Consider the following 57671-nt stretch of genomic DNA (forward strand, 5'->3'; position numbering starts at 1 on the left):
GGTCCTTGTAGGTCTGCGCCAGCGTGCAGATCTGCTTCAGCACCGTGCCGGCCTCGCCCTGCTTGGCGTTCTTCGACACCGCGTTGAACTTGGGGATGGCGATGGCGGCCAGGATGCCGATGATGACCACGACGATCATCAATTCGATCAGGGTGAAGCCCTTGTTGTTGCGGACGTTGCGCATGGGGGTGCTCCTGCTGGGTTGGTTGGGCGCTTCAGCACTGATGCCGTGCTGCTGGCACGGAGTAAGGCAACGGCCGTACCACCTGCCCGGCATTCTGCAAGTCGTTGCCAGAGGCGTGTTTGCGTCTCTTGCGGCGCTGCCGCGCGCCGTCGAGGCGCGGCAAAGTGCTGGATTTCGTGCAGAATGCTTGCGGGCGCGCGGATGCTGTCCGGTGCTCCGGCGCGGACCGCCCGGACCGTAACGTATCCCCCGCCCGCCACACCTCGGGAATGTCCTCAAAAACGCGTCGCACTCGTGGCGGGTGGCGGTTAGGACTTCCGGCCTTCACCTCCCTACATTCTGGACAGCGGTGGACGTGATGGTTTCCGGGCGGTGGATGGAGGTGGGGCATGGAGGTACGGAGAGGTGGGTACACGATGGTGGAATTGCTGGCCGTGCTGTGCATCGTGGGCCTGGCGTGCGCGATGGGAGTGCCGAGGCTGGACGGGATGCTCGCGCGGATGAGGGTGCGGAGCGCCGCGAACCTCGTGGCGGGCGACCTGGCCCTGGTGCGCATGCTGGCCGTGCGCGAAGGCCACACCGCCGTGCTGGTGCTGGAGCCTTCCGCCGACTGCCAGGTGCGCTTCCGCGGCCGGCGGGCCGGGTTCCGGTACCGGGTGCACAGCCAGCCCCACCCCGCCGGCCCGTCGCGTGTCGTCGACCTTCGCCTCGCGGGTGGGCGCGTGTGCATGGAAATGAACGGGCTCGACTCGCTGGCGGTGAACTCGCGCGGGCTGCCGCGCGGGTTCAACAACCGCACCGTGTGGGTGCACGAGCGGACGTACGCCGACAGCCTCTTCCTTTCGGTCGCGGGACGGGTGCGGCGGAGCCGGTAGCGGCCGCGCGGAGCCGGAAAAGTTTTCCGGCCACCGCAGGTTCTTCGGGTCGAGGCCGGGTGGCAGGGAGGCTGAAACGGCGCCGTTTCAGGGTTTCGGATTGGGCACGGATGTTACGTGGGGTGTCAGCATGATTTGCGCACACCACATCCGCCGCGGCGGTCGCGCGGGCTTCACGCTCCTCGAGCTCATGGTGGTCCTGCTCCTGATGGGGCTGGTCCTGGCCATGGCCGGGCCCAGGTTCACCGCGACCATCCGGTACTTCACGGCCCGGAGCGCCACCTCGCACGTGCTCGCCGACCTGGCGCTGGCCCGCACGCAGGCCGTGCGTGAAGGCAACACCGCGTCGTTCCGTCTCGTCACCCCGTCACAGTACATGGTGACGGTCGATGCTCCGAACGGGACCGTGGCGCGGGTCGTCAAGAACGTCACGCTCGAGGGCACCGCCCGCGGCGTGGCGGTCACCGCCCCGGCCGGAGCACGCATCGCCTTCGACTCGCGTGGCATGCGCCGCACCGGGGCCGGCCTGGGAGACAATCTCGTCATCACCCGCCAGGGCGGGCTGACGGACGTCATAACCGTTACCATCGTGGGAAGAGTGATCCGTGACTAGTGATCCGGCAGGCACCCGGCCGCGGGCCGACGCGGGGTTCAGCCTTGTAGAGGTCCTGGTGGCCATGGTCATCCTGGCCGTCGGCCTGCTGGGCGTCGAGGCCATGGCCATCGGCGCCAGCCGCCAGATCGGCATGGCCAATCGCACCACCCAGTACACCCTGATCGCTACGCAGGAGCTGGAAACCGGGCTCAAGACAGTACGGGCGGGAGGACAGCCCCAGGCCAAGCGCTACGCCCTGGATGGGGGCGGCAGCGTGGACGTGGTCGCCAACCCCCAGGTGCAGCCCGATGCCGGTACGATGTGGCAGATCACCGTAACCGTGACCCCGCCGTCCGGGGACCACCTTCGCCTGCAACCCGTCACCGTCCTTGGCCGTGCGCTCACTCCCCTCAACAACTGACCGGGCCCGTGCCCGCGGCGGCTTCACGCTCGCCGAGCTGATGATCTCGCTGGTCATCGGCGGCATCCTGGTGGCCGTCGTGCTCCAGTTCGTGAGCGGCCAGACCCGCACCGCCGCGGCGCAGAGCGCGCGCGAACAGGTGCAGCAGAACGCGCGCGGAGCGCTGGAAATCGTGGGAAGCGACCTTCGCGGCGCCATCTCGGACGGGCTGCTCCGGGCAGACGCGCAGCGGCTGGATTTCATGCTCCCCCGCAGGTGGGGCGTGGTCTGCAGCACAGCCGGCGCGAACACCACCACGGCGCTCTTCCCGGTCATCGCCGGCGCCGACCCCTTCCCAACGGGGGAGGGCGCCGGCCTGATCGTGTATCGAGGCAACGCCTGGCTTCCCGCGGTGCCCGCGCTCGCCACCGTCACCGCCACCGCGCCGGCCCCGCTCGGGACCTGCCCCGGCGCGGCAGGGAACGTCGAGGCGGTCACGCTGACGGGCGCGGGACATCCGCTGACCGCGGCCGCGGGCGACCGGATCGCCGTGTACCAGCTGGTCCGCTACGACGTGGGTGTCTCGCAGGGGGAGCGGTGGATCCGCCGCAGCGACGGCAGCGGGACCGGGAACAGCGACATGCAGCCTCTGGCCGGCCCCGTCGATGACCAGTTCGTCGGGTTCGAGTACCTCAGCGGCAATCCCCCCGTCTCGATCGGTGTCGCCCCCGGCCTGGCCGCCGCGGCCAGCAACATCGAGATGATCCGGTTCCGTGTGCGCACCGTCAGCGTACCCCGGCCCGGTGGGAGCCAGCAGGTAGAAGAAGACTCCGTCACCGTCCAGATCCGCAACTAAAGGCCATGCCGATGATGCTCCCGAACCTGGCGCCCGCCCGCAATCGCCGCGGCGCCGCACTGCCGGTGGCGCTGATGGGGCTGGTGGCGGTGTCGCTGCTGGTCACCGCCGCCCTCTTCACCTCGTCCACCGAGTTCGCCATCAGCGCGGCCCACCGCACCGGTGCCGCGTCGCTCTTCGACGCCGACGCGGCGCTGGAGCAGTACGTGGCCGACCGGCTGGGAGCCGGCCGGGGTATGGCCCCTACCCTCGCCGGCGCCGTCCAGGGGCCGGGCGGGGCGGCGTACACGGTCCAGGTCGACCGGATGTCGGACGCCAGGAACACGGACTCAGACCCCATGACGCGCACCGAGATCTTTTCGCTGCTGGTTCAGCCGGCGAACGGGCGTGGCCGGGGGGTGGGGGCGTTCATCGCCGCGAAGCGCTCGGCCAAGCCGCTGCGCACCTCCATCAACTCGGGGGCAACCTCGGGAGGCGCGATCAAGATCAGCGGCAGCTCGGTCATCAGCAACGGCAGTAACGACAGCAACTACTGCGGCGCCGCCGACAACGAGGCCGACTTCGCGGTGCAGGTCACGTCCGACGCCTGCCCCCCCGGAACCACGAACTGCATCGATGCCGGCGACAAGAACCTCGACGGGGCGAAAGGCACCACCAGCTTCACCAAGGCCGAACTCGCCGAGCGCCTGCTCGGGCCCGGGGTCACCCTGCGCTCGCTGGCCGAGAACGCCGGCATCAAGTTCGGCGCAATGTGGGACTCGCCGAACTATTCCCACAACACGCGCGCGAACTCCAACAGCTCCACTCCGCGCAAGTACAACTGGGGGTGCCCCGCCGCCCTGGGCGTCACCTGCCCCAGCACGGCCGCCGCGGATCTCCACATGGTGGTGGCCATCGACGCCAGCGGCCTGGCCGACAAGACGGTGGTGATCAACGGCGACTACGGCCAGGGAATCATCGTCATCCTCAACGGCCATCTCAGGATCCAGGGCAACTTCGTCTTCAAGGGAATCCTGCTGGTGGAAGGCGACATGGACATCAAGGGCGGGTCCGGGGGCGAGGACGCCAAGATCGAGGGCTCGGTGGTGGCCTTCGGCGCCAACAGCGCCGTCGCCGACAACGTCAGCGGCAACGCCACCATCCGCTACAACACCTGCGGGATCAAGGACGCCGAGCGGGCCATGAACAACTCCGCGCTCGACAACGCGCCGCAGGCCCGGTCCGGCGGAACATTCTCCTGGTACGAACTGATACGGTAAACGCCGCAGTGGCACGGGGTAGGGCGGGCATGTGCCGTATGTCTTGACGGCGGCGCATGCCCGCACTAACGTATGCACGGCCTTCCTTGACCACATTCCACCCGCCTCACTGAGCCGCGGCACCTTGCGGCGCCGGTGTTCCCGCACGAAAGACACGGGTACATGGTTTCGTTCCTGCGCCGCAACAAGAGCACGGTCGGGCTCGACATCGGCAGCGGCTTCATCAAGGTGGCCGTGGTCGACCATTCCGGCGCCGAGCCCGAGCTCACCCACGTGTCGCACACCCCCCTGATCGCCGACGCGATCGTGGAGGGCGAGGTCATGGACCCGCAGATCGTGGTGGAAACGGTGCGGTCGCTCATGGAGTCGGCGGCGGTGAAGCCCCGGCGCCTGGTGTCGTCGGTGGGCGGGCGCGACGTGATGGTCAAGAAAATCCAGATGGACCGGATGAAGGAGACCGACGCGCGCGAGGTCATTCGCTGGGAGGCCGAGCAGTACGTGCCCTTCGACATGGCCAACGTGCAGCTGGACTTTCAGATCCTGGACCCGCTGGACGACGGCCTGCAGATGAGCGTGCTGCTGGTGGCCGCCAAGCGCGAGGTGGTGGACCAGCGGGTGGGGCTGCTTCGCGACGCGGGGCTGCTCCCCCAGGTGGTGGACGTGGACTCGTTCGCCCTTCACAACGCCTTCGAGTACAACTACCCCGAGGCCATGGAGGGGGTGGCGGCGCTGGTGAACGTGGGCCACGAGATCGCCACCGTGAACGTGCTGCAGGAGGGCGCCCTGGTGCTTACCCGCGACGTGCCCTTCGGCTCGCGGCGGCTGCGCGAGGACATGCGCCGCATGCACGGGCTGACGGTGGACGAGGCCGACGCGGTGCTGCAGGGCCGCTCGCCCCGTGCCGGCGAGTTCCAGGACCTGCTGAAGCAGGGCGCGGAAGACCTGGCCGTGGGGGTGGAGCGCGCGCTGGCCTTCCTGGGCGGCGAGGCGGCGGGCCCCGGACGCGTGTACGTGTGCGGCGGCGGCGCCCGCATTCCCGGGCTGGTCGACGTGCTGGCGTCGCGGCTGCGCGCGCGCACCGAGGTGGCCACGCCGCTGCAGCGCCTGAAGGTGCGCCCGGGGGTCACCGCGTTCTTTCCGGTCGACGAGCTCGCGCCCATGCTGATGCTGTCCGTGGGGCTCGCCCTTCGCGCCGCCGCCTGAGGCCCGCGCCCATGACGGCCCTTTTGCCCGAGACGCGCACGTGATCGAGATCAACCTTCTTCCCGGCGGGGCGCAGAAGCGCCCGACGGCCGCCCGCCGCCCCGGGGCCGGCGTGGCGCTGCCCCGGCTGGGGGGCGACCCGCGGATCGCGGGGCTGGGCGGCGCGGCCGTCCTGCTGCTGGCCCTGTCCACCTTCTGGTTCTGGACCTCGGGGCAGAAGATCGCTTCGCTGGAAGCCCAGGTGAACCGCGAGGTGCAGGACTCGGTGCGGCTGGAGCGCTCGATCGCCCTGATGAAGACGCTCGACACGCGCAAGGACACCATCGACCAGAAGATCGAGGTGATCCGCGAGGTCGACGTGCGCCGCTACGTGTGGCCGCACCTGATGGACGAGGTGAGCCGCGCCACGCCGCCCTTCATGTGGCTGACCAAGATGGCCGTGCTGGAGGACGAGGGCGCCGATGCCGCGCCCGCGCCCGCGCCCGCGCCGGCCGCGGCCCCGGCCGACACCGCCAAGGCGCGCGCGGACTCGGTCGCCAGGGCGTCGGCCCAGGCGGCGGTGGCCGCGGGGCCCTCGTTCAACGTCGAGGGGAACGCGGGCTCCACCCAGGCGCTCACGCGGTTCATGCGCAACCTCGAGGCGTCGCCCATGATCCGCGACGTGGCGCTGATCACCAGCGAGCAGATCGACTTCCAGGGGCGCAGCGTGCTCAAGTTTTCTCTCGAGGCCCGCTGGGAGCAGCCCGACCCGTCGCTGGTCGAGACGGTACCCCTTCTCAACGCCCGGTGACGCGCATGGCGCTTCCCCCGCTGGACCCCCAGCAGAAGAAGAACCTGATGTATGGCGGGGTGTTCCTGGCCCTGATCGCCTTCGGGTTCTACGACCGGCTGTACACGCCGCGCAGCGCCCGCATCGGACAGATGCAGGCCCGGCTCGAGGCGCTGGAAACGGTCAACTCGCGCAGCCGCGCCCTCACGCGCGGCGCCGAGGGGCAGATCGACCAGCAGCTCGTGCTGTACCGGCAGCAGCTGGAATTGGCCGAGGGGCTGATCCCCTCCGCCGAAGAGGTGCCCAACCTGCTCGACGCCATCTCGGCCGAGGCGCAGCGGGCGGGGGTGCGCATTCACCTGATCCAGCCGGTGAGCGCCACCGAGGAAAATTTCTTCACCCGCCGCGTGTACGACATGGCGGTGACCGGCGGCTACCACCAGATCGGCGAGTTCCTGACGCGGGTGGCCTCGCTGCCGCGCATCGTGACGCCCACCAACCTGACGGTGGCCCCGGTCGCCGAGGCCGGCGCCGCGTCCGGCGCGGCGCCGGCGGGGCGCACGGCGGAGCTGGAAGCCCGTTTTTCCATCGAGACCTACGTGATCCCCACCGCTGCGGCCGACGATGACGCGAGCGCCTGAACGAGCCTTCCGCGCGGCGCTTGCCGCCCTGGTGCTCGCCGCCGCGGGCGTCGCCGCCCAGCAGGCGGCGGTGGCGCCCGGCGACAGCACGGCCGCGGTGTCGCTTCCCGAGGCCGAGGTGTACCGCCGCGAGGTGTTCCGCTATCCGGCGGCGGGGCGCCCCGACCCCTTCCTGCCGCTGCTGAGCGGCGACGACATGGGGGTCCGTGCGCAGGACCTGCGCCTGCTGGGCATCGTGTACAGCGCCAACCCGCGCCAGTCGGTGGCGGTGTTCGCGCTTCCCGACAGCACGCAGCGGGTGCGCCTGCGCGTGGGGCAGCGGCTGGGCGCCATCACCGTGGTGGGCATCCATCCCCGCCGGGTGGACGTGCGCGAAGAAGAGATGGGGGTAAGCCGGGTGTATTCGATGGAGGTGCCGCGCGCCGGCCGGCCGGCCCCGCCCCCCACGTCGGCCCCGGTACCGGCCGCACCGGCCCAGGCGGCTCCGCCGCCGCCGGCGCCCGCCGCACGCAGGCCATAGGAGATTCTGACCATGAGGCGACCAATGATCGTGCGCAAAGCGTGGATGGCGCTGCTGCTGGTGCCGGCGCTGCTGGCCCTTGCCCCCCTCCCCGCGCCCCCCGCTATGGACGGCAGCGTGGCCGCCCTGCGCCTGGAGGGGCGCGACGGGCGCACCGAGCTGACGGTGGACATCGCCGGCGGCACGGTCACGTGGAGCGACTTCGCCCTCGCGGGGCCCCCGCGGGTGGTGGTCGACATCCAGAACGCGCGGCTGGGGCTGCCCTCCAACCGCTACGAGGGGCTGGACCGCGGCGGCGTGCGCGGGGTGCGCACCAGCCAGCACTCGGAAGACGTGGTGCGGCTGGTGCTGGACCTGGACCGCGAAACCCGGTACACGGTGGAGCAGGTGGCCGGCGGGCTGCGCGTGTCGCTGCAGTCGGGCGCCGCGGCCTTCCAGCCGTGGAGCAGCGGGGCTGCTTCCGCCTCGCGGCAGGCGTCGGCGCGCACGACGCCGGCCCCGCGCCCCGCGGCGCAGCAGCCTCCGCAGGGGCGCCGGATCACGGTGAGCTTCCAGAACACCGAGATGCGCGACGTGCTGGCCACCTTCGCCGAGTTCTCGGGGCGCTCCATCATCGCGGGCACCGACGTTTCGGGGATCGTGGTGGACGGGGTGTCGTTCACCAACCAGCCGTGGGACGTGGCGCTGCGCACCATGCTGCAGGCCTACGGGCTGGCGGCCGAGGAGCTTTCGGGGGGCATCATCCGCGTGGACCAGGTGGCCAACCTGGCCGCGCGCGCCCAGGCCGAGCCCCTGGTCACGCGCCCCTTCCGCGTGAACTACGTGAACGCGGGCGACCTGGCCGGGACGTTCGAGAATTTGCAGACCGAGCGCGGCAGCCTTTCGGCCGACACGGCCACCAACACCCTGATCGTTACCGACGTGGCGCGGGTGGTCGCCGACATCGAGGCGCTGCTCACCACCCTCGACGTGCCGGTGGCGCAGGTGGCCATCGAGGCCAAGATCATCTTCGTCGACCGCACGCAGCTGGAGGCGCTGGGAATCCGCTACGACCTCAAGGACTTCCAGGGCAACAGCTTCGGTGGTATTATCGAGAGCCCCCTCTACGATCCCGACACCGGCCAGCCGACGGGTGAAAGCACCCCCAACGACCGGTTCGTCCTGGGCGGTCCGTCCATCGGCGCCGTGGGCAACGCCGCGTCGGAGGTGGAGGACGCCACCCTCGACGTGGCGATCTCGCTGCTGCTGGCCAACCGCTTTTCGCTGGTGGCGCTCGTGAGCGCGCTGCAGGAAACGCGCATCGCCGACGTCGAGGCCATGCCGCAGATCACCACGCTGAACAACCGCACCGCCCGCATCTTCGTGGGCGAGGAGATCACCTTCCTCACCGCGTCGGCGGGGGCGGGCGCCGGGGGCGGAGGCATCACCCTGCAGCCGGTGCAGGTAGAGGCGGGGATCGAGCTCGAGGTGACGCCGCACATCACGGCCGACGGCCGGGTGCGGATGTCGCTGCGGGCCGAGAACTCCAACCCGACCGAGACCTCCAACAACCTGCTGAACGTGTCGCGCCAGCAGGCCGAGAACGAGGTGCTGGTAGGCGACGGCGAAACCGTCGTCATCGGCGGGCTGACGGTGACGCGCGTCACCGACACCCGCCGCGGCATTCCGTTCCTGATGGACCTGCCCATCGTGGGTGGGCTGTTCCGCGTGACCAACCGGTCGGAGCGCAAGCAGGACCTGCTGATTCTCGTCACCCCGCACATCGTCCGCCAGGATCGCTGACGGACGGGTCTTTTCGTATCCAACAACGCAGTACCTACCATGAAATTCCTCCGCAGCAGGGCCGCCGTCGCGGCGGCCCTGGCCCTGGCCGCGCTGCTCTCGGCGTGCACGGGCGACAACCCCTGGAATGGGGGCACCGGCCCCGGCCCCGGACAGACGACCCAGGACAAGGCCGCGCCTACCGTCGACGTGGTTCTTCCCGACGCGCAGACGCCGGCGGTGAACGCGGGCGACTCGCTGTTCGTGCGGGCGCGCGTGCGCGACGACCGGGCCGTGGTGAAGGTGACCTTCGAGGCGTACGCCGTGCGGGGGCGCCCCGAGCTGGGCACGGACACCGCCGTCGCGCGGTTCGTCGGCAAGGACGTGGACCTGAGCAAGACGGGCAGGGCGGTGACCGACACCACCATCGACCGCTTCCTCCTGGCCACCCCCGACACCCTGCGAGAGAACGGGATCTTCGTGGTGGTGACCGCCACGGACTCGGCGGGCAACAAGTCGGCGGACACCACGCGGATCAACATCATCCGCCAGGTGGTGGTGCCCACGGTGGACATCCTGTCGCCGACGCCTGCCTCGGCCCCCGTGAACCTGGGCGATTCGCTCCTGGTCACGGCCCGGGTCGGCGACGACCGGCGGCTGGCGCGGGTTACGTTCTCCGCCTTCTCGGTCCGGGGCGACCCGGCGCTGGGCACGGCGGTGGTGGTGCCCCGGTACTTGGCGACGGAGGTGAGCATGCCGGGCACCGGCCCGGCCGTTCGCGACACCACGATCAGCCGCTACCTGCGCGCTACCCCCGACACCGCGCGTGAATCGGGCGTGTACGTGGTGGTGACCGCCGCCGACTCGTCGGGCTACACCACCGCCGACACGGTCCGCATCACCATCGGCGGGCAGGGGGCGGCACCCCTGGTCACCGTGCTGGCCCCGGCGGCGAACGGAACGGTGAACCTGGGCGAGCCGCTGCTGGTGCGCGCCCGCGTGCGCGACGACCGGCGCCTGGCGCGGGTGAGCTTCGAGGCGTTCTCGGTGCGCGGCAACGCGGCCCAGGGCACGGCCACGCTCGTTCCCCGGTACGAGGCGCGCGAGGCCGACCTGCTCGAGGGCGGCCGCGTGGTGACCGACACCACCGTAGAGCGGCTGCTCCCCGCCACCCCCGACACCGCCCGCGAATCGGGGGTGCTGGTGGTGGTCACGGCGGTGGATACGTCCGGCTACACGAGTGCCGACACGGTGAGGTTCACCATCGCCGGCAACGGGGCCGCGCCGCTGGTGGACGTGCTTTCGCCGGCTCCGGGCGCAACGGTTCTCCTTCACGACTCGCTCGTGGTGCGCGCCCGGGTGCGCGACGACCGGCGCCTGGCGCGGGTAACCTTCTCGGCCTTCTCGATCCGGGGAGACGCGGCGCAGGGCACGGCCGTGGTCGTGCCCCGCTATGCCACGCGAGAGGTGGACCTTGCGTCCTCGGGGCGCGCGGTAACCGACACCACCCTTCAGCGGGTGCTGACGGCCACCTCCGACACGGCGCGCGAGTCTGGCGTGTACGTGGTGGTGACCGCCGTGGACAGCACGGGCTACTCCCGTTCCGACACGGTGCGGATCAACATCGGCGGCCCGTCCGCGGCGCCGTCGGTGGACATCGTTCTCCCGGACGCGCGCACCGGCACCATCGCGGTGGGCGACTCGGTGTTCGTCCGGGCGCGCGTGCGCGACGACCGCCGCCTGGCGCAGGTGGTGTTCGAGGGCTTCTCCGTACGCGGCAGCGTGGCGCTGGGCACCGACACCACGGTGGAGCGGTACGTCAGCAAAACGGTGAACCTGGCAGGCGGTTCGCGGGTGGTCACCGACACGATCCTCGACCGCTTCCTCCTGGCGGCACCCGACACCGCGCGCGAATCGGGAGTGATGATCGTGGTGACCGCCACCGACTCGGCGGGGCTTTCCACGGCGGACACGGCGCTCGTTTCCATCGGCGGGCCGCGGGTGCAGGTGTCGATTCCGGCCGGGCAGGACCCGCGCGGCGGGGCCGAGCTGCGCATCCGGGTGCTGGCCGAAGACTCGCGCGACCTCATCACCTCGGTGCGGGTGCGCGGGTCGGGCGTGTTCGCCTTCGACACCACGTTCTCGCTGCCCACGCCCCGGCCTAGCGTCGACACCCTGCTGGTGATCGACATTCCGCTGCTGGCGGCGGACGGTACGCTGCAGATCGACGCCAGCACCGTTTCGGGGGCGCTCCAGGCGGGCACCGCGGTTCCCGTGCAGGTGCAGGTGCGCGCGGCCGAGGTGGACCGCATCCGGCCGCGGACCACGTTCCAGACCAACGTCCGCGCCACCGTGGAGCAAGCCGACTCGTTCGAAGTGACGGTGACGGGGGTCGACGAGACGCGGGTAGACTCGGTGGGCGTGACCGTGCTGGCCATCCGCCGCGGCACCGGCGCGCCCGACACCCTGCGGGTGTACCGGGGCGCCGGGCCCGTAACGACGGGCACCTTCCGCTTCCAATTCTCCGACCTGGGGCTGAGCCCGCTCGACACCGCCAGCGTGGACCTGGAGGTGACCGCCTGGTCCAAGGACTCCAGCGGCAACTGCGGCGCGGCGGTCACGCCCAACACGCCGCAGCAGCTGGACTGCCTCGCCGGCCCCGGCGGGGTGGTGATCACCAGCATCAGCGGCCGGGTGGTGCCCGTGTTCATCGCCCGGGGCACGACGGTGCGCCGCCCGAACGGGAACGACGTGATCCCGGACCTGGTGGCCGACGGCAGCTACGTGTACCTGTCGAACTTCACCCGGAACCGCGTGGAGCTGCTGCCGCTGGGCGCTGCCTCGTACTCCGGATCGGTGAACGTGGGCGCGCAGCCCTGGGGCGTGGCCCTGGGGCGCAACGCCGATTCGCTATACGTGGCGAACAGCGGCGGCACCAACATCTCGGTGATCGCGCTGGACGGATCGCTGGCGGAGGACAGGCGCATCCTCACCCGGAACGAGCGGCTGTTCGGGGTGGATTTCTCGACGACCACCGCGGCGGTCCAGTCGGTTACCCTCTTCGACTACAGCGACCGGCCCCAGTTCCTGACGCAGGCTTCGAACGGCCTGCTGGTGTACAGCACCAAGCCCACGGCCGCGGCCAAGGACGGCACCGTTCGCCTGTACGACGAGCGCAAGCTGCGGTCGGAGGTGTTCACCGGCTACGTCGAGAAGACGACGGCCGGGCGGGCGACCGTCGTGAATGCCGACTCGGCGTTCCATCTGCCCCCGTCCAGCATCATCGTGTGCCCGCGCCGCCGCTTCGGCGACACGCAGGACCCGGAGTGCATTGCCGGCGACCTGGTGACGGTGTCGGACTCGCTTCGCACGCTGCGGTCGCTTCCGGCGAATCCGTCGGGAGGCAAGTACGACGCACGCCTCGACATCGGGGCGGACATCGAGGACGTGGGCTTTGCCGACACCACGTTCGTGGCGGCGAGCGTCGACCGGCGCTTCGTGGCCGTGGGCGAGGGCGCCCGGGTCAATGCGCGGATCCCCATGTTCGAGGCGCTGGGTGACTCGCTCGTGCTGCGGGGCGACGTGCGCGACCTGATCGCCAACTCGGCCGAGCGGGTGATCGGGCTGGGGCTGAACCGCGACGGTTCGCTGGGGGTGGCGCGCGGCAACGAGGCGTACTACTTCACCCCCGACCTGCGCAGGCAGGGGGCCGTGGCCAGCGGATCTCCGACGGGCGGCGTAGCCATGCACCCGCAAAGTGCCGACTACACCACCTCCCGAAGCGCCCTGAGCTTCGTGTCGGGGCTCGACGGGGCGGGCCGACCGTACGTGGACGTGATCGACGCGTACCACTTCCGCCTGGTCAAGCGGGTGTACACGCGCGACCCGGTGGTGGGTGCCCTGGTGGTGGCGCCCCGGGCGGCCGGCGACCCGGCCGAGGTCAGCCTGCGCCTGTACGCCCTTACCTCGGGCGGCGTGCTGGGGCTGACGCTCACCTACGCCGACCTGGGCCAGTCGCCGCCCTGACGGGCGGCGGTCACGGAAAAACGAAGGGCCTGGCTTCAGCCAGGCCCTTCGTCGTCCGCGGAGCCGCCGTTGCGGCCGGCCCAGAACCTTCGCACGCCTTCGTCCCACTGGCGCCCGCCCGGCCCCGGCGCTTTATTTACCGCATGCCGACCTTTCGCTTCGTTACGGCCGGCGAGTCGCACGGCCCCGCGCTGACCGCGGTGGTCGAGGGCGCGCCCGCCGGCCTCGCCCTTTCCGCCGACGACCTCGACCGCGAGCTTCGCCGCCGCCAGGGCGGGTACGGCCGCGGCGGGCGCATGCGCATCGAGTCTGACCGCGCCGAGATCCTGTCCGGGGTGCGCCACGGGCAGACGCTGGGCTCTCCCATCACGCTGCTGGTGAGGAACCGCGACTGGGCCAACTGGACGGACGCCATGTCCCCGGCCCCGTCCGCCGCCGAGGGTGACGACGAAGCGATGCGGCGCGTGTTCTTTCCGCGGCCGGGCCACGCGGATCTCGTCGGCGCGCTCAAGTACGACCGCACCGACGCCCGCGACATCCTGGAGCGGGCCAGTGCCCGCGAGACGGCGGCGCGCGTGGCTGCGGGCACCGTCGCCCGGCGGATGCTGGCCGAGCTGGGGATCACCGTCGGCAGCCACGTGGCCTCGCTGGGGGGCATCGTGGCCGCGGCGCCGGCCGAGCTGCCCGCCGACCTGAACGCCGCGTCCGACCCCTCCCCCGTCCGCTGCCTGGACCCGGAGGCGGAGGGGGCCATGATCGAAGCCATCGACGCCGCCAAGCGCGCGGGCGACACGCTGGGCGGCGTCGTCGAGGTGGTCGCGCGGGGGGTGCCGGCGGGGCTGGGGTCGCACGTGTCGTGGGACCGCAAGCTCGACGGCCGGCTGGCGCACGCGCTGATGTCCATCCAGGCCATCAAGGGCGTGGAGATCGGCCTGGGGTTCGATGGGTCGATGCGGCCGGGGTCGCGCGTGCACGACGCCATCGTGGCCCAGCCCGGGAACCCGCGGGGCGGGGGATTCGGCCGCGCGAGCAACAACGCGGGCGGGCTGGAGGGCGGCATCACCACGGGCCAGCCCCTCGTCGTCCGCGCGGCGATGAAGCCCATCTCCACGCTCATGCAGCCGCTGGCGACGGTAGACCTGCGCACCGGCGAGATCGCCGAGGCGGTGCGCGAGCGGTCGGACGTGGTCGCCGTCCCCGCCGCGGGGGTGGTGGCCGAGGCGATGGTGTGCATCGTCCTGGCGGGAGCCGTGCTGGAGCAGTTCGGCGGCGACACCATGGCCGACCTGCGGCGCAACTTCGACGGGTACGTGCAGCGCATCGCCGCGCGGGGCGCGTTTGGCTGACGGTTCCGTCCGGCGCGTCGTCCTGGTGGGGATGATGGCGTCGGGCAAGTCGGCCGTGGGGGCGGAGCTGGCGCGGCGGCTGGACTGGACGCACGTGGACCTGGACCGCGAGATCGAGGCCTTCGCCGGCCGGCGGATCCCCGACATCTTCGCCGCGGACGGCGAGGCGGCGTTCCGGGCGATGGAGGCCCAGGCGACGGAGCGGATCGCCGGGCGCGAGTCCATCGTCCTCTCCCCCGGCGGCGGATGGGTCACCCAGCCCGCCCTGCTGGACGCGCTGGGCCTGGGGACACTTTCCGTCTGGCTCCGCGTCTCGCCCGAAGAGGCGGTGCGGCGCGCGGCCGGGGCGCCGGGGGAACGCCCCTTGCTCGCCGGGGCAGATCCGCTGGCCGCTGTACAGCGGCTCCTGTCGGCGCGGGAAGCGCTCTACGCCCGGGCAGACCTGCATCTCGACACCGACGCGCGCGCCGTCGGCTCCATCGTGGACGACATCGAACGGCACATCCGCTCCCTCCAGGTGAGCGGAACTCCTTCTCGTTAGATCATGGCGGTCAAGAAAGACAAACGGCTGGTGGTGGTCGAGTCGCCGACCAAGGCGAAGACGATTCGCAACTTCCTCCCCTCGGGGTACGTGGTTGCGGCGTCGATGGGCCACGTCCGCGACCTTCCCGAGTCGGCCGCGGAAATCCCCACCAAGTTCAAGGGGCAGGAGTGGGCGCGCCTGGGGGTGAACGTCGACGACGGCTTCGAGCCGCTGTACGTGGTCCCCGCCGGGAAGCGGAAGATCGTCGCCGAGCTCAAGGCGCTGCTGAAGGACGCGGGCGAGCTGATCGTGGCGACCGACGAAGACCGCGAGGGCGAGAGCATCGGCTGGCACCTGGTGCAGGTGCTGGATCCCAAGGTGCCCGTCTCGCGCATCGTCTTCCACGAGATCACCCCCGAGGCCATCCGCGAAGCGATCCGCAAGCCGAGGCAGATCGACGAGCACCTGGTGCGCGCGCAGGAAACGCGGCGCATCCTCGACCGGCTGGTGGGCTACACCGTCAGCCCGCTGCTGTGGAAGAAGATCTCCAGCGGCCTAAGCGCCGGGCGCGTGCAGTCCGTCGCCGTGCGTCTTCTCGTCCAGCGTGAGCGCGAGCGGCGCGCCTTCCGGTCGGCCACCTACTGGGACCTCAAGGCGACGCTGCTGCGCGGCATCACCCCCTTCACCGCCGTGCTCGCGGCGGTGGGCGGCAAGCGGGTGGCGTCGGGGCGCGACTTCGACGAGAACACCGGCCGGCTCAAGACCGCCGACGTCGTCCTGCTGGGCGGGGACGAGGCGCGCGCGCTGCAGGAGCGGCTGAGGACGTCGGACTGGCGGGTGGCGGAGACGGACGAGAAGCCCTCCATCCGCCGCCCCTATCCGCCGTTCACCACCTCGACGCTGCAGCAGGAGGCCAACCGCAAGCTGCGGCTTTCCGCCCGCGACACCATGCGGATCGCGCAGCGGCTGTACGAGGAGGGCTACATCACGTACATGCGGACGGACTCGGTGCACCTGTCCGACCAGGCGATGAAGGCGTCGCGCAGCCGCATCGCCCAGTTGTACGGCGACAACTACCTGAGCCCGCAGCCGCGCCAGTTCACGACGAAGAGCAAGGGCGCGCAGGAGGCCCACGAGGCCATCCGGCCGGCCGGTACGGAGATGAAGACGGTCGAGGAGCTGCGGCTGAGCGGGGTGGAGGGCGCGCTGTACGAGCTGATCTGGAAGCGCACCGTCGCCAGCCAGATGGCCGACGCGCGGCTGACCTACCTGACGGCGCAGATCGAGGCCGACGGGGCCACCTTCCGCGCATCGGGCAAGCGCATCGATTTTCCCGGCTTCTTCCGCGCCTACGTGGAAGGGTCCGACGATCCCGACGCGGCGCTGGAAGACCGCGACGAGCCGCTGCCGCCGCTGGCGCGCGGCGACGCGCTGGGGCTGCGCACCCTGGAGGCGCTGAGCCACGCGACGCAGCCGCCGGCCCGCTACACCGAGGCGTCGCTGGTCAAGCAGCTGGAGGCCGAGGGCATCGGCCGGCCCAGCACCTACGCCAGCATCATCGGCACCATCATCGACCGGGGCTACGTGGACCGGGTGACCAACCAGCTGGTGCCCACCTTCACGGCGTTCGCGGTGACGGGGCTGCTGGAGCGGAACTTTCCCTCGCTGGTCGACACGCGCTTCACCGCGCGGATGGAAGAGGAGCTCGACGAGATCGCCGAGGGCACGGCCGAGTGGCTTCCCTATCTCCAGCACTTCTTCCTGGGGGAAGAGGGACTGAACGAGACGGTGAAGCGCGGCCAGGAGGCGATCGATCCGCGCGAGGCGTCGACGGTGATCCTGGAGGGCGCGCCGGGCCGCGTGCGCATCGGCCGCTTCGGCCCGTTCGTGGAGATGGGGACGGAGGGCGACACGATGACCGCGTCGCTTCCGGACGGCATCGCCCCGGCGGACCTGACGGACGAGCAGATGGAGCAGCTGGTTCGCGCCAAGGCCGAGGGGCCGGACGTGCTGGGGATGGACCCGGCCAGCGGCAAGCCGGTGATGATGCTGCAGGGCCGCTTTGGACCGTACGTGCAGTTGGGCGAGGCCGCGGAGGGGAGCAAGGAGAAGCCCAAGCGAGCGTCGCTGCCCAAGGGATTGAACCCCGCGGACCTGTCGCTGGAGTTCGCGCTGAAGCTCCTTTCTCTGCCGCGGACCCTGGGGCTGCACCCGGACACGGGCAAGGAGATCCAGGCCAGCGTGGGCCGCTTCGGACCGTTCGTGGTGCACGAGGGCGACTTCCGCTCGCTGGCCAAGCAGGACGACGTCTACACGGTGGACCTCGCCCGCGCGGTGGAATTGCTCAGCCAGCCCAAGGGCGGGCGCGGGCAGCGCGCGGCGGTGGAGCCGCTCAAGACCGTGGGCCCGCACCCCAAGGACGGCGAGCCCATCCTGCTCTTCGAGGGGCGCTACGGGCCGTACGTGAAGCACGGCGGAGTGAACGCGTCGCTGCCCAAGGGGGTAGGACCGGATGAGCTGACGGTGGAGCAGGCCGTCACCCTCCTGGCGGAACGCGCCGCGGCGGGGCCGCCGGCCAAGAAGGGCGCGCGCCGCGGGGCGCCGGCGCGGAAGACGGCCGGGAAGACCGCGACGAAGACCGCCGCGAAGTCTGCATCCAGGCCGGCGGCGAAGTCGGCCAGGGCGGCGGAGACGGGGCGGAAGACGACGGCGTCCAAGACGGCCAAGTCGGCGCGCAGTGCGGCGGCGAAGAGCACCGCGCGTACGGCGGCCAAGACGGTGGGTCGCACGGGGGCGAAGAAGCCCGGGACTGGGAAGTAGAAGGCGGTCGCGTCGCATTTCGGCGCCGCGCGATCCGCCCTCCCCCGCGTCCGGCGCGCGGGGGAGGGCGGATGCGTTTGACGGGTGATCGCCGGCTGTCATCCTGAGGCCCAGGCGCGCCGGGCCGGGCCGTGCACAGGACCGCGCGGCCGAAGGATCTAGCGTGGGGCACGAACCAGCCGAGGCGCGGCAGCGGTCACCGTAGCCGAGGCCCCGGCTGCCGTGGGGCCCTCACCCGTCCTCGCCTAGGCTCGTCCACCCTCTCCCACAAACAGCGTGGGAGAGGGGGTACACTTCAGGCTTTGGGTGCGGCGGCGGTCGAAGAGCGCGCCCACGCCCCCGTCCGGGCGGTTGAAACCGCGGCTGGAACGTCACGAAGTCCGCCTTCGCGGACTGCACGCGAAGTCGGGTGCGCGAGGCCAGCCGCCGTGCGATTCAGGTCTCCCCCTCCCCTGCGCAGCGGGGGACGGGGGACGGAGGGAGGGGGCTGCCGCGGCCTGAGCGGCAGCCAGCCCTGCCCGGCACGATGTTCCCCCCTCTCCCGGCGCAGTTTGCCGGGGGAGGGGCCGGGGGAGGGGCCCGCCCGAGGAATGCGACGGGTCCAAGTCGCGTGGGGAGTCCGAGGTCCAAGGCTCCGTGCCGCTGTCGCGCCCAGGCTGGGAAGTGGCGCCGGGCTAGATCCTTCGGCCCGCGTGGAACGGTGTGCGGGCGAGTGTGGTGCGCCTGGGCCTCAGGATGACAAGCTCGTCGCTGCGCTGGCATTTGGGTGGCGCGCCGGACTGGCTCCCTTCCCCCACGCAGTTTGTGGGGGAAGGGTTGGGGATGGGGGGCGCCGGGGCATGCGACACGGCCCGGCTCATCAGGTTCTGAAGTTCTTTCAACGTTGAGGGGATATACGATGGCGGAGGTAACGGTAGTCGGCGGCGGGCTTTCGGGGTCGGAGGCGGCGTACCAGCTCGCCGAGCGCGGGCACGACGTCACCCTGTACGAGATGCGCCCGGTGCGCGGCACCCCCGCGCACAACACCGAGCTGCTGGGCGAGATCGTCTGCTCCAACACCTTCAAGTCCGAAGACCCCCAGAACGCGCACGGACTGCTGAAGCTGGAGATGGACGCGCTCGGCATCGGCGGCTCGCTGCTGCTGGCCTGCGCCCGCGAATCGCGCATCCCCGGCGGCACCGCGCTCACCGTGGATCGCACCGAGTTCGCGGGGCGGATGACGGCGGCCATCGAGGCGCATCCCCGCATCCGCGTAGTGCGCGAAGAGATGCAGGCGCTTCCCGATGGCCCCGCCATCGTGGCCACCGGCCCGCTGACCTCCGACGCGCTGTCCCAGTCCATCCGCGGCTCGCTGGGCGACCAGGGGCTGGCGTTCTTCGACGCCATCGCCCCCGTGGTCAGCGCCGAGTCGCTGGACATGGACAAGCTCTTCTACGCCTCGCGCTGGGGGAAGGGCGGTGACGAGGACTACCTGAACGCGCCGATGGACCGCGAGCAGTACGAGGCGTTCATCCAGGCGCTGAACACCGGTGAGCCCTACGCGGGGCACGACTGGGAGAACGTGCCGTACTTCGAGGGGTGCCTGCCCATCGAGGTGATGGCCGGCCGCGGCGTCGACACGCTGCGCTTCGGGCCCATGAAGCCCGTGGGGCTGCCGGTGCCGTGGAACGATGGCAAGTGGGCGCACGCCGTCATCCAGCTGCGGCGCGAAGACCGGGCGGGGAACATGTGGAACCTGGTGGGCTTCCAGACCCGCCTGAAGATCCCGGAGCAGAAGCGCATCTTCCACACGATCCCGGGGCTGGAGAACGCCGAGTTCCTGCGCTGGGGCTCCATCCACCGCAACACGTACCTGAACTCGCCCGCGTGCCTGTCGCCGCACGGCTCGTTGCGCGACCGCCCCGAGCTGATCTTCGCCGGGCAGATCACCGGGGTGGAGGGCTACACCGAGTCCACCGCCGTGGGCATCCTGGCGGCCGCCAACCTGGACCGCGTGGTCCGCGGGCTGGAGCCGGCGGTTCCGCCCCCGACGACGATGATGGGCGGGCTGATGCGCTACCTGCGCGAGAGCGATCCCAAGCACTTCGCGCCGATGAACAGCAACTTCGGCCTGCTGGACCCGCTGGACGTGGTGGTCAAGAAGAAGGAATTGAAGCGCGAAAAGCTGGTGGAGCGCGCCCGCGCCGACTTCGCCGCGTGGATGGAGACGAACGGCATCACCGGCGGAGTAGAGGCGGCGGCGGCGCGATGACGGACCGCGCGGACGCCGAGGCCCGGCGGGGGGGCGAGCTCGACGAGTTCCTTCGCTACGTGGCGCACGAGCGCGGCCTCTCGCCCCAGACGGTGCGGGCGTACGCGGACGACCTGCGCGAGTTCGGCGAGTTCCTGGACCGCTACTACGGTGCGCCCGAGTGGTCGTGGGGCGGGGTGGACCGCTTGGCGATCCGCTCGTGGATGGGCGACTGCGCCACCCGCCGCGGCCTGTCGCGCACCAGCATCGCGCGAAAGGTTTCGTCCGTCCGCTCGCTGTACCGCTTTCTTCACGTGGAGGGGCGGGTGGACGCCAACCCGGCCCGCGCGGTCCGCACCCCCAAGCGCGAGCGGCACCTTCCCGGGTTCCTGACGCGCGACCAGATGGACGGGCTCTTCGAGACCGCGCAGATGCGCGCGGAGACGGGCGGGTTCCACGGGCTGCGCAACCTGGCGATCGTGGAGCTGTTCTACTCGGCCGGGCTGCGCCTGTCGGAGCTGCAGGGGCTGAACGTGCCTGACGTGGACCTGGTCAGCGACCGGGTGCGGGTGATGGGCAAAGGGCGCAAGGAGCGCATCGTCCCTGTGGGACGCGTGGCGCTGCGGGCGATACGCGGGTACATCGGCGCGCGCGAGCAGGTGATCGCGGGAGCCACGCGGCCGGAGGGGCGGGCGATGTTCGTGGGGCAGACGGGCAAGCGCCTGTCGGTGCGGCAGATCCAGAACATCGTGGGCGAGTTCCTGCGCGGCGTCGCGGGCGAGACGGGGCTTTCCACGCACTCGCTGCGGCACAGCTTCGCCACGCACCTGCTGGACGCGGGCGCCGACCTCATGGCGGTGAAGGAGCTGCTGGGGCACGCCAGCCTGAGCACCACGCAGATCTACACGCACACGTCCAAGGAGCGGTTGAAGGCGGTGTACCGGAAGGCGCACCCGCGGGCGTAGCAGAGGCCCCGGCCCTGCATGGGAGTCTATGTTCGGAGGAGCGCTCCAGAGCCTGTCATCCTGAGCCCCAAGCGCGCCGAACCGGCCGCAAACCGGACCCCGCGGGCGAAGGATCTAGCCGCGGGCACGTACAAGCCGGGGCGCGGCAGCGGTCAGGGATGCCGAGGCCTCGGCTGCCGTGGGCCCTCACCCGGCCGCGCTGACACGCGTGCCACCCTCTCCCACAAACAGCGTGGGAGAGGGGGTACACTTCGGGCCTGGGTGTGGGCAGGCAGGCCCGGTGCTCGGGCAGGCGCCCCCCAACCCCAACCCTTCCCCCGCAAACTGCGCGGGGGAAGGGAGCCAGTCGGGTGCGCGAGGCCAGCCGGAGTGCAGTTCAGGTCTCCCCCTCCCCTGCGCAGCGGGGGACGGGGGCCGGGGGGAGGGGGCTGCCGCGGCATGAGCGATCGCCCGTCGAATCTCGATCGAAGTTCCCCCCTCTCCCGGCGCAGTTTGCCGGGGGAGGGGCCGGGGGAGGGGCCCGCCCGAGGAATGCGCTGGGCCCAGGTCACGCGCCCGTCCGAGGCCCAAGGCCCCATGCCGCTGTCGCGCCCAAGTCGAGAAGTGGCGCCTGGCTAGATCCTTCGGCCCGCGGGGAGTGGTGTGCGGGCGAGCACGGCGCGCCTGGGCCTCAGGATGACAGGCTGTGGGGCGCAGGCGCGGCCCAGCCCCCTCCGGCACGGCGTTCTCCCCTCTCCCGGCGCAGTTTGCCGGGGGAGGGGCCCCAAAGGTTGCGTAACCCCTGAAACCGCGCGACCTTGTGCGGGCGGACGCAGCCGGTCCGCCTTGAAACGACGTTCACGGCACGTACTCCGTCTTTCGTACCGGTTTTTGGAGATATGGCAATCCCCACGTTCCACGCCACCACCATCCTGGCCGTTCGCCGCGACGGCAAGATCGCGCTGGGCGGCGACGGCCAGGTGACCATGGGCGACGTCATCGCCAAGTCGTCGGCCACCAAGGTGCGCAAGCTCAAGGACGGCAAGGTGCTGGCGGGCTTCGCCGGCTCCGTGGCCGACGCGTTCACCCTGTTCGAGAAGTTCGAGGAAAAGCTGGAGCGTTACCCCGGCAACCTTTCCCGCGCGGCGGTGGAGCTGGCCAAGGACTGGCGCAGCGACCGCTACCTGCGCCGGCTCGAGGCGCTGCTGGCCGTGGCCGACCGCGAGAACCTGTACATGCTCAGCGGTACCGGCGACGTCATCGCCCCCGACGACGACATCGTGGCCATCGGCTCGGGCGGAAGCTACGCCCTGGCCGCGGCGCGCGCGCTCAAGGAGCACTCGTCGCTCCCCGCCCCCGAGATCGTGCGCAAGGCGCTGGAGATCGCGGGCGAAATCTGCATCTACACCAACACCAACATCACCGTGCTGGAGCTGGACTGACGGCGCGCTGGGAACTGAATAGGATGTCGACGAACGAAACCGAGGTGAAGCCCGCGGAGGGCGAGGCCCAGGAGCCGCTCTGGCTGGACGAGATGACGCCCCGCCAGATCGTCGCCGAGCTCGACAAGTACATCGTGGGGCAGAACGCGGCCAAGAAGTCGGTGGCTATCGCGCTTCGCAACCGCTGGCGCCGCCAGCGCGTGGCCGAGGACCTGCGCGAGGAGATCGCCCCCAACAACATCATCATGATCGGCCCCACGGGCGTGGGAAAGACCGAGATCGCCCGGCGCCTGGCCCGGCTGGCCGGCGCGCCGTTCGTGAAGGTCGAGGCGTCCAAGTTCACCGAGGTGGGCTACGTGGGCCGCGACGTGGAGTCGATGGTGCGCGACCTGGTGGACGTGGCCGTGAACATGGTGAGGACCGAGCGCGAGGACGAGGTGCAGGACGAGGCCGAGAAGCGGGTGGAAGACCGCCTGCTGGACCTGCTGATCCCCCCCGCCGAGTCGCAGACCGCTCCCGCCGCCGGCGCGCCCGCCGGTGACGGCGACAAGAAGGAGCGCGTGTGGTTCGCCACGCCCGCTGGCCAGGCGGAGCCGGTGGAGGACGTGGCCGGCCGCGAACGGCGCGAGCGCACCCGCGAGAAGTTCCGCCAGCTGCTGCGCGACGGCAAGCTGGAGGAGCGCGAGGTGGAGGTGGAGGTCAGCCAGAGCATGCCCGTGGAGAACATGATGATTCCCATGGGTGGCGGCATGGATGGCGGCGGCATGGACGGCAACCTGATGGACATGCTGCAGGATTGGCTTCCCAAGAAGACCAAGCGCCGCCGGGTGAGCGTGGCCGAGGCGCGCCGCATTCTGCTGCAGGACGAGCTCGACAAGCTCGTGAACATGGACGAGGTGGTGAACGAGTCGCTCGACCGCGTGGAAGACATGGGGATCATCTTCCTGGACGAGATCGACAAGATCGCCGGCGAGCGCGGCGCGGCGGGCGGGCCCGACGTGTCGCGCGAGGGAGTGCAGCGCGACCTGCTTCCCATCGTCGAGGGCTCCACGGTGCAGACCAAGTACGGGATGGTGCGCACCGACCACGTGCTGTTCATCGCCGCGGGCGCCTTTCACGTCAGCAAGCCGTCGGACCTGATCCCCGAGCTGCAGGGCCGCTTTCCCATCCGGGTGGAGCTGAGCAGCCTGACGCAGGACGACTTCGTCCGCATCCTGCAGGAGCCCAAGAACGCCCTGGTGTCGCAGTACCGCGCGCTGGCCGCGGCCGACGGGGCGGAGCTGGTGTTCACCGACGACGGCGTGCGCGAGGTGGCGCGCACCGCGGCGCAGCTGAACGAGCGGATGGAGAACATCGGCGCGCGGCGGCTTCACACCGTGCTCACCACGCTGCTGGAAGACGTGATGTTCGACCTTCCCGACATGGCCGAAAAGCACATCGTTGTGGATGCCGAGCGTGTCCGCAACCGCCTGAAGGACATCGTCGAGGACGAGGACCTGCGCAAGTACATCCTCTAGCGTGCCCCCGCCGCCCCGGTCTCGCGCCGGGGCGGCGGCTTTCATCCCGCAGCCATCGAAATGAAGTTCCTTCGCCTGCTCCTGCCGGCCCTGCTGCCGCTGGCCGCGTGCGCTCCCGGCGCGCGCGCCGGCGTGCTGGGGGTGTACGACCCGGACTCGTTCGTCGAGGGCAACGCCGAACGCTTCGCGGGCTGCCACGATGGCCGCCGCTTCGTCCGCGACTGCGCGCACCTGGCCGACACGCTCGTTGCCGGCGAGGAGCTGCCGGGCGTGGATTCGGCGGGCCGGCCCGCGCGGGTGCGCGTGGCACAGGTGCGGCCCACGCGCGCGGACCAGTACGAGGCGGCGTACCTCGCCGGGCTGGTGCCGTCCGGCACCGCCGCTGCCGGTCCCGTGCTCTTCTGGCGCCCCGGCCCGCCGCTGCACGCCGTCATGGCCGCCCCCGTCGCGCTGGACTCTGCGGGGATGGCCCTGCTGCGTGCCGAGGCGCTGCGGCTGTATGGGGCCGCGGAGCAGCAGCGTGCCCCCGGCGACCGCGCCGAGGCGGTGGAGCTGGGCACCCCGCTGGCGCTGGGCGTGGAGGGCGAGGCGAGCCTAGTGGTGCAGTGGCCGGCGCAGTTGGCGTACGGAACCGGGCGAGACCGGCGGGCGTCGCTCTTCTTCGTCTACGATCCGGTGCAGCGGCGGGTGGTGCGCGGCCTCTTCGGGCATCCCGAGTGGGGGCCCGTGGATCCCGCGCTGATCCGGGCGGTGCAGCCGGTGACGTTCTTTCGCCTGGGAACCGACCCCGCCGTGTACTTCCTGGCCCGCGAGGCGGGGCCGTGGGAGCACATCGGCTTCGGGATTTATGAGATGCGCAGCGGCCGGGCGGTGCTGGGCGTGCCCTGAGCCCGCCCGGTGTCGTGGGCCCTTGCACCGCCGATCCTTTCCGCACCAAGCGGACAATCGAAAGCCCCGCGCCTCATCTCTCGAGGCGCGGGGCTTTTCGGGCGCGTGCGACGGACGGCCGTCAGTCGGGGAAGGTGATGCTTCCGCCGAGTTCCGGGTGCCCGCCGGTGATCAGGTCGACGATGCCCGTCATCTCGGCGCCGATCACGTCCACGCGGTGAAGCACCGAGCGGCTGTGGGCGTAGTCGAAGTACAGGGCGACGGCTTCTTCGTGCGCCGGGTTGAACTCGATGACCTTCTGGTCCATCCGCGTGCGCAAGTCGTCGCAGATCAGGTGCACCGCGCTGCGCACCCGGCGCTGCTCGTCGAGCGTGTCGATGCTGAAGTCGCCCGTCAGCCGGGGGAGCAGCAGCTCCACGTGGGCCACGCCTTCGGCCGGCGCGGAGACCGGGCTCGTGGAGGAGGCCTCGGCCGCCGTGACGATGGCCTCGCCTCCCGAGGACAGCGCACGCAGCTCTTCGAAGTTGCAGTGAAGGATCATGGGCTCCTCCGCAGGTCGTTTCCCACCTCGAAACAAGGCAAGCGGCGGGCCAGATGGGCCTCGCGTCAGCAAGCCGTTCCGATGTATGTCTTTACGCCGCTGGGGCGCATTTGTTTCAGGGTGCCGGGCGCGGCAGACCCGTGCCGTTCCGGGGACATCTCCGGCAACCGTGTCCCCGCGTGGGAACACCTGCCGGCGGTGGAGGGTGGGTTTCGCGTAACCAGATGGCGGAGCCGTTCCCTACTATTGCCACCGTGAAGGCTGGGGCGCAAGGGCCGCAGGTTCACCCGTGGCGGGTGGCGGCTTCCCATGCCCGCAGCACCCGCCCGGCCGCTTCGTCCACGTCGCCAGCCAGGGACGTCAGGTGGCCCATCTTGCGGCCCGGGCGCGCCGCACCCTTGCCGTACAGGTGAAGCGACGTTTCGGGCACCCGCAGCGCGTCGGCGACGCCCGCGCGGCCCAGCCCGGTGCCCGCGTCCTCGCCCATCAGGTTCACCATGGCCGCGGGGCGCAGCAGGGCGGGGGACCCCAGCGGCAGCCCGCAGACGGCGCGCAGCTGCTGCTCGAACTGCGACACCCCGCACGCCTCGATCGTGTGGTGGCCGGAGTTGTGGGGGCGCGGGGCAATCTCGTTCACCAGGATGCGCCCGTCCGCATCCACGAACATCTCCACCGCCAGCAGGCCCACGACGCCCAGCCCCTCGGCCAGGGCAGTGGCGACGCGCATGGCTTCCGCGGCGATCTCGTCCGAGACGCGCGCGGGGCAGCGGGTAAGGTGAAGGATGCCGCCGCGGTGCTCGTTCTCAGCAACGGGAAAGCACGCCGTTTCGCCCGTCGCGGAGCGGGCGCAGATGACGGACACCTCCATCCGGAAGCTCACCATCGCCTCCAGGATGAACTCGCTTCCCATCGCCGAAACCGCGTTCCACGCATTGTCCACGTCGCCCGCGCCGCGGATTACCGCCTGGCCCTTCCCATCGTATCCCATCCGCGCCGTCTTCAGGATGGCCGGCGCGCCGATCTCGCGTAGCGCCTCATCCAGCTCCTGGCGCGTGCCCACGGCGCGGTACTCCGCGGTCAGCACGCCCAGCCGGCGCGCCGCGTCCTTTTCCCTCACGCGGTGCTGCGCCACCTCGAGCACGCCTGGCCCGGGACGGACGGGGACGATGCGCTCCATCTCGCGCAGCGTGGCCACGTCGGCGTTCTCCCACTCCAGCGTCACCACGTCCGAGAGGCGGGCCAGCTCCAGGCAGGCGTCCAGGTCCTCGAAGGGCGCGCGGACATGGCGGTCGCAGAACTGCGCGGCGGGCGTGTCCTCGCCGGGGTCCAGGACCACGACGCGATACCCCATCCGCCGCGCCTCGAGCGCGAACATCCGGCCGAGCTGGCCTCCGCCCACCATCCCCAGCGTGGCGCCGGGAAGGAACGGGGCCGCGGCGTCCGCCGTCATTGTGCGGCCTCCGCGGGGTCGCGGAGCGCATCCTCCGCCATCCGCTCCGCGTACGCCTTGAGCTTTTCTCGAATCGACGCGTCGTGGCTGCCCAGGATGCGCGCCGCCAGCAGCCCCGCGTTGGCCGCGCCCGCCTTGCCGATGGCGACCGTGGCGACAGGCACGCCCTTGGGCATCTGGACGATGGAAAGCAGCGAGTCCAGCCCGTTGAGGGTGGACGAGAGCACGGGGACGCCGATGACGGGGAGCACGGTCTTGGCGGCCGTCATCCCCGGGAGGTGCGCGGCGCCGCCGGCCCCGGCGATGATCACCTGGATGCCGCGGCCCTCGGCCTGTTCGGCGTAGCGGAACATCAGGTCGGGGGTGCGGTGCGCGGAGACGACCCGCATCTCGTGCGCGATCCCCAGCTCGTCCAGGACGCGCGCGGCCTCCTGCATGGTCTCGCGGTCCGAGCGGCTTCCCATGATGATGCCCACGCGCGGCTGATTCACGTTCCTGTCCTGGCGGTAGATGGGTCCACGGTCCGTCTGCGGCCCGGAAGGTAGCGCGCAGGCGCGGACGCGCAACCGTCCGGTCTTCGCTTCGACATCTCCGCGCTGATCGGTTTATTCCGTCCGGGTACCGGCATCAACCCCCGGGCTGAGAGCGCGTTGACGGGCGCGCGGTAGCTTGATCGTGACGGTGCGCGGCAGGGCTGCGCGCCGCGCTCACTCCCGCCAGAGAGATACCGATGCCCAAGCCGAAGGTCACCTTTCAGATCCTCCGCGAGATCGCCGAAACCGCCAGCGGCATGCGCGGCTACGACCTGTACTTCGTCATCCGCGACGGCGACCCGGTAATCTGCCCGTCCAAAACCCCGGTGCAGGAGGACGACGACACGGTGGTCATCCACTGCGATCCTACTCCGAAGGATCCGCCTTCGACGGTGCGGTTCGCCTCGATCGGCGTCCAGAAGGGCAAGAGCGTGAACCTGATGAGCGTCACGGTGCCTGCGGAAGGGTTCCACCCGGCCGGGACGTACGCGGCGGACGCGGTGTTCTGGAGCGTGTCGGCGGTCGAGAAGTTCCTGGTGCCGTACTATGCGTCGGTGTACGGCGACAGGGGCCCGGAGATGGCGAAGGCGGTGCTGAACGTGCTGCTGCCCGAAAGCGCGGTAGGCGGCGAGGAGAGGGTGGAGGGCGAGACGCCCTTTGCCGTGGCGCACCTGCCCAGCTCGGAGTTCGTGGGTGAGCCTGAGGCGGAGCCCCTCATCGTGCCCAAGCTGGCGACGCTGCACCCCGGCGGCCACGCACGACGGGTGCACCTGGCCCGTCGCGCTCAGGGCCGGTAGGCCAGCGCGACGATGAGCGGGTCGCGTAGCAGGTATTCGCGCATGGACGGGCGGTAGGCCAGCATGCGGTCCACCAGCGTGCGCGCGCCCGCGGTGTCGCCCAGCATCAGCCGCACCCAGGCCTCTTCGTAGTTCAGCGAGTGGGCAAGCGCGGGGTGGGTCCCCACCTCGCTTCGCGCCCGGGCCACCACGGCCCGGGCGCTGTCCGCGTCGCCGGCGCGGGCAGAAACCGCGGCGGCCACCATCCGCCGGTAGATGGGCCCGTACACGCGGTTCTGCGCGCGGGCGCGTGCCGGCGGGTCGATGCGGTCCAGCTCGGCCACCAGGCGCCAGGCCGCCGCCGCGTCGGCGGGGCGCGTGCGGTCGTTGCGCAGCAGGGTCAGGCGGCACTCGGTGAACCGGCGGTCGGCGGGAAACTGCGCGGCTCCCAGCTCGCACTGTTCGTGGGCCTGGGCGTAGTCGCCCCGCCACAGCCCGCTGAAATACAGGAGGTGGCGGATGGCGGCCATGTCGTCGAGGTAGGCGTCCGCGGCCAGGGCGCGCCGGGCGGCCACCTCGCTTTCCGCCAGGCGTCCGCGGATGCGCAGCAGCTGGCTGAGGGTGCTCCACACACTGGCGCGCGACGGCTCGGCCGCGGTGGCGGCGCGCAGGTCGGTTTCGGCCGTGTCCATCCACACGCGCTGCCTCACCGTGTCCGACGCCTCCAGCGCCAGCCGGTAGACGGCGGTGCCGCGAAGCTCCAGCGCCTCGGCACGGGAGCCCCGCCCCTGCGCCAGCACCTTCTCCGCGTGCCGCTGCGCGGACCGCAGACGCGCGTTGCGGGCGTCGCCGCGGGCAAAGCCTGCGCGGTCGATGTCCACCCACCCCCGCAGCAGCGTGGGCTGCGCCCAGCGCGGGTCGGCCACCTGGCCGCGCGCCAGCAGCGAGTCGGCGCGCAGCAGCAGGCGGGCGGCCGAGCCGGTGTCCAGCGTGTCGAGGCTGCGGCCCATGGCGCGCGCGTCGCGGCGCAGCTGCTCCGCCATCAGTACCCGCTCCCGCGCTTCGGCGCTTTCCGTTTCTGCCGCGGCGGTGCGCAGCCGCACCTCCTGGCCCACCCGCCTGCGCAGCGCGGCGGACACCTCGGCGGCCACCGCGCGCTCCAGCGCCACCACGTCGCCCAGCGGCTTGCCGATCACCCGGCTCTGCAGCTGGCGCTGCGTGTTGGCGTCCACCAGCGCCACCGTGACCCAGACGCTGTCGCGCGAGCGTTGCAGCGTGCCCTCCACCACGCTTCCCACGCGCAGCTGGGCGGCCATGCTGTCGAAGCGCACGGCGCCATCACGGTACGGGCGTACGCCGCCGCGCGACACCACGTCGAGCGCGCCCACCTGGCCCAGCTCGTGGATCAGCCGCTCCGTCAGCCCCACGGCCAGGTACTGCAGTTCGCCCCCGGGGCTCAGGTCCTCGAAGTACAGCACGGCAATGCGCCGCGGATCATACCGCGGCGCATCGTCGTTCTGCCCGGTCTGCAGCGACGAGCCGGTGAGCAGGGCCAGCAGAAGCCCCAGCAGCACTCCGCCCAACGCCGCGTACGGGGCGGCAGTGCGGCGTCGCCGGGGCGTGAGGGGCACGGCGACGGGCCGGGGGGGAGGCGCCTCCGCGTCCGCCGCTGCCGGGACTACGGGCGGGGGCGCGACCGGCGCGGCGTCCGCCGCCTCCGCGGCAACCGGCGCGGGTGGGATCGAGGCCGCGCCGGACGCATCCGCCGGACTCGCTCCCTCTGAGGCTTCCTCCGCATCCAGCCCGGCCACCGCGTCCTCACGGATCGCCTGATCCGCAGCATCCACCGTATCCACCGTATCCACCGTATCCACCGTATCGGCTTCATCCGGCGCTGACGCGGGCGATGCGGAATGGGACAGGGCGGCGGTGGCGGAAGGGGAAGCGGTGGGCTGGGGCGGATCGATGAACGGAGACGAATCGATGGCGGGCGGGGGGCGGGCCGGCTCCGCGGCGGGCCGGTGCGCCAGGGGGGGCACGGGCGCGGCGGCGCGCGGGGGATCGGCACGGAGCCGCGCGACCAGCGCCAGCAGGTCCGGGTCGGGCTCCACCCCCAGCTCTTCGCGCAGCATCGCCGCGTGCGTCTCTGCCGCGCGCAGGGCGGAGGGGCGTTCGCCTGCGGCGTCCAGGGCGCGCACAAGGCGCAGGGCCGTGCGCGAGCTGAACGGGTCGTGCGCGGCCAGCCGGCGCCACCAGTCCACGGCGCGGAGGGCGCTTCCCTCATCCTCCGCCGCCTGGGCCAGCCCCTCCAGCGCGGTGGCGTGCGCCCGCGCCAGCCGGTCGCGCTCGGCATCGATCCAGCGCTCGAACTCGGGCGCGTCGCCCACGAAGAAGCCGTCCAGCAGCGGGCCACGGTACAGGGCCGCTGCTCCCTCCGCATCCCCCGCCTCCAGCCGGTCTTGGAACTCGGCCACGTCGCTGGCCACCGCCTCGGGGTTCAGCGCCACGTCGCCCGCCGCCGGGGCCGCCACGCTGCCTTCCCCAAGCTCCTTGCGCAGCACGTACAGCGACTCGGACAGGTTGTGCCGCGCCGCCTCGGTGGTGAGCTCCGGCCACAGCAGCCCGATGATCCGCTCCCGCCCCACCGGACGCCCCCGAGCCACCGCCAGTACAGCCAGCAGCGCCACCCGCCGCTTGTGCGCGGCGCGTCCGCGAACGGGCCCGTCAGGGCCGGAAAAGGCGGGATCTCCGAGCAGTTCCAGGCGAAAGAGAGGGGGCATTCGGGGCTTCAACCAGGGAGATGATGGAGAGCATGAAACCGGGTTGATCTCAAGTATTTAGAATGTGTTCACGTATCGGGGACGCCGCAAGCGTTTCCCTCCGTGGACGGGCAGATGCCGTCCTTCTTTTCTTCTCTCAACCCGTACGAGCCATGTACACGAGAGCCCGGGACCCGCCCCGGCAGAGGCAGACGGTCGTAGTGCTCGATCACAGGTGCGTGCCCCGGGCGGGTTACGCCCTCCACACGGCCCGGCGAAGCAAAGCGGGCAGTGACTCCATTCCATCACAATCATGCGCAAAGGATCGAACCACATGTCGACTCTGAAGAAGCTCAGCCTGACCGCGGCCGCCCTCCTCCTTGCCGCCGCTCCCTCCATGGCCCATGCCCAGGCCGAAGGCCAGATCAACGCCAGCGCCACCATCGCGCAGGTGCTTGCTTTCGACCACACCATGGTCAAGGACATCTCGTTCGGCAACCTGTCGCCCGACCAGACCGGCCCCGTGTCGGCCGCCGGATACATTCCGCTGAAGCACAACGTGGCCGTGCAGATCTGGTTCGACGCCCTGCCCAGCCTGAGCGACGGCACCGCCACGCTCACCACCACGTACGCGTGCTCGGTTTCGGCCACCACCACCGCCGGCACCTTCGGCACCTGCCCCACGGCGCAGGCGGGCGTCGCGGCGACCACGTCGCAGTTCTACCAGACCACCCCCGGCGGTGTGGCTACCAACTACGTCCACGTGCGCGCCACATTGGGCCAGACGGTGATCAACACCGCGGCGCCCGGCCTGTACACGGCCACCGTCGAGGTCCGCGCGGCCAAGTCGACCATCTGAACCGGATGGCGCGGCGGTCCGAGCTGAGCCTGCGTGCGCGGGGAGGCATCGTCCTCCTCGCGCTTGCCGCGGGGCTACCGGGCACCATTCCGGCGCAGGCCGCGGCGTCCCCGAGCGCGTTTTGGTGAGTCTCAAGTCTTTAGAATGTGTTCACGTATCGGGGACGCCGCAAAGCGTTTCCCGCCTTGGACGGGCCGGGGCCGTCCTTCCTTCTCCTCTCACACGGAATGCAGATACGCCTCGCCCGCCGTATCACCTCTTGCCGGCTCGATCCACAGTGAAGGGCCGGAAAAGCGCAGGACATTCGCAGCAGTCATTCTCCAACTTCCAAAGGAAACGTCCATCATGGCCATCTGCACGAACGTCGGATACTCCGGCAACAACGTTCCACTGCCGGACCTGATCACCACCACCAGCTCCCTGACCTGCTTCGTGTCGGGCTACACCCAGACCGGCAACACGATCACCGTCTCCATCTGGGCAACGGGTGGAACCACCGCACTCGCGACCATCTCCGGTGGTGGCCGTGGAGGGGCGCTGACGGCGATGAGCACCGCATCGTTCCAACTCCAGAGCGGCACGACCTACTACGCCGTGGTTTCCAGCACCCAGCCCCAAGGGCTGACCCAGGTGCTGACCGGGTACGATGCGCTGTCCTACGGCACCACCACGTACGCCGGCGGATACACGTTCTGCGTAGAGGACACGCCCTCGGGGGGGGACTGTGACTTCAACGACGCGTTGATTAATCTCAACTGGACGCTGTTCGGGGGATAAGAATCGAGCCCGCCTCTCACCTTCGCAGCCCCGGCCCGTGCGCCGGGGCTGTGCTGATCATCCGACAGGAGGCCCGCCACGCTGCGGCGGGCCTTCTTCTTGTTTCCATTTGGGAACGCGCTTAGGTTGCGTGCATCTCCCGACACCGGATGGCGAAAGCATGGATCTCCGCGAAATCCAGCAGCAGGTAGACGCGTACATCTCGCAGTTCAAGGAGGGGTACTTTCCGCCGCTGGTGAACCTGGCGCGTCTGACGGAAGAGGTGGGCGAGCTGGCGCGCGAGATCAACCACCAGTTCGGCCCCAAGACCAAGAAGCACGACGAGCCCGAGGGCGACATCGCGCTGGAGCTGGGCGACATCCTGTTCGTGATCGTGGTCCTGGCCAACCAGCTGGACATCGACCTGAGCGAAGCCGCTCGCCGCACCCTCTCCAAGTACCAGGTGCGCGACGCCGACCGCTGGGAGCGGAAGGAACCGGGGTAACAACGGTAACTACGGTCATAACGGTCACAACGGTAAAAGCGCAGGGCGACGCGCACTTTCGCACTTTCGCACTTTCGCACTTCCGCACTCACGCACTCCCCATGAATCCCACCGTCTTCATCATCGACGACGACCCCGACCAGGTGGCGCTGGTAACGGCGCAGATCGAGCGCGGGCGCCGCTTCGTCACCAAGGGCTTCACGCGGGCGGAGAGCGCGCTGGAGGAAATCCGCTCCGACCCGCCCGACGCGGTGGTGTGCGACCTGGTGATGCCCGGCATGGACGGCATCACCTTCGTCCGCCGCGTGCGCGAGCTGAACCGCGGGCTACCCGTGATCATCGCCACCGCGCGGGGGACGGAGGGCGACGCCGAGCGCGCGCTGCAGGCCGGGGCCTCGGACTTCACCACCAAGCCCATCGACCCGCGCTCGCTGGAAACGCGCATCGCCCGGGCGATGGAACAGGCGCCCAAGGAGCAGCTGCTCCAGAGCCTCACGCAGGCCAAGTTCGACCCGCACGCCATCATCGGCCGGCACCCGCTGATGCAGCAGGTGCGCGAGTTCATCGCCAGCGTGGGGTCGGTGCCGCAGGTGTCGGCGCTGCTGCTGGGCGAGTCGGGGACGGGCAAGAACCTGGTGGCCCGCGGCATCCACGCCGCCAGCAAGGCGGCCGGCTACCGCTTCGTGGAGGTGAACTGCGCGGCGCTGCCGGCCGGGCTGCTGGAGGCGGAGCTGTTCGGCTACGAGAAGGGCGCGTTCACCGACGCCAAGCAGGCCAAGAAAGGCCTCGTCGAGGTGGCGGACGGGGGCACGCTGTTCCTGGACGAAATCGGCACCATGGCGCCCGAGCTGCAGACCAAGCTGCTCTCGTTCCTGGAAAGCCGCTCGTTCCGCCGCATCGGCAGCACCCGCGAGCAGACCGTCACCCTGCGCGTAGTGGCCGCCACGAACGCCGACCTGAGCGCCGAGGTGGGGCGGGGGACCTTTCGCGAAGACCTGTACTACCGGCTGAACGTGGCGTCGCAGATGCTGCCCCCGCTGCGCGCCATCCGCTCCGACATCCCCGAGATCGCCATCCACTTCGTCAAGCGCGCGGCCGAGTACTTCGCCAAGCCGGTTCCCGAGATCGACGCCGACGGGGTAGACCGGCTTACGCGCTACGACTGGCCGGGGAACGCGCGCGAACTGCGGAACATCATCGAGCGCTCGATGATCTTTTCGTCCGGCCCCACGCTGCGCATCGTGGAGCTGGCCAACACGCCCGTGGCGGTGGCCGCGCCGGTGGAAGGCGTGGTGATCCCCCGCGGGCTGACGCTGGACGAGGTGGAGGCACGCTACATCGAAGAAACGCTGCGCGAGGTGGGCGGCAACGTGCAGGAGGCCGCCGACCGGCTGGGCGTGTCGCGCAAGGTGCTGTGGCAGCGCCGCAAGCAGCACGGCCTGCTGGCCGGGAGGGAGTAGTGGCGCCACCGCGGAAGCCGCCGGCCGAGAGCGCCGCGCGCCTTCGCCAGGAGCTGGCCGCGAGCCAGGCGGAGGCCGCCGCCCTGCGCACCCGGCTGGACGAGGCGGAGCGCTCCAGCGCGCACAAGAGCCGCTTCATCCGCCACGTCAGCCACGAGTTCCGTACCCCCCTCAGCTCCATCATCGGCTTCGCGTCGCTGCTGCAGGGCGAGGGCGAGGAGATGGACCCCGCCGTGCGCGCCGAGTACCTGGAGGTGGTGCTTCGCAACGCGCGCCACCTGCTGCACGTGGTCGACGACCTGCTGAACATCAGCAAAGTCGAGGCGGGGGCGCTGGAGGTTACGCTCAGCCCCGTGCGCGCCGCCGAGGTGGCCGAGGCGGTGATCACCGCGCTGGAGCCGCAGGCGTTCGCGCGCGGCATCGTGTTTCGCATGGACGACCGCGCCGCGCGCGCGGCCCTGGCCGACGCGGGGCGGCTGCGGCAGGTGCTCTTCAACCTGCTGGAGAACGCCGTCAAGTACTCGCCCGAAGGCGGGGAGGTGGCGGTCCGCGTGACGGACGGCGCCGGCGAGGTGCGGGTGGAGGTGAGCGACCGCGGGCCGGGAATCTCCACGGCGAACCAGCTGCGGCTGTTCAAGGAGTTTTCGCGCGTGAACCCGCCCGGGCTGCGGGTGCGCGGCGCCGGGCTGGGGCTGGCGCTTTCGCGCATGCTCACCGAGGCCATGGGCGGCAGCGTGGGGGTGAGCTCCATCCCCGGCCATGGAAGCACCTTCTGGATCTCCCTCCCCGCCGCCGCCGCGGGCGAAACGGCCGCCGAGGCGAGCGTGCCCGCGGCGGCCGTCGCGCGCACCCGCGGCGAGATGGTGGCCGTGGTGGACGACGATGCCGACATCCGCGCCTACGCCACCATCGTCCTGCGCCGCGCCGGCTACCGGGCGGTGGCGGATGACGGCTCCCCCGGCGTGGGGGCCCGCCTGGCGCAGGCGCACCCCCGGCTGGTGCTGCTGGACCTTCACCTGGTGGGCCGCGGCGGCGCCGAGGCGCTGGCCGAGATGCGGGGCTTCACCGCGCTGGAGTCGATTCCCGTCCTGGCGTTCACCGCGGGCGCCCTGGCCGACCCCAACCCCGCGGGGTTCGACGGCAAGGTGGTGAAGCCGGTGGAGGCCGACGTGCTGGTGGCCTACGTGGACGAGGCACTCACGCGCGCGCCCATGCCGGCCGAGGCCCCGGCGGACGAGGACGACTTCCTGGCTCCCCTGCGCGCCCGGTTCCGCACGGGGCTGCACGACCGCTTGGCGGCCATCGAGCGCCACTTCTCGGCCGGTGACCAGGAGGCCCTGCGCCGCGAGCTTCACAAACTGCGCGGGGCCGCCGCGGGGTACGGGTTCGCCGAATTGTCGCGCCTGGGCGATGCGGCCGAGGAGGCGGTGCGCACCCGCGGCGGCGGTCCCGAGGTGGATGCGCTGGTGGCCCGGCTGCGCGAAGAAGTGTCCGTGCGGTGACGGGTGAGGTTCCCGTTCCGGAGCGGGCGTTCCCATTCGGGCGCGCGTGTTCCCCACCGGGAACGCCCGAACGGAGCGCACACGGATGTTTGGTTGGCCTAAGTGGTTGAAGGAGGGGTGTTTGCCCAGAGGTGGCGTGTCTGGGACGATCCTTGCTCTCCATGCGGCCCATGAACTCGCCGTATCCTGCTATGATGCAAGACCAACCGACCCTCGCGCTCGCCGACGACGACGAGCTCCACGCGGAGCTGATGTCCGCGTGGCTGGAGCACCAGGGCTTCCGCGTGCTGCGCTTCGCCTCAGGTGACGAGCTGGTGTCGTGGGCCGCCGGGGGCGGCAGCGGCATCCAGGGGCTGCTGCTGGACGTCGACATGCCCGGCCGCGACGGCTTCCAGAGCTGCCGCGAGGTGCGCGCGATCCCCAGCTTCGCCGAGGTGCCGACGGTGTTCGTGAGCGCGGCGACGCCGAACAACGTTCCCGACGAGGTGGTGAGCGGCGCGTGCCACTTCATCCGCAAGGACGAGCGGATGTTCGTGAAGCTGGCCGACTGGCTGTCGCGGCACATCTACTCCGACGCGTCGCACAGCGCCATCGAGTATCGCTGAACCCGGCACGTTTCCGGGGACGTGCGAAGCGGGCGGGACCTTTCGAGGTTCCGCCCGCTTTCGTTCATCCGCAGAACGCATCGTTCTTCGCGGCCACCCCTTGTATGCCGCGAACGATTGCGCTACGATACTGAACCATGCGGTTCACTGTATGACGACCCGACTCGATTCTTCGTTCGCCGCGCTCTCGGACGCCACGCGGCGTGGCATCCTGGAGCAGCTGGGACGAGCCGACGCTTCGATCACGGAGCTCGCCGAGAAGTTCCACATGACGCTCACGGGCATGAAGAAGCACGTCGGCGTTCTGGAGCAGGCGGGGCTCGTCACCACGAAGAAGACCGGGCGGGTGCGGACGTGCCAGCTGGGCCCGCGCCGATTGGAGGAGGAAACGGCGTGGCTCGAGAGCTACCGCCAGCGCTGGGACGAACGCTTCGACGAGTTGGACAGGGTAGTCGAGGAACTCACACAAAAGGAGAAGAGCGATGAACGCAGGAACCGAGAGTAGGCCCGGCCCCGTGAAGAACCGCACCACGGTGGAACGGACGTCGGACCGCGAGGTGGTCGTCACGCGGACCATCGACGGCCCGGCGCGCATCGTTTTCGAGGCATTTACCAGGGCCGAGCTGCTCAGGCGTTGGTGGGTGCCCAAGTCGATGGGAATGACCCTGCTGTCCTGCGAGGTGGATGCTCGTGTCGGAGGCAAGTACCGATTGGAATTCGACATCGGTGGCGCCGAGCCTGCCGCGTTCTTCGGTACCTATGTCGAAGTGGAGCCGTATTCGCGCCTCGCGTGGACCAATGAAGAAGGCGGCGAGGGCGGGTCTGTCACCACGGTGACCTTCGAGGAAACGGACGGCAAGACGCTGGTGGTCCTGCACGAGAGCTATCCTACCAAGGAAGCGCTCGACGCTGCCGGCACCGGAGCAGCCGATGCAATGGTCGAGACGTTCGATCAGCTGGACGAGCTTCTCGTCACCCTGGGTGAGAGCTCGCGACAGTAACCGAGACCTGGACCTCGCGGCCGGTCGTCCGAGAGTCCCGGCTCGGCCGGTGTGGGACTCCCTTTTCTCAGATCATGGGGGAGATGACGTACGTGATGCGCCCCGACGCTTCCGCCGCCGGACGGCGGAAGCGGAACTCCCGGTTCTCCCCTCCGCGGACGACCATGCTCGCTGCGGGTGCGGCCGAATCGTCCTCCCTCGCCACCTGCACGACGTAGCTGCTCGCTCCCTTGTTCGCGATGCCGACCAAGACGCCGAGCGCGCCGTTCCGAACCTCCGTCGCGACACCCGCACCCATCTCCACGCCCTGCCGCGGCAGGATGGTCGCGCTCGCGTGGATCGAGCCCTGCGCCAGGGCGGGCGCGGCGCTCAGGGCGATGGAGATCAGGGCGGCGGCAAGGGCGGTCTTCACGGCTGGCATCCACGGAGAGAGAAGCGTTTTGCTCCTTCCCTCCGATGCGAGCCGCGAGCCGAGGTTGCGCCTGCCCTAAGTCGTTGTCTGCGTCGCGTTTAGATGATGCGTGCGCGCTCCGTGTCGTGTGCGGTTTGAGGACGATTGAAATGTAAGTGGCCTCCGTGCAACCACTTGGCTGTGAGCGACCGATTTCTGTACACCCAGTGATGCACGTGTGCAAAAAAGCAGCAGGGCAGCGCGACCCGGCTGCCCTGCTGCTTTCGATCGATGCGGACGTCGTCAGCGGATCTTGCGCAGCGTGATGGGTGGCGCCTGCACCAGCACGTCGCCCGAGGCGGGAACCACGAGCACCAGCGGATTCGGATCGGCGATCGCGTTCAGGGCGCGCAGGGACGATTCGGCGACACGGATCTCGTACGTGCCCGGCCGTACGCGGCTCACGTAGAACTCGCCGTCGCTGAACGTGGCCACGCGCTGCACGTCCCCCGTTTCGCGGCTGACGATCTCCAGCGTCACCCCCGCGACGGTGGGCACCTCGCGGCCGGGAAGCAACTGGCCCGCCAGCTCGCGCGTCTGCACCAGGGGAATGTCGACCGCCGCGAACACGTGCGGCGCCGGCCGAAGCTCCACGCCACGGGCGACCGGCACCCACCCGGCCTCGTCCAGCGAAAGCGTGTCGAGCGCCACCTGCGCCGCCTCGAAGGGCAGCACCGACCAGGTGCGATAGGCCCCGTCCGCCCCCGACTTCACGCTCACGGACCCGATCCGTACCGTGGCGCCCGGGAGAGGCCGGTCGCCCGCGCTGAACACGCCGTTGCCGTCCAGGTCGTAGAACACCCGCCCGCCCACCCCCGCCATCCCGGTTCCGCGGTAGGGAAGCGCGAGCACGCCGCCCCGCCCGCCGTACGCCACGCTCCCCTCGGCGGACCACGATCCCTGCACCTGGCTGCGCAGCGAGGCGGCCTGTGTCTGCACGTTGGCGAACCCCAGCCGGCGCGCGAAGGTCAGGTACACCGCCATCCCGTTGGGATCGGGAAGCCACTGCACGGCCAGCGTGGCGAACGAGGTGGGCCCCGTCTGCAGCGAGGTGTTGAACCCCGCCTGCCGCAGCTCGCCCTCGGCGAAGGCCAGGCTGCCGCTGAGCCCCGACCCGCGCAGCCAGGGCGGAACGAAGCGCGGCAGGGAAACGCTGGGCGCCAGAAAGATGACGCCCGGCGAGCCCGGGAGCCCGGACTCGTAGCCCGCCTCCAGCCGCGCGGACCGCAGCGCGGCCAGGGCCGACACGCGCACCCGGTCCAGCCCCGCCTCCTGCGTTCCCTCCGCGCGGCCGTTCAGCGCATAGGCGCGCACCGGGCCGGCGCGAACGTTCGAGCGGCTGAACCCGCCGCCGGCCTGCCAGCGCGGGCTGGCCAGGGGCGCAAAGGAGAACTGCCCCGAGCCCGGGTAGACGATGCCGGCCGTCGCGTGCGCCACCCCGCCCGCCGCCACGTGCTGAAGCGAGCCGCGCACGAACGAGCCGAGCAGCGCCTGCACCTCGGCGCTGGTGCCGGGCCGCAGCAGCGCGCTCACCGCGCCGAACGGGCTCAGCACGGGCCCGGCGGAGTCCGCGGGCTGCTCGTACTCGAAGCCGCCGGCCACGGTAAGGGTGCGCGTCACCCCGCGGCGCAGGTCCAGGTATGCCGCCAGGGTGCACTCCCCGTGCGGGCAGGCGCCCACCCCCGCCGCGTACTCGTTGACCCCGCGCGGAAGCTGCGTCACGGGAACGGAGTAGATCACGCTCGACTCCCGGATCTCGCCCGCGGGGCCGTACATCTTCACCTGCACGGGGGTGCTGCCGTACTCCAGCGGCACGCTCACCGGCCGCTCGGCCGTCGCGTCCGAGAACCCCACGAGGCGGCCGCCCTGGTACACCTCGTACTGCCACCCGGGGGGAAGCTCGGGCGAAAGCAGCACCTGGTCGAAGCGGGTGCGCCGCAGGAACGGCGCATTGCCGATGGTGATGCCCCGCAGCGACCGCGCGCGCAGTCCCCCGCTCAGGTGGTCGCCCAGGTGAAGCTGGCGGACGAAGCGGCCGCGGGGAAACACACGGTGATAGGCCACCGCCGGGTCCAGCAGCCCCGCCGAGCCCGAGTCCGCCGCCAGGGTGCCGCGCAGGGTGAGCATGCCGCCCACCAGGCTGAACCCCGAACCCAGCCGCAGCGAGGGCGGCGACGGCTCGCTCCCCACCCGGCCGGAAATCGCCCAGTCCACCACCCCGGCCCCGCTGACGGCCCGGTACGACACCGTGTCGCCCGCCAGCCCCACCTCGCCCCCCTGGTGGCGCAGCTCGACGGCGCGCCGGGTTTCCACCTCGCGCCGCGTCTCGGCGGCGAACGGCACGCCGCGGGTGATGGAAACGGCCAGCGCCTCCCAGTCCACCTGGGCTTCCGCACCCAGCAGCAGCGCCAGCGCGGGGACGGCCAGGTACACCTCGCCCCCGGCCTGCACCAGGTCGCCCGGCGCCAGCGCCAGCGTGTCGGCCGCCAGCACGCGCGCGCCAGCCACGTCGAGGATCGCGGGGGGGGCCTCGGCCAGCGCGCTCACGCGGATGGTGTTGCCGGAGGCGTCGCGCTCCATGGGCGTGCCCCCCAGCTCCAGCACGGGGCGCAGGGGCAGCAGCAGGCGGCCCTGGTCGTTGACCACCACCGTCAGGGTGGCGGCCGGCAGGCTGCCCAGGCGCACCTCGAAAAGCCCCTGCTCGTAGCCGGAGGGGAGTTCCTGGGCCGCTGCACGCGCGGAAAGGAAAAGGGAGAAGGCGAGGACGAGCGAAAGCACCGGGCCCCGGCATCCGCCCCGGAACCGCAGGGGGAGCATGGAGCCTTCAGTTCTTGGAGGGGACTGCGTAGACGGTGACCGTGGCGGTGTACACGCCCGGGCGCTGCGTGGCGGCCGGCGTAACCCGTCCCCCGATGTAGATGGAAACCTGGTCGGTGTTGTAGCGCACCCGGCCGGGCCGGAAGCGCTCCGCCAGCAGCCGGTAGGCGGTGGGGAAGAGGGTGGTCGTGGGGTTCCACGTTTCGTACGTGGTGGGATCGCACGCCCCGTTGTAGATCTCGCACGCCCCGGCGTACACGCCGTTGAAGGTGATGGGGAGCGTGGTGCCGTCGGCGCTCACCAGCGCCGCGGGAAGCGCGAAGCTGATGTCCAGGAAGCGCTTGCCCTGCACGCCCGCCAGCCGCCACTCGCCCGACTGCGCCGTGCGCGGCTGCACGGTGGCCGCCACTCCGGGAACCACGACGCCGAACTGCAGCGTGCGCGTGCCCGTGGCGGAAAGGGGCTTCTCCAGCAGGTACAGCGAAGCCTGCAGCTGCCCCGTCGACTGCGCGCATAGCCGCCCCGGCAAAGCCAGGGCGGCTGCACACAGCAGCAGGAGGGCGGCACGCAGTCGCATTCGTTCGGTCAGCTCACGGGGATGGTGGCGGAAACGTTCGGCGCCTTCAGCACGCCGCCGGGCGGCAGGTCCGGCCGCTCCGTCTCTACCGTGTAGCGCACCCGGTATCCGGCGCCCAGCGTTCCCGTGAAGGGAATGACCAGGCGGCGGCGCATCTGGTGATAGATGGCGATTTCGTCGCTCGCCTCGGCGACGACGTCGCCGCCGGGGGCCAGCAGCTCGGCGCGGATGCGTCCCAGGTACGCCGCGCTCCCCTGGCGGGCCAGGTCCAGCTGCAGCCTCACGCCCTCAGGGGTGCGCACGGCCACGGGGGCCTGCACGCCGACAGCGGTGGTGACGGGCCCGTTGCGGTACACCGCGGCCGCGACGACCACCGTCTCCACGTTCAATTGAAGGGTCACCGCGCCCTGCGTCTGCTCGATGGGCGGCTGCCCGCCGCGCGAGCGCACCAGCACCCGCGCCCAGTACTCGCCGTTGGCGAGCCCGGCGGGGGGCTGCGCCATCACGCGCACCACCTGCCGCTGCCCCGCCTCCAGGCGCAGGCGCCGGGGAAAGGCGCGCATCCACTCCACGGCGGACGGCTCGCCCGCCGCGGCGGTGTCGAACAGGGGCACGCTCACGTTGCCCGCCGAGTCCGACACGGGGTAGCCGAAGGCGAAGCCGATCTCCACCTCTTCCGGCAGCGTCCCCGAGTTGTACAGGGTCAGCGTGCCGGTGCGGGTGGTCTGGTCCAGGTACAACGCGATGGGGCTCACCGACACCGCCGCGGCCGGGCTGGCCCAGCACGCCACGACCAGAAGCACCAGCGCCGCCACCCATCCCTTGATCCGTCCGCTCCGCATCGCCTGTCCGTTCGTCATGGGTACCACCTTCCTGGGATCCCGCTCAACTGACCGTCTGCACGATCGCCACCGAAATGGTGGCCGAGTAGCTGCCGCCCAGGTGCCCGTCTCCCGCGACAGCCGTGCCGCCGAGAAGGATGCGCGTGGGCCCGCGCTCGGGGTGCAGGGTGATGGTGACGGAGCGGTGGGGATCGAACGGTGAGGCCTCGACCGAGCCGGGGCCCAGCACCGCGGCGTCGCCCAGTGCGAACCGCAGGGGAATGCGGCCGCCGTCCGGCGACTGCAGCTCGGGGGGAAGCAGCAGCATCAGCTCCACGGTCCCCGAGCCCTCGATCACCAGCTCCGCCCTCCGCCCGGCATCCGTCACCAAAACGCGCTCGGGGACGCCGGGGATCAGGGATCCAAAAACGAGCTGGCGTCCCCGCAGGAGAACCACCTCCGGGGACGCCGCGGCCTGCGCCGCAATGGTGCCCGGCAGCCCCGCGGCAAGCGCGAGCGCAAGGAGGCCAATGCCTCCCCGCGCACGCAGGCTCAGCCCGGGGCGCCGCGCCATCTGCTTCAGATGCTCGACTTGGCGGCGCGCACCTCGACCGTGGCCGAGTACAGGCCGGGCGCCGCGTTGTTGATCACCGTCTGGCCCAGCGTGGCGCGCACGTGGACGTAGTTGGTGGCCACGCCGCCGGGGGTGGTCTGGTAGAACTGCGACGAGATCGCCGATACGTCGGCCTGCGCGGTGGGGCAGGTGCCGAAGGTGCCGGCGGTGGTCGTAGCCGAAACCGAGCACGCGTACGTGGTCGTGAGCGTGGCGGTGCCGTCGCTCAGGCTGGGCAGGGCGTTGAACCAGATCTGCACGGCCACGTTGTGCTTCAGCGGAATGTATCCGGCGGCCGACACGGCGGCGGTCTGATCGGGCGTCAGGTTGCCGAACGAGATGGCCTTGGCGGTGGTGTTGTCGAAGGCGAGCACCTGGCCGATGGTGGCGCTGGCGTTGATCTGGCCTTCGGCCTGGGCATGGGCCATGGAGGGAGCGGCGGCGATAAGGAGAGCGGCCGCGGCCAGGCTGAGCTTCTTCATGTGTGGCTCCTGAGAGGTTGAAAGTGCGTCCCGCGACGTTCTGATTCGTCCGATGAGTCACGGCCGGTCGATTCGTGACTGGCTGCCCGCTTCAAGGGCAACGCCCGTGCCGAGGGTCGCATGTCGTGCAGGTGCTTGATAATACAAGAGTTAACCCGTTTTTTCAAGCCCTGGGAGAGGGGTTTCGTTACCATTTGGGAACGTGGCGCGTTCCCAATCGGGAATCTCGCCGCATCCGCGCTGTCGGCGGCGCCGCGACGCCGAATCAGAAGCCCGTTGCGACGTGCACGAAATCGTGCGGAACGCAGTGCAGCCGGCCTTGTAGCCAGCGTCGCGCCCCTCGCGACGGTGCCGATGTTCTCTTCCGGGAGCGGCGAGCCCCGCACTCACGCACTCACGCACTCCCGCACTCACGCACTCCCGCACTCACGCACTCACGCACTCCCGCACTCCCGCACTCCCGCACTCCCGCACTCCCGCACTCCCCCCGGGCACACCCGCCCGCCTGCGGCGTACCAACCCGCGAGCGCGCCGCAAGCCGGGCGCGCACCGGCAATAATGCGCGAGATCCACCGAATGCGAAGCGACCTGCTGGACCCGGACGAGTTTCCCAGCCACTACGAAGACCGCGCCGACGACATCTCGTGGGCCAAGGGCACCCTTCCCGTCTCGGGCGTGTTCCTGCTGCACGGCAGCTACGTCGTCGCCCCCTATCACGGCCCGGCCGAGCGGCGCCTGCGCGAGGCGGGGGCGCTCTGCGTGGCGATGGTCACCTTCGACGGCCTGGCCGTGGCGGCGCTCACGGGGGGCTCAGCGGGCCGGGGCGACGTAGACGTGGTGCGTGCCCGCGAGGTGGCGCGCCACGCCGACCCGCCGCCCGGCCGCAACTGACCTCCGAAGCACGAAGCTTGCGCCCGCGGCTTGCGCCGATCTTTCCGCACGCGGCCGGTCTCCGATCCGGCTCCCTCCCGACACCCTGGTCCCATCCGTGGCCAACGCCCATGCATCCCCGCTGAAAGCACCGCCCGCGTCCGCACCGGACGCGGCGTGGCTGGCGCGCGTGCTCGCGCAGGCGCCCGCGGCGGTGGCGGTGGTGCTGGGCGACGACCTGGTCTTTGCCGCGGCGAGCGAGCGATACCTGCAGATCGCCGGGCAGCGCGACATCGTCGGCCGCTCCCTTCCCGAGCTCTTCCCCCAGCTGGACGCCCAGGGCTTCTGCACGCTGATGCGGCGGGTGCTGCGGACGGGGGAGCCCTATTCCGGCGCGGGCCTGGTGGCCGCGTGGGACGACGACGGCGACGGCCGGGCCGAGCCCCACTACCTGGACCTTTCGCTCGCCCCCCTGCGGACGGAATCGGGCGAGGTGGAGGGCGTGATCGTCACCATGGAGGTGGTGGACGGGCGCGAGCAGCTGGAAGCCGAGCGGCGGCGGCTGCTGGGGGAGGCGGAGGCGAGCGAGCGGCGGATGCGCCGGCTGCAGGAGCTGACGGCCGCGCTGGCCGGCGCCGCCACCCCGCGGGAGGTGGGCGAGCGCGTGCTGCGGCTGGGCGTGTCCGCGCTGGGCGCCGACGCGGGCGTGCTGGCGCTGCGGGTGCCCGGCGAGGACGAGCTGGAAATCCTGGCCTCCGTCGGCTATCCGCCGGAAGCGTGCATGGGGCCGGGACGCCGCTGGCCCGCCGCGATGAACATTCCAATCGCCGAGGCCAGCCGCACGGGCGAAGCCGTCTACCTGGGCTCGCCGCAGGCCTGGGCCGACCGCTACACCGGGGGATACCGGCCGCCCGCCTCCGCCAGCCGCAGCCAGGCGTGGGCCGCACTGCCGATGGAAGCCGGCGGCGAGCCCTTCGGCTCCCTCCTGTGGACGTACTACCAGCCGCACGACTTTCCCGCCGACGACCGCACGCTCCTGACCTCGATCGCGCAGCTCGCGGGGCAGGCGCTGGAGCGCGCCCGCCTGTACGAGGCCGAGCACCGCGCCCGCGAGGCGGCCGAGGCGGCCAACCGCGCCAAGAGCGAGTTCCTGGCGGCCATGAGCCACGAGCTGCGCACCCCGCTGAACGCCATCGCGGGCTACGTGGACCTGCTGGACCTGGGCATCCGCGGCGAGGTGAACGACGCGCAGCGGGTGGACCTGGGGCGCATCAAGCGCGCGCAGCAGGTGCTGCTGGGGCTGATCAACGACGTGCTGAACTTTGCGCGCATCGAGGCGGGGCGCATCGAGTACCGCGACGAGCCCGTTCCCGTAGGCCCCATGCTGCAGGGGCTGGAGACGCTGGTGGGGCCCCAGGTGCAGGCGCGGGCGCTGGACTACGCGTGCGAGGCGTGTCCGCCGGGGCTGGTGGCGCGGGGCGACCCCGAACGGGTGCAGCAGGTTCTGGTGAACCTGCTGACGAACGCGCTGAAGTTCACTCCGCGGGGCGGGCAGGTGCGGGTGGGCGCGGTGGCGGAAGGGCGGCGCGTCCGCATCTTCGTGCGCGACACGGGGAGGGGGATTCCCGCGGAGCGGCTGGCCTCCATCTTCGACCCGTTCGTGCAGGTGGAGCGCGAGCGGACGGAAACCAGCCAGCAGGGGGTGGGGCTGGGGCTGGCCATCAGCCGCGACCTGGCGCGCGGAATGGGAGGCGAGCTTTCGGCGGAGAGCGTGGTGGGGCGGGGAAGCACGTTCACGCTCACCCTGCCCATGGCCGGGGACGCGGACTGAGGTGCCCCACCCCCGGCCCCTCCCCGCACAAACTGCGTGCGGAGAGGGGAGTACTTCGGTCCGGATCGGGCGGGATGTGGTGCATGCGGATGGCGCCCCCCATCCCCAGCCCTTCCCCCGCAAACCGCGCGGGGGAAGGGAGCCAGTGTGGCGCGTCACCGCGATGGTGGCGCGCCACATCTGTCGTCGGCGAAGCCTGAAGCGCGCTTCGGCTCGCCCCGCGCGCGACGCTGGTGTGTACACCCTCTCCCGCTTGCGGGAGAGGGTGGCACGCGTGTCAGCGCGGCCGGGTGAGGGCCCCAGCGGAGCCGAGGTGCACGCATCCCATTTGAGTCGTCCTCCCAGAAGCGAACAGGGTCGGGGCTTCCATCTCTCCCCCGGTTGACGGCGCGGGGCCGAGGGGGCATGTTTGGCGCCTTCGTACCCGGCCAGAGTTCCTGAATCCGCCCGCGGCGCCCCCGCGAAGCCACCCCTGCCGTACCCCCGATGGCGAAACTGAAGCGTCCGTCCCTCACCCAGATGATCCTGCTGTCGATGGTCATCGGCACGCTGGTCGGGTGGGCGTTCCCCGAGGCCTCGCAGCAGCTGAAGCCGCTGTCGAACATCTTCCTGCGCATGATCAAGTCGATCATCGCGCCCATCATCTTCGCCACGCTGGTCATCGGCATCGCCGGGCACGGCGACGACATGAAGCGCGTGGGCCGCCTGGCGCTCAAGTCGCTCATCTACTTCGAGATCGTCACCACCCTGGCGCTGTTCATCGGCCTGGCGGCGGTGAACCTCACCAAGCCCGGCGTGGGCGTGGTGCTGGCCGGCGCCGACGCCAGCAAGGCCCAGGAGATGGGGCAGACGGCGCAGGGGCTCACGGTGGGCGGGTTCCTGGAGCACGTGGTTCCCACGTCCATCGTGGACGCGATGACCAAGAACGAGGTGCTGCAGATCGTGTTCTGGTCCATCCTCTTCGCGGTGGCGCTCTCGCAGGTGCGCGGGCGGCCCAAGGAGATGATGCTGTGGACGCTGGAGGGGCTGTCGGAGGTGATGTTCAAGTTCACCGGCATCGTGATGAAGTACGCGCCCATCGGCATCGGCGCGGCCATCGCGGTGACGGTGGGGCACAGCGGGCTGGGCATTTTGTGGAACCTGGGCAAGCTGATCCTTACGCTGTACGGCGCCCTGGTCGTATTCGCCCTGGTGGTGCTGCTGCCCGTGGCGCTGATCGCCAAGGTGCCCATCAAGCGCTTCATGCGGGCGGTGAAGGACCCGGCGCTGATCGCCTTCAGCACCACGTCGTCCGAGGCCGCGCTCCCCCGCGCCATGCAGGCCATGGAAGCCATCGGGGTGCCGCGGCGCATCGTGGCCTTCGTGATGCCCACGGGCTACTCGTTCAACCTGGACGGCACCACGCTGTACCTGGCGATGGCCTCGGTGTTCGCCGCGCAGGCCGCGGGCATCGACATGTCGTTCGGCGAGCAGATGGTGATGATGCTCACCCTGATGCTCACGAGCAAAGGCGTGGCGGCCGTTCCCCGTGCCTCGCTGGTGATCCTGTCGGGAACGCTGGCCAGCTTCGGGCTGCCGCTGGAGGCGGTGGCGCTGATCCTGGGCGTGGACGAGCTGATGGACATGGCGCGCACCACGGTGAACCTGGTGGGCAACTGCCTGGCGACGGTGGTGATGGCGCGCTGGGAGAACGACTTTCACCCCGAGGCGCCGCCGCCCGACCTGAGCGCCGACGAGGTGATCACCATCGCCGGGCCGCCGGAGCCAGCTCCAGCCTGAGCCGGAGGGCCGCTCCGGGGAACGGGTGGCGGGTGGCACGGAAGAAATTTCCGGTCCGTGCCGCTTGCGTTCCGGGGCGCTTTGCGCGATCCTATCGCGCGCGACGGCGCCCGTAGGTTCCGTGCTCGCGTCGGCGCCCTCGTGGCGGGACGGCGCGGGCGCGTCCTTTTGTCATTGCTTTCAACACCTTTCGCATGCAACCGATCGCTTACGCCATCCCCGCCTTCGGGCTGCTGGCCCTGCTGTACACCTTCTGGCGCTCCGCCTGGGTTACGCGGCAGGATGCGGGCAACGAGCGCATGAGCACCATCGCCGGCCACATCGCCGACGGTGCGCGCGCATTCCTGTTCGCGGAGTACCGCGTGCTGGTGATCTTCGCGGTGCTCGCGTCCCTGTTCCTGGGCTACCTGGGCCTGACCGACGAGCGGTCGCACCCGCTGATCATCGGGGCCTTCCTGGTGGGCGCCCTGTTTTCGGCGCTGGCCGGCTGGATCGGCATGACCATCGCCACCAAGGCCAACGTGCGGACGGCCCAGGCCGCGCGCACCAGCCTGTCCAAGGCCCTCGACGTGTCGTTCGCCGGCGGGTCGGTGATGGGCATGGGCGTGGCCGGCCTGGCGGTGCTGGGGCTGGGCGGCCTGTTCATCCTGTTCTACGGGATGTTCGTGGACGGCGCCTCCGCCAACGGGCCCGAGATGGAGCGCGCGCTGGAGGTGCTCACCGGCTTTTCGCTTGGCGCCGAGAGCATCGCGCTGTTCGCCCGCGTGGGCGGCGGCATCTACACCAAGGCCGCCGACGTGGGCGCCGACCTGGTGGGCAAGGTAGAGGCGGGCATCCCCGAGGACGACCCGCGCAACCCGGCCACCATCGCCGACAACGTGGGCGACAACGTGGGCGACGTGGCGGGCATGGGCGCCGACCTGTTCGGCAGCTACGTGGCCACCATCCTGGCCACCATGGTGCTGGGCCGCGAGGTGATCGCCACGGGCGACGAGTTCGGCGGGATGAGCCCCATCCTGCTGCCGATGGTCATCGCCGGGCTGGGCATCCTGTTCTCGCTGGCGGGCATCCTGCTCGTGCGGGTCAAGGAGAACGGCAACGTGCAGGGCGCGCTGAACCTGGGCAACTGGGCGTCCATCGCGCTGACGGGCGTGGGCTCGTTCTTCGTGATCCAGTGGATGCTTCCCGCGTCCATGCAGATGGAGCGCGCGAACTCGGAGGCGTTCACCCCCATGGGCGTCTTCGGCGCGGTGGCGGTGGGGCTGCTCGTGGGCGCGCTGATGAGCATCATCACCGAGTACTACACGGCCATGGGCCGGCGCCCGGTGCAGTCCATCGTCAACCAGTCGTCCACGGGCCACGCCACCAACGTGATCGGCGGGCTGGCGGTGGGGATGGAGTCGACGACCCTGCCCATCCTGGTGCTGGCGGGCGGCATCATCGCCAGCTACGAGTTCGCGGGGCTGTACGGCGTGGCCATCGCGGCCGCGGGGATGATGGCGACCACGGCCATGCAGCTGGCCATCGACGCCTTCGGCCCCATCGCCGACAACGCGGGCGGCATCGCCGAGATGAGCGAGCTTCCCAAGGAGGTGCGTGAGCGCACCGACATCCTGGACGCGGTGGGCAACACTACGGCGGCTACGGGCAAGGGCTTCGCCATCGCCTCGGCGGCGCTCACGTCGCTGGCGCTGTTCGCCGCCTTCATGGGCATTTCGGGGATCGACGTCATCGACATCTCCAACGCGCGGGTGCTGGCCGGCCTGTTCGTGGGCGCCATGATCCCGTTCATCTTCTCGTCGCTGGCCATCGCCGCGGTGGGTCGCGCGGCCATGGCCATGGTGCAGGAGGTTCGCCGCCAGTTCCGCGAGATTCCCGGCATCATGGAAGGCACCGGGATGCCGGACTACGGCCGCTGCGTGGCCATCAGCACCCAGGCCGCCATCCGCGAGATGGTCCTGCCGGGCGCCATCGCGCTGGTGGTGCCGGTGCTCGTGGGCTTCACCATGGGGCCCGAGGTGCTGGGCGGCCTGCTGGCGGGCGTCACCGTCTCCGGCGTGCTGATGGCGATGTTCCAGTCCAACGCGGGCGGCGCCTGGGACAACGCCAAGAAGTCGTTCGAAAAGGGCGCCACCATCGACGGCAAGCTGTACTACAAGGGGAGCAACGAGCACAAGGCCGCCGTCACCGGCGACACCGTGGGCGACCCGTTCAAGGACACCTCCGGCCCGTCGATGAACATCCTGATCAAGCTGATGTCCATCGTCTCGCTGGTCATCGCGCCGCACATCGCGGTGAGCGCGCCGGCCGGCCTGGAGGGCGAGGCCGAGGTCCGCGCGCCGGTGGAGGCGCCGGCCGTGGCGGCCGTCGTCGAGGCGCCGGTCACGCTGGTTCGATAACGGTCCAGCGTCGGTGAAAAAGGCCCGGCCGGGGAGCGATCCCCGGCCGGGCCTTTGTCCTGGAAGGTTTCCGGGCGTATAATCCAGAGTTGCTGCTGCTGCTGCTTGGCCTTCCCCCTCCACGCGACACCTCATGAGCATGATGGAATCCACGGCGCCCCCGGCCAGGGGCGCGCCCGAAGACGCGGGGCTTCGCCAGGGGCTTTCGCTGCTGGACGCGGTGATGCTGGTGGCGGGCTCCATGATCGGCTCGGGCATCTTCATCGTCTCGGCCGACATCGCCCGGAACATGGGCTCGGCCGGCGGGCTGATCGCGGTGTGGGTGGCGTCGGGGCTGATGACGCTGGCCGCGGCGCTGAGCTACGGCGAGCTTGCGGCCGCCATGCCCCACGCGGGCGGGCAGTACGTGTTCCTGCGCGAGGGGCTGGGGCGCATGCCCGGGTTCCTGTACGGATGGACGCTGTTCATGGTCATTCAGACGGGGACGATCGCCGCCGTGGCGGTGGCCTTCAGCAAGTTCCTGGGTGTCTTCTTTCCCGCGGTGTCGCCCGACGTGTTCGCGGGGATCAGGGGAATCCAGATGCCGGGCGGTGCCATCGACCTGGGGCTCAGCAACCAGCGGCTGGTGGGGATCGTGATCATCGCGCTGCTCACCTGGGTGAACCTGCGGGGGCTGCGCGAGGCCAAGTGGATCCAGACCTCGTTCACCATCGCCAAGACCGGCGCGCTGGCCGCGCTGATCCTGCTGGGCATCACCCTGGGCCGCAACGCCGGCGCCATCGCCGAGAACTTCGGCAACTTCTGGCAGGGGTCGCCGGGGGGTACGCCGGTGTCGGTGATGGGCATCGCCATCCCCCTGATCGTGACGGCGTTCGGCAGCGCGATGGTGGGGTCGCTGTTCTCGTCCGACGCGTGGAACAACGTGACCTTCGCGGCGGCCGAGGTGCGGCAGCCGGAGCGCAACCTGCCGCTGGCGCTGGCGCTGGGCACGGGGCTGGTGACGGTGCTGTACGTGCTGGCCAACCTGGCGTACCTGTCGGTGCTGTCGCTGAACGAGATCAAGACGGCGCCGCAGGAGCGGGTGGGCACCCTGGCGCTGGAGCACATGTTCGGCCCGGTGGGGCAGTACCTGATGGCGGGCGCCATCCTGGTCAGCACCTTCGGCTGCATCAACGGGCTGATCCTGGCCGGGGCGCGCGTGTACTTCGCCATGGCGCGCGACGGGCTGTTCTTTGCCCGCGCGGGCGACCTGAACCGCAACGGCGTCCCCGCGTGGGCGCTGGTGGCGCAGGGCGTGTGGACGGCCCTGCTGACGCTGACGGGCACCTACGGGCAGCTGCTGGACTACGTGATCTTCGCGGCGCTGCTCTTTTACGTGCTGACGATGTTCGCCCTGTTCTCGCTGCGGCGGAAGCAGCCCGAAATGCCGCGGCCGTACAAGGCGTTCGGCTACCCCGTGGTGCCCGCGCTGTACGCGTTCTCGGCGTTCGCCGTCGCGGCCATCCTGCTGGTGGCCAAGCCCGTGTACTCGGTTTCTGGGCTGATCCTGGTGCTGCTGGGCATTCCCGTCTACTACATCTGGGAGCGCCGCACGAGGTCCGCCGTGATCCGCTGAACGGACGGTCTCACGCGGAGGTGCGGAGGCGCGGAGGGACGCGGAGAACTGCAGGAGCCCTTTCTCTGTTCCTCCGTGACCTCCGCGCCTCCGCGTGATCCCCCGTCAAAGCGGAGGGATGCCCACGCCTTCATCAAAGCCTAATGCTCCGGAATCACGTGGTTTCGGAGCTTTGTGCTTGTGTGGCAACGGGTTGCGTGCGTTGGACAAAGAATGGATGCCCAGCCAACGATCGGGGCGTCTTGGGGGTCTATTCAGCTGTAACACGCATCATCGGTCGAAAACTTCGCCACCGGACGACGGACATATGAACGCGCTTGGTAGATCCCTTCTGGCCCTGACCCTGGCGGCCGCGGTGCCTGCAGCCGCGCAGACCCGGCCCGCGGGCCCGCCCCCTGCCGGCGGCGCTCCCGGAGGCATGCGGCCCGGAGGCGCGCCCGGCCAGCAGCAGGGCGGCGTGCTTCTCGGCACGGTCACCGACCCCACCGGCAAGCCGCTGGGCTCGGCGCAGGTGGCCGTGTGGAGCGCGGCGGACAGCACGCTGGTGACCGGCGCCGTCACCCGCGGCAACGGCGCCTTTCGCGTCGACGGGCTGCGGCCGGGATCGTACTTCGTGAAGGTGAGCTCGCTGGGCTTCGCCACCGCCACGAGCGCCGCCGTGGCCGTTACGCCGCAGGCCCGCGAGGCGAACCTGGGCACCATCCGTATGAACGAGGGCGCACTGCTGCTGGAGGGCGTCACCGTTTCGGCCGAGCGGCAGACCACGGGGATGGCCGCCGACCGCAACACCTACCGCGCGGCAGACCTGCCCACGGCGGGCGGCAGCGCGGTGGACGTGCTCCGCAACATTCCCGCGGTAGAGGTGGACCAGGACGGCCGGGTGAGCCTGCGCGGCAACCAGAACGTGGCCGTGCAGGTGAACGGGCGCCCCACGCCCATGCGCGGCGACCAGCTGGCGGCCTTCCTCCAGCAGCTTCCCGCCAACGTGGTGGAGAACGTGGAGGTGATCCCCAACCCCTCGGCCAAGTACGAGCCCGAGGGGATGGCGGGGATCGTGAACATCGTGCTCAAGCAGAACGCCGACCTGGGGCTCAGCTACGGGCTGCAGGCAGGCGTGGGCACCGGCGGCCGCTTCAACGGCTCGGGCAACGTGGGATACCAGGCCGGCGCGCTGACGCTGTTCGGCAACTACGGCCTGCGCCGCGACGAGCGCCAGAACCGCGGCTTCAACACCATCTCCGCGTACGCCGACTCCATCAGCCGCCAGCTGGACTACATCGCCGACCAGCAGAACGGCGGCGAGTTCAACATGCAGTCGCACCTGTTCAACGGCAGCGCCGACCTGCGCCTGGGCGCGCGCGACGTGCTGTCGTCCAGCGTGCTCCTGAGCCGCGGCGCCTTCAACGCCGAGGCCGACAACCGCTACGTCCGCCGCAGCGCGTCGGGCGGGATCGTCCAGGAAACGCGCGGGCTGACGGACAACGAGCACAGCGACTTCACGGCCGACGGCTCGCTTTCGTTCAAGCACACGGTGCAGCCGCAGCAGAACGAGCTCAGCGCCGAGCTGCGCTTCAACCGCTCGCAGAACGAGATGTCGAGCGTGACGGACGAAACGCTGCTGGGTGGCTCGGCCGGGGCCTTCGCCATCAATCCCCGCACGGGGCAGGAGAACGAGGCCGTCACCCGCAACCTGACGCTGCAGGCCGACTACACGCGTCCGCTGGCGGGCTTCAAGCTGGAGACGGGCTACAAGGGCACCCTGCGCATGCTCGACAACGAGCAGGCGATCCTTCGCACCGGCCCCGCCGACGGGCTGGAGGTAGTCGGGCGCAGCGCGTTCGACTACGAGGAGAACGTGAACGCGGGGTACGCCGTGCTCAGCCGCGGCTTCGGGGGCTTGCAGACGCAGGCGGGGCTGCGGGGCGAGTACACCAGCCGCGACTTCAGCCTGGGCACGGGCGAAAGCTATCCCAAGGACTACTGGAGCTGGTTTCCCAGCGGCCTGGTGGCGCTGAACCTGGACGACCAGCGGCAGGTGCGGCTCAGCTACTCGCGGCGCATCCAGCGCCCCGACACGCGCATGCTGAACCCCTTCTCGTTCAACGAAGACCCGCGCAACCGCTTCACCGGCAACCCCGACCTGGAGCCGGAGTACACGCATGCGCTGGAGATGGGCTACCAGCACTCGTTCGGCACCGGCTCGGTGCAGGTGACGCCGTTCTTCCGCCGCACCGAGAACGCCATCCGCCGCATCCGCGAGGTGCGCGGCGACACGCTGCTGGTGAGCTTCCAGAACCTGGATACGAACGACTCGTACGGGCTGGACCTGAACACCTCGGTGCGCCGCGGCAAGGTGAACGGCTTCGCCAGCTTCAGCGCCTTCCGCACGGTCACGGACGCCGGCAGCGTGGGCGAGGAGCTTTCCAGCGACGCCATCGGCTGGTCGGCGCGCATGAGCGGCACCTACCAGTTCACGCCGCGGCTGGACGTGCAGGGGATGCTGTTCTACCGCGCGCCGATGGATGTGGAGCAGGGGCGGATGGGGAGCATGGTGATGTCGAGCTTCTCCGTGCGCCAGAAGCTGATGGGCGAGCGCGCCAGCCTGTCGCTGCGCGTGCAGGACCCGCTGAACCGCATGGGCTTTTCGATGAGCACCCGCGCGCCGCTGTACGACCAGTTCAGCGAGCGCCGCTTCGGCGGCCGCGCCGCGTACCTGACGTTCAGCTACAACTACGGACAGACGCCGCGCCTTCGCCACCGCCCGCAGCAGCAGGAGCAGGAGATGCAGCAGCCGCCGAGCGTGGTCGGGCCGTGATCCTGCGGGTTTGACGTGAAGACCGGCCGCCGGGCGATTGCCCCGGCGGCCGGTTTCTTTTGGTGCGGGAGTGCGGATGATAATCCATCGAGAGCCACGCAGCCCTGTCATCCTGAGGCCCAGGTGCACCGAACCTGCCCGCATTCCCGACCATGCGGGCCGAAGGATCTAACCGCGGATGCCTCTCAGCCGGGGCGCGGCAGCGGGCACGGTTGCCCCGGCCTCGCCCATCGGATTGTGGATGCGGGCAGGGCTGTTCGGCGCGTCCCGGGCCTCGCAAGGGCGGTTGAAACCGCGGCTGGAACGTCACGAAGTCCGCCTGCGCGGACTGGGTTTGGTGTGCCGTACGCGGCGGTGCGTGGGGCGTGGTGTGTGGCGGATCCCTCGGTCGCCGCGGGCGTCGGTGTAGCGGCTGGTTTCGCCGTGGCCGCTCCTCGGGATGACAGTCCGAGGCCGACTCAGGTGACGCGGAGGCGTTCTTCGACCGCGGCGTCGGGCTCCACGAAGATCGTCTTCGCCTGGATCAGCGACACGCGGCCGGGCGGTGCGCCGCGCGGCTTGCGGACGTAGCGCCGGCGCGTCCAGTCGACCGCCACCGTGCCCGACGAGCGTGCCTTGCTGTACCACGCCGCCAGCACCGCCGCCTCTTCCAGGTCGCGGGCCGGCGGCGCGCCGGGCTCGCTCCACCGCAGCACCACGTGCGAGCCCGGAACGGAGCGCGCGTGAAGCCACACGTCCCCCGGCGCCGCATGGCCGAACGTCAGGCGGTCGTTGTGCTTGGACGAACGCCCCACGCGCACCTCCAGCCCGCCCGACGTGCGGTACATCTTGTAGGGAAGCCGCGCCCCCTCCGGCTCGCTGGCCTTGGCCGCACGCGACTCGGGCCGGCGCAGGGCAGATTCCACCCAGTCTGGCGTTTCGCCGCGTTCGATCGCCGCCGCCGCCGCCCGCCAGCGGTCGCGCTCCACCTCGGCCTCGGCCATCAGCTCGGGAAAGCGCGCCTCGGCCCGGCCTCGCCGGCGAGCCTGCTCGTACAGCCGCTCGGCGTTCTCGTGCGGGCGCAGGGCGGGGTCCAGCGGCACCTCCACCTCGTCGCCCGCGAACCCCGGGAGGATCACCGACGGCTCCCCCGGCTCCGGCCAGTCCAGGTGCGCCAGCAGCAGGTCGCCCAAGCCGCGCAGCCGGTCGGCCTCTCCCATCATCGAAGCCTCGGCGCGCAGGCGTTCGATCCTTCTCTCCGCGCCCGCCAGCTTCCGCTTCACCCGGTCCAGCAGGTCCGGCTCCGCCGACGTCTCGCTCGCCGCTTCCGGCTCCGCCGCGGCGGAGGCCGCCACCTCGTCCATCGCCGCCAGCAGCGACCGGGCGCGGACGGACTCCATCCCCTCCAGCGCCAGCGGATAGGGCTGCGGCCCCGCGGGCGTCCGCACCAGGAACGCGCCTTCCTCGTCGCCATCCGCCACGGCCCACCACCGCTCGAACGCCTCGCCCAGCGCCTCGGAGTCGTCCCCGCGCGCGGCGTCGCCCAGCAGCGCCGCGGCGTTCAGGGGGCTGGTGTAGGCGAAGCGGGCGACCAGCGCGCGAGGACGTTCGGCGGGAGGCACGGCGCCGAGCGCGTCCATCCACTCGGCCACCAGCGCCTCGCGCGGACGGTCGGGGAGCACCCGCCGGGCGGGTTCCGGGGGACGGTACTCCGCGCCGGGCTTGAGCGAGCGGCCGCCGGCGTCTCGCGCGCGGAGGACGGATACGATGCGCCGCGCGTCGGCGTCCACCACCAGCGCGTTCCACTGGTTGGTGTGAAGCTCGATCACCAGGGCACGCCGTCCGCCGCGGAAGCGGTTGGCTTCGTGGATGTCGAGCCGGATCAGCCGCTCGTCGGGGGGAGACGAGACGCGGACGATGCGCGCGGAAAGATCGCCCTTCGCCGCATCCTCATCCGCCACCAGCTGCACCCAGCCGCGGCGCGGATGAAGGTCCCACCGCAGCGCCTGCCCGCCGTCCAGCGGCAGGGTGCACGAGAGGTCGCGGTCGAAGCGGGGAAAGGCGAGCGCCTGGCGGCCCTGGAGCGCGGCGCGAAGCTCGGCCGCAAGGGCGCGGACCAGCAGGGGGCAGTACCGGATCGGGTTTGACACCCCCCCAACATCGGGTTAGCTTCCCGCCCCGTCAACCCGCCGCCCGAGGCCCCAAACCCCACGGCGGCGGCCGGTTTTTGTGCCTGGGCAGACCACAGGGATGTCAACACAGCGCGGGAACGGCCCGCGGCGGGTAACCGTCGCCGACCTCCGCGAAATGAAGCGCCGCGGAGAAAAGATCGCCGCGCTCACCGCGTACGACTACCTGTTCGCCCGTCTCGTGGACGCCGCCGGCGTGGACGTGGTCCTCGTCGGCGACTCGCTGGGCCAGGTGGTCCTGGGGCTCGACACCACGATCCCCGTGACGCTCGACGACATGATCCACCACGCCCGGGCCGTGCGCCGCGGCGTGGAGCGAGGGCTGCTCGTCGTCGACCTTCCCTTTCTCACCTACCAGGTCTCGCGCCAGGACGCGCTTCGCAACGCCGGGCGCGTGCTGCAGGAAACCGGCGCCAGCGCGGTGAAGCTCGAGGGGGGCTCGCCCGAGATCGCCGAAACCGTCGCCACGCTCGTGGGCGCGGGCATTCCCGTGATGGGCCACCTGGGCTTTACCCCCCAGTCGGTTCACGTCACGGGCGTTCGGGTGCAGGGCAAGGGCGAGGAAGCCGCCGAGCGGATGCTGGCCGATGCCCGCCGCCTGGAAGCCGCGGGCGCCTTCTCCATCGTCCTGGAGCTGGTGCCCGGCACGCTGGCGCGACGGGTGTCGGACCACGTCGACATCCCCACCATCGGCATCGGGGCGGGGGCCGGGTGCGACGGGCAGGTACTGGTGCTTCACGACATGCTGGGACTGAACCCGGGCTTCGCGCCCCGCTTCCTGCGCCGCTTCGCCGAGGTGGGCCAGGCGGCGTCCGCCGGGGTGGGCGACTTCGTGAAGGCGGTGAAGGACGGGGGCTACCCCGGCGCGGAACACACCTTCGAATGAG

At 70.9% G+C, this 57671-nt stretch carries 48 protein-coding genes (1 of these 48 running past the window's edge); 36 read left to right on the plus strand and 12 right to left on the minus strand.

Annotation, left to right across the window (positions count from 1 at the left end):
- Positions 1-184 (minus strand): type II secretion system protein (locus VF632_RS02620; protein WP_331021285.1); only part of this gene is annotated, 184 nt, incomplete at its 3' end.
- A gap of 389 nt (positions 185-573) precedes the next feature.
- Between VF632_RS02620 and VF632_RS02625 the strand changes: the two genes are divergently transcribed.
- The 19 genes from VF632_RS02625 to VF632_RS02715 all read left to right on the plus strand — a co-directional run bounded on the left by VF632_RS02625 (position 574) and on the right by VF632_RS02715 (position 24799).
- Positions 574-1059 carry a hypothetical protein gene (locus VF632_RS02625; protein ID WP_331021286.1) on the plus strand — a complete coding sequence of 162 codons (486 nt, stop codon included), beginning with the start codon at positions 574-576 and terminating at the stop codon, positions 1057-1059.
- A gap of 130 nt (positions 1060-1189) precedes the next feature.
- On the plus strand, positions 1190-1672 hold the full coding sequence (locus VF632_RS02630; RefSeq protein WP_331021287.1) for a GspH/FimT family pseudopilin: 483 nt from the start codon (positions 1190-1192) through the stop codon (positions 1670-1672).
- Positions 1665-2075, plus strand: coding sequence for a type IV pilus modification PilV family protein (locus VF632_RS02635; protein WP_331021288.1), 411 nt, complete (start codon positions 1665-1667; stop codon positions 2073-2075). The genes VF632_RS02630 and VF632_RS02635 overlap by 8 nt, the downstream gene beginning before the upstream one ends.
- A complete protein-coding gene (locus VF632_RS02640) occupies positions 2050-2910 on the plus strand; it encodes a PilW family protein (protein ID WP_331021289.1) in 861 nt (286 codons plus the stop codon). Before VF632_RS02635 ends, VF632_RS02640 begins: the two co-directional genes overlap by 26 nt.
- An 11-nt stretch (positions 2911-2921) precedes the next feature.
- The gene (locus tag VF632_RS02645; protein ID WP_331021290.1) at positions 2922-4169 is read left to right on the plus strand and encodes a pilus assembly PilX N-terminal domain-containing protein; all 1248 of its coding nucleotides are present in this window, start codon (positions 2922-2924) and stop codon (positions 4167-4169) included.
- Positions 4170-4331: 162 nt separating this feature from the next.
- Positions 4332-5372, plus strand: a complete 1041-nt coding sequence (gene pilM / locus VF632_RS02650) for a type IV pilus assembly protein PilM (protein ID WP_331021291.1) — start codon at positions 4332-4334, stop codon at positions 5370-5372.
- 40 nt (positions 5373-5412) lie between these two features.
- On the plus strand, positions 5413-6162 hold the full coding sequence (locus VF632_RS02655; RefSeq protein WP_331021292.1) for a PilN domain-containing protein: 750 nt from the start codon (positions 5413-5415) through the stop codon (positions 6160-6162).
- 5 nt (positions 6163-6167) lie between these two features.
- The gene (locus tag VF632_RS02660) at positions 6168-6782 is read left to right on the plus strand and encodes a type 4a pilus biogenesis protein PilO (RefSeq protein WP_331021293.1); all 615 of its coding nucleotides are present in this window, start codon (positions 6168-6170) and stop codon (positions 6780-6782) included.
- Positions 6766-7302, plus strand: a complete 537-nt coding sequence (locus tag VF632_RS02665; RefSeq protein ID WP_331021294.1) for a hypothetical protein — start codon at positions 6766-6768, stop codon at positions 7300-7302. The genes VF632_RS02660 and VF632_RS02665 overlap by 17 nt, the downstream gene beginning before the upstream one ends.
- 24 nt (positions 7303-7326) lie before the next feature.
- Positions 7327-9084: an AMIN domain-containing protein gene (locus VF632_RS02670; RefSeq protein ID WP_331021295.1), complete on the plus strand. Its 1758-nt coding sequence runs from the start codon at positions 7327-7329 to the stop codon at positions 9082-9084.
- 39 nt (positions 9085-9123) lie between these two features.
- Entirely contained in the window at positions 9124-13089 is a 3966-nt protein-coding gene (locus tag VF632_RS02675) for a hypothetical protein (protein ID WP_331021296.1), read from the plus strand.
- Positions 13090-13232: 143 nt separating this feature from the next.
- Complete coding sequence (gene aroC, locus VF632_RS02680) at positions 13233-14435, plus strand: chorismate synthase (RefSeq protein ID WP_331021297.1); 1203 nt, start codon at positions 13233-13235, stop codon at positions 14433-14435.
- Positions 14428-14976, plus strand: a complete 549-nt coding sequence (locus VF632_RS02685; RefSeq protein WP_331021298.1) for a shikimate kinase — start codon at positions 14428-14430, stop codon at positions 14974-14976. Before aroC ends, VF632_RS02685 begins: the two co-directional genes overlap by 8 nt.
- Positions 14977-14979: 3 nt before the next feature.
- Positions 14980-17778, plus strand: a complete 2799-nt coding sequence (gene topA, locus VF632_RS02690) for a type I DNA topoisomerase (protein ID WP_331021299.1) — start codon at positions 14980-14982, stop codon at positions 17776-17778.
- A gap of 898 nt (positions 17779-18676) precedes the next feature.
- Entirely contained in the window at positions 18677-20029 is a 1353-nt protein-coding gene (gene trmFO / locus VF632_RS02695; protein WP_331021300.1) for a methylenetetrahydrofolate--tRNA-(uracil(54)-C(5))-methyltransferase (FADH(2)-oxidizing) TrmFO, read from the plus strand.
- Complete coding sequence (locus VF632_RS02700; protein ID WP_331021301.1) at positions 20026-20973, plus strand: tyrosine recombinase XerC; 948 nt, start codon at positions 20026-20028, stop codon at positions 20971-20973. The genes trmFO and VF632_RS02700 overlap by 4 nt, the downstream gene beginning before the upstream one ends.
- 878 nt (positions 20974-21851) lie before the next feature.
- Entirely contained in the window at positions 21852-22394 is a 543-nt protein-coding gene (gene hslV / locus VF632_RS02705; protein ID WP_331021302.1) for an ATP-dependent protease subunit HslV, read from the plus strand.
- A gap of 92 nt (positions 22395-22486) precedes the next feature.
- On the plus strand, positions 22487-23911 hold the full coding sequence (gene hslU, locus VF632_RS02710) for an ATP-dependent protease ATPase subunit HslU (protein WP_349263963.1): 1425 nt from the start codon (positions 22487-22489) through the stop codon (positions 23909-23911).
- A gap of 60 nt (positions 23912-23971) precedes the next feature.
- On the plus strand, positions 23972-24799 hold the full coding sequence (locus tag VF632_RS02715) for a hypothetical protein (RefSeq protein WP_331021304.1): 828 nt from the start codon (positions 23972-23974) through the stop codon (positions 24797-24799).
- 121 nt (positions 24800-24920) lie between these two features.
- Here the strand turns inward: VF632_RS02715 and VF632_RS02720 are convergent, their stop codons facing one another.
- The 3 genes from VF632_RS02720 to purE all read right to left on the minus strand — a co-directional run bounded on the left by VF632_RS02720 (position 24921) and on the right by purE (position 27254).
- On the minus strand, positions 24921-25340 hold the full coding sequence (locus VF632_RS02720; RefSeq protein WP_331021305.1) for a hypothetical protein: 420 nt from the start codon (positions 25338-25340) through the stop codon (positions 24921-24923).
- Between the two features lie 283 nt (positions 25341-25623).
- A complete protein-coding gene (locus VF632_RS02725) occupies positions 25624-26790 on the minus strand; it encodes a 5-(carboxyamino)imidazole ribonucleotide synthase (protein ID WP_331021306.1) in 1167 nt (388 codons plus the stop codon).
- On the minus strand, positions 26787-27254 hold the full coding sequence (gene purE, locus VF632_RS02730; protein WP_414682878.1) for a 5-(carboxyamino)imidazole ribonucleotide mutase: 468 nt from the start codon (positions 27252-27254) through the stop codon (positions 26787-26789). Before purE ends, VF632_RS02725 begins: the two co-directional genes overlap by 4 nt.
- A gap of 266 nt (positions 27255-27520) precedes the next feature.
- Here purE and VF632_RS02735 point away from each other — a divergent pair, with 266 nt between their 5' ends.
- Positions 27521-28120, plus strand: coding sequence for a hypothetical protein (locus VF632_RS02735; protein ID WP_331021308.1), 600 nt, complete (start codon positions 27521-27523; stop codon positions 28118-28120).
- Here the strand turns inward: VF632_RS02735 and VF632_RS02740 are convergent.
- On the minus strand, positions 28108-30879 hold the full coding sequence (locus VF632_RS02740) for a BTAD domain-containing putative transcriptional regulator (protein ID WP_331021309.1): 2772 nt from the start codon (positions 30877-30879) through the stop codon (positions 28108-28110). The two genes, VF632_RS02735 and VF632_RS02740, sit on opposite strands and share 13 nt — an antisense overlap.
- 313 nt (positions 30880-31192) lie before the next feature.
- On the opposite strand from VF632_RS02740, the gene VF632_RS02745 reads away from it, so the two are divergent.
- The 8 genes from VF632_RS02745 to VF632_RS02780 all read left to right on the plus strand — a co-directional run bounded on the left by VF632_RS02745 (position 31193) and on the right by VF632_RS02780 (position 37546).
- The gene (locus tag VF632_RS02745) at positions 31193-31717 is read left to right on the plus strand and encodes a hypothetical protein (RefSeq protein ID WP_331021310.1); all 525 of its coding nucleotides are present in this window, start codon (positions 31193-31195) and stop codon (positions 31715-31717) included.
- A gap of 345 nt (positions 31718-32062) precedes the next feature.
- On the plus strand, positions 32063-32494 hold the full coding sequence (locus VF632_RS02750) for a DUF4114 domain-containing protein (protein WP_331021311.1): 432 nt from the start codon (positions 32063-32065) through the stop codon (positions 32492-32494).
- Between the two features lie 160 nt (positions 32495-32654).
- Positions 32655-32978 carry a nucleotide pyrophosphohydrolase gene (locus VF632_RS02755; RefSeq protein WP_331021312.1) on the plus strand — a complete coding sequence of 108 codons (324 nt, stop codon included), beginning with the start codon at positions 32655-32657 and terminating at the stop codon, positions 32976-32978.
- A 101-nt stretch (positions 32979-33079) separates the two neighbouring features.
- On the plus strand, positions 33080-34438 hold the full coding sequence (locus VF632_RS02760; protein ID WP_331021313.1) for a sigma-54 dependent transcriptional regulator: 1359 nt from the start codon (positions 33080-33082) through the stop codon (positions 34436-34438).
- Positions 34438-35940, plus strand: coding sequence for an ATP-binding protein (locus VF632_RS02765; RefSeq protein ID WP_331021314.1), 1503 nt, complete (start codon positions 34438-34440; stop codon positions 35938-35940). The genes VF632_RS02760 and VF632_RS02765 overlap by 1 nt, the downstream gene beginning before the upstream one ends.
- A gap of 191 nt (positions 35941-36131) precedes the next feature.
- Complete coding sequence (locus tag VF632_RS02770; RefSeq protein WP_331021315.1) at positions 36132-36545, plus strand: response regulator; 414 nt, start codon at positions 36132-36134, stop codon at positions 36543-36545.
- A gap of 151 nt (positions 36546-36696) precedes the next feature.
- A complete protein-coding gene (locus VF632_RS02775; protein ID WP_331021316.1) occupies positions 36697-37050 on the plus strand; it encodes a metalloregulator ArsR/SmtB family transcription factor in 354 nt (117 codons plus the stop codon).
- On the plus strand, positions 37028-37546 hold the full coding sequence (locus VF632_RS02780) for an SRPBCC domain-containing protein (protein WP_349263962.1): 519 nt from the start codon (positions 37028-37030) through the stop codon (positions 37544-37546). The genes VF632_RS02775 and VF632_RS02780 overlap by 23 nt, the downstream gene beginning before the upstream one ends.
- 67 nt (positions 37547-37613) lie before the next feature.
- On the opposite strand, the gene VF632_RS02785 is transcribed toward VF632_RS02780, so the two are convergent.
- From VF632_RS02785 to VF632_RS02810, 6 genes are all read right to left on the minus strand, one after another.
- On the minus strand, positions 37614-37958 hold the full coding sequence (locus tag VF632_RS02785; RefSeq protein ID WP_331021318.1) for a hypothetical protein: 345 nt from the start codon (positions 37956-37958) through the stop codon (positions 37614-37616).
- Positions 37959-38240: 282 nt separating this feature from the next.
- Entirely contained in the window at positions 38241-40814 is a 2574-nt protein-coding gene (locus VF632_RS02790) for a hypothetical protein (RefSeq protein WP_331021319.1), read from the minus strand.
- 7 nt (positions 40815-40821) lie between these two features.
- The gene (locus tag VF632_RS02795) at positions 40822-41391 is read right to left on the minus strand and encodes a hypothetical protein (RefSeq protein WP_331021320.1); all 570 of its coding nucleotides are present in this window, start codon (positions 41389-41391) and stop codon (positions 40822-40824) included.
- Positions 41392-41399: 8 nt separating this feature from the next.
- Entirely contained in the window at positions 41400-42251 is an 852-nt protein-coding gene (locus tag VF632_RS02800; protein ID WP_331021321.1) for a hypothetical protein, read from the minus strand.
- Positions 42252-42276: 25 nt separating this feature from the next.
- A complete protein-coding gene (locus VF632_RS02805; protein WP_331021322.1) occupies positions 42277-42786 on the minus strand; it encodes a hypothetical protein in 510 nt (169 codons plus the stop codon).
- A gap of 5 nt (positions 42787-42791) precedes the next feature.
- Positions 42792-43307 carry a hypothetical protein gene (locus VF632_RS02810; RefSeq protein ID WP_331021323.1) on the minus strand — a complete coding sequence of 172 codons (516 nt, stop codon included), beginning with the start codon at positions 43305-43307 and terminating at the stop codon, positions 42792-42794.
- 576 nt (positions 43308-43883) lie between these two features.
- Here VF632_RS02810 and VF632_RS02815 point away from each other — a divergent pair.
- The 6 genes from VF632_RS02815 to VF632_RS02840 all read left to right on the plus strand — a co-directional run bounded on the left by VF632_RS02815 (position 43884) and on the right by VF632_RS02840 (position 54616).
- Positions 43884-44198: a hypothetical protein gene (locus VF632_RS02815; RefSeq protein WP_331021324.1), complete on the plus strand. Its 315-nt coding sequence runs from the start codon at positions 43884-43886 to the stop codon at positions 44196-44198.
- 97 nt (positions 44199-44295) lie between these two features.
- A complete protein-coding gene (locus tag VF632_RS02820; RefSeq protein WP_331021325.1) occupies positions 44296-46008 on the plus strand; it encodes a GAF domain-containing sensor histidine kinase in 1713 nt (570 codons plus the stop codon).
- 486 nt (positions 46009-46494) lie between these two features.
- Positions 46495-47787 (plus strand): dicarboxylate/amino acid:cation symporter, encoded by a 1293-nt coding sequence (locus VF632_RS02825; RefSeq protein ID WP_331021326.1) that lies wholly within the window; start codon positions 46495-46497, stop codon positions 47785-47787.
- A 194-nt stretch (positions 47788-47981) separates the two neighbouring features.
- Positions 47982-50186, plus strand: a complete 2205-nt coding sequence (locus tag VF632_RS02830) for a sodium-translocating pyrophosphatase (protein WP_331021327.1) — start codon at positions 47982-47984, stop codon at positions 50184-50186.
- Between the two features lie 133 nt (positions 50187-50319).
- Positions 50320-51801, plus strand: coding sequence for an APC family permease (locus VF632_RS02835; RefSeq protein WP_331021328.1), 1482 nt, complete (start codon positions 50320-50322; stop codon positions 51799-51801).
- 418 nt (positions 51802-52219) lie between these two features.
- Positions 52220-54616, plus strand: a complete 2397-nt coding sequence (locus tag VF632_RS02840; protein WP_331021329.1) for a TonB-dependent receptor domain-containing protein — start codon at positions 52220-52222, stop codon at positions 54614-54616.
- Positions 54617-55074: 458 nt separating this feature from the next.
- Here the strand turns inward: VF632_RS02840 and VF632_RS02845 are convergent, their stop codons facing one another.
- Entirely contained in the window at positions 55075-56745 is a 1671-nt protein-coding gene (locus VF632_RS02845) for an NFACT RNA binding domain-containing protein (protein WP_331021330.1), read from the minus strand.
- 100 nt (positions 56746-56845) lie between these two features.
- On the opposite strand from VF632_RS02845, the gene panB reads away from it, so the two are divergent.
- Together panB and panC are read left to right on the plus strand one after the other, a co-directional pair.
- Positions 56846-57670 carry a 3-methyl-2-oxobutanoate hydroxymethyltransferase gene (gene panB / locus VF632_RS02850; RefSeq protein ID WP_331021331.1) on the plus strand — a complete coding sequence of 275 codons (825 nt, stop codon included), beginning with the start codon at positions 56846-56848 and terminating at the stop codon, positions 57668-57670.
- Positions 57667-57671, plus strand: the 5' portion of a protein-coding gene (gene panC, locus VF632_RS02855; protein WP_331021332.1) for a pantoate--beta-alanine ligase. It continues 865 nt past the right edge of the window; 5 of the gene's 870 nt are visible here — the first part of the coding sequence; its start codon is at positions 57667-57669; its stop codon lies off the right edge, out of view. The genes panB and panC overlap by 4 nt, the downstream gene beginning before the upstream one ends.

The sequence above is a fragment of the Longimicrobium sp. genome (genome assembly GCF_036388275.1).
Lineage (GTDB): Bacteria > Gemmatimonadota > Gemmatimonadetes > Longimicrobiales > Longimicrobiaceae > Longimicrobium.

Coding starts and splice junctions, on each gene's coding strand:
- VF632_RS02840 (WP_331021329.1), top strand. CDS start 52,220: ATGCGGCCCGGAGGCGCGCCCGGCCAGCAGCAGGGCGGCGTGCTTCTC.
- purE (WP_414682878.1), bottom strand. CDS start 27,254: ATGGGAAGCCGCTCGGACCGCGAGACCATGCAGGAGGCCGCGCGCGTC.
- VF632_RS02755 (WP_331021312.1), top strand. CDS start 32,655: ATGGATCTCCGCGAAATCCAGCAGCAGGTAGACGCGTACATCTCGCAG.
- VF632_RS02800 (WP_331021321.1), bottom strand. CDS start 42,251: ATGACGAACGGACAGGCGATGCGGAGCGGACGGATCAAGGGATGGGTG.
- VF632_RS02670 (WP_331021295.1), top strand. CDS start 7,327: ATGATCGTGCGCAAAGCGTGGATGGCGCTGCTGCTGGTGCCGGCGCTG.
- VF632_RS02795 (WP_331021320.1), bottom strand. CDS start 41,391: ATGCGACTGCGTGCCGCCCTCCTGCTGCTGTGTGCAGCCGCCCTGGCT.
- VF632_RS02675 (WP_331021296.1), top strand. CDS start 9,124: ATGAAATTCCTCCGCAGCAGGGCCGCCGTCGCGGCGGCCCTGGCCCTG.
- VF632_RS02745 (WP_331021310.1), top strand. CDS start 31,193: ATGTCGACTCTGAAGAAGCTCAGCCTGACCGCGGCCGCCCTCCTCCTT.
- VF632_RS02725 (WP_331021306.1), bottom strand. CDS start 26,790: ATGACGGCGGACGCCGCGGCCCCGTTCCTTCCCGGCGCCACGCTGGGG.
- trmFO (WP_331021300.1), top strand. CDS start 18,677: ATGGCGGAGGTAACGGTAGTCGGCGGCGGGCTTTCGGGGTCGGAGGCG.
- hslU (WP_349263963.1), top strand. CDS start 22,487: ATGACGCCCCGCCAGATCGTCGCCGAGCTCGACAAGTACATCGTGGGG.
- VF632_RS02665 (WP_331021294.1), top strand. CDS start 6,766: ATGACGCGAGCGCCTGAACGAGCCTTCCGCGCGGCGCTTGCCGCCCTG.
- VF632_RS02825 (WP_331021326.1), top strand. CDS start 46,495: ATGGCGAAACTGAAGCGTCCGTCCCTCACCCAGATGATCCTGCTGTCG.
- VF632_RS02750 (WP_331021311.1), top strand. CDS start 32,063: ATGGCCATCTGCACGAACGTCGGATACTCCGGCAACAACGTTCCACTG.
- VF632_RS02770 (WP_331021315.1), top strand. CDS start 36,132: ATGATGCAAGACCAACCGACCCTCGCGCTCGCCGACGACGACGAGCTC.
- hslV (WP_331021302.1), top strand. CDS start 21,852: ATGGCAATCCCCACGTTCCACGCCACCACCATCCTGGCCGTTCGCCGC.
- VF632_RS02625 (WP_331021286.1), top strand. CDS start 574: ATGGAGGTACGGAGAGGTGGGTACACGATGGTGGAATTGCTGGCCGTG.
- aroC (WP_331021297.1), top strand. CDS start 13,233: ATGCCGACCTTTCGCTTCGTTACGGCCGGCGAGTCGCACGGCCCCGCG.
- VF632_RS02630 (WP_331021287.1), top strand. CDS start 1,190: ATGATTTGCGCACACCACATCCGCCGCGGCGGTCGCGCGGGCTTCACG.
- VF632_RS02775 (WP_331021316.1), top strand. CDS start 36,697: ATGACGACCCGACTCGATTCTTCGTTCGCCGCGCTCTCGGACGCCACG.
- VF632_RS02715 (WP_331021304.1), top strand. CDS start 23,972: ATGAAGTTCCTTCGCCTGCTCCTGCCGGCCCTGCTGCCGCTGGCCGCG.
- VF632_RS02815 (WP_331021324.1), top strand. CDS start 43,884: ATGCGAAGCGACCTGCTGGACCCGGACGAGTTTCCCAGCCACTACGAA.
- VF632_RS02645 (WP_331021290.1), top strand. CDS start 2,922: ATGATGCTCCCGAACCTGGCGCCCGCCCGCAATCGCCGCGGCGCCGCA.
- VF632_RS02660 (WP_331021293.1), top strand. CDS start 6,168: ATGGCGCTTCCCCCGCTGGACCCCCAGCAGAAGAAGAACCTGATGTAT.
- VF632_RS02740 (WP_331021309.1), bottom strand. CDS start 30,879: ATGCCCCCTCTCTTTCGCCTGGAACTGCTCGGAGATCCCGCCTTTTCC.
- panB (WP_331021331.1), top strand. CDS start 56,846: ATGTCAACACAGCGCGGGAACGGCCCGCGGCGGGTAACCGTCGCCGAC.
- VF632_RS02835 (WP_331021328.1), top strand. CDS start 50,320: ATGAGCATGATGGAATCCACGGCGCCCCCGGCCAGGGGCGCGCCCGAA.
- VF632_RS02735 (WP_331021308.1), top strand. CDS start 27,521: ATGCCCAAGCCGAAGGTCACCTTTCAGATCCTCCGCGAGATCGCCGAA.
- VF632_RS02760 (WP_331021313.1), top strand. CDS start 33,080: ATGAATCCCACCGTCTTCATCATCGACGACGACCCCGACCAGGTGGCG.
- VF632_RS02700 (WP_331021301.1), top strand. CDS start 20,026: ATGACGGACCGCGCGGACGCCGAGGCCCGGCGGGGGGGCGAGCTCGAC.
- pilM (WP_331021291.1), top strand. CDS start 4,332: ATGGTTTCGTTCCTGCGCCGCAACAAGAGCACGGTCGGGCTCGACATC.
- VF632_RS02790 (WP_331021319.1), bottom strand. CDS start 40,814: ATGCTCCCCCTGCGGTTCCGGGGCGGATGCCGGGGCCCGGTGCTTTCG.
- VF632_RS02805 (WP_331021322.1), bottom strand. CDS start 42,786: ATGGCGCGGCGCCCCGGGCTGAGCCTGCGTGCGCGGGGAGGCATTGGC.
- VF632_RS02720 (WP_331021305.1), bottom strand. CDS start 25,340: ATGATCCTTCACTGCAACTTCGAAGAGCTGCGTGCGCTGTCCTCGGGA.
- VF632_RS02830 (WP_331021327.1), top strand. CDS start 47,982: ATGCAACCGATCGCTTACGCCATCCCCGCCTTCGGGCTGCTGGCCCTG.
- VF632_RS02780 (WP_349263962.1), top strand. CDS start 37,028: ATGAACGCAGGAACCGAGAGTAGGCCCGGCCCCGTGAAGAACCGCACC.
- VF632_RS02810 (WP_331021323.1), bottom strand. CDS start 43,307: ATGAAGAAGCTCAGCCTGGCCGCGGCCGCTCTCCTTATCGCCGCCGCT.
- topA (WP_331021299.1), top strand. CDS start 14,980: ATGGCGGTCAAGAAAGACAAACGGCTGGTGGTGGTCGAGTCGCCGACC.